Source organism: Streptomyces sp. MMG1533, assembly GCF_001279775.1.
GTDB lineage: Bacteria > Actinomycetota > Actinomycetes > Streptomycetales > Streptomycetaceae > Streptomyces.
In genome coordinates this window covers 55,757-113,427 of sequence record NZ_LGDG01000085.1, presented here as the reverse complement: position 1 = coordinate 113,427, position 57,671 = coordinate 55,757, and the positions used below count along the sequence as shown (strand labels likewise).

Annotated in this window: 46 protein-coding genes and 1 other RNA gene (2 of these 47 running past the window's edge); 31 read left to right on the top strand and 16 right to left on the bottom strand. The window is 70.6% G+C overall.

What is annotated here, in order from left to right; all coding sequences use genetic code 11:
- The 7 genes from ADK57_RS11765 to ADK57_RS11735 form a co-directional block, all read right to left on the bottom strand.
- A protein-coding gene (locus ADK57_RS11765) for a bifunctional glycosyltransferase/CDP-glycerol:glycerophosphate glycerophosphotransferase (protein ID WP_053749346.1) crosses the window boundary here: on the bottom strand, nucleotides 1-458 show its beginning. Its footprint begins 1,774 nt before the window's first position; 458 of the gene's 2,232 nt are visible here — the first part of the coding sequence; its start codon is at nucleotides 456-458; the stop codon falls past the left edge of the window.
- A gap of 7 nt (nucleotides 459-465) precedes the next feature.
- Complete coding sequence (locus tag ADK57_RS11760) at nucleotides 466-2,676, bottom strand: bifunctional glycosyltransferase/CDP-glycerol:glycerophosphate glycerophosphotransferase (protein WP_053749345.1); 2,211 nt, start codon at nucleotides 2,674-2,676, stop codon at nucleotides 466-468.
- 131 nt (nucleotides 2,677-2,807) lie between these two features.
- Entirely contained in the window at nucleotides 2,808-5,159 is a 2,352-nt protein-coding gene (locus ADK57_RS11755; RefSeq protein WP_078973075.1) for a bifunctional glycosyltransferase/CDP-glycerol:glycerophosphate glycerophosphotransferase, read from the bottom strand.
- A 150-nt stretch (nucleotides 5,160-5,309) separates the two neighbouring features.
- Nucleotides 5,310-6,218 (bottom strand): carbohydrate ABC transporter permease, encoded by a 909-nt coding sequence (locus ADK57_RS11750; protein WP_053749344.1) that lies wholly within the window; start codon nucleotides 6,216-6,218, stop codon nucleotides 5,310-5,312.
- Nucleotides 6,215-7,558, bottom strand: a complete 1,344-nt coding sequence (locus tag ADK57_RS11745; protein ID WP_078973071.1) for a carbohydrate ABC transporter permease — start codon at nucleotides 7,556-7,558, stop codon at nucleotides 6,215-6,217. Before ADK57_RS11745 ends, ADK57_RS11750 begins: the two co-directional genes overlap by 4 nt.
- Nucleotides 7,559-7,562: 4 nt before the next feature.
- Nucleotides 7,563-8,939: an ABC transporter substrate-binding protein gene (locus ADK57_RS11740; RefSeq protein WP_053749342.1), complete on the bottom strand. Its 1,377-nt coding sequence runs from the start codon at nucleotides 8,937-8,939 to the stop codon at nucleotides 7,563-7,565.
- Nucleotides 8,940-9,186: 247 nt separating this feature from the next.
- Nucleotides 9,187-12,945 (bottom strand): FtsK/SpoIIIE domain-containing protein, encoded by a 3,759-nt coding sequence (locus tag ADK57_RS11735; protein ID WP_053749361.1) that lies wholly within the window; start codon nucleotides 12,943-12,945, stop codon nucleotides 9,187-9,189.
- 429 nt (nucleotides 12,946-13,374) lie between these two features.
- On the opposite strand from ADK57_RS11735, the gene ADK57_RS11730 reads away from it, so the two are divergent.
- The 4 genes from ADK57_RS11730 to ADK57_RS11715 all read left to right on the top strand — a co-directional run bounded on the left by ADK57_RS11730 (nucleotide 13,375) and on the right by ADK57_RS11715 (nucleotide 18,666).
- Complete coding sequence (locus ADK57_RS11730; protein WP_053749341.1) at nucleotides 13,375-15,057, top strand: serine/threonine-protein kinase; 1,683 nt, start codon at nucleotides 13,375-13,377, stop codon at nucleotides 15,055-15,057.
- A 114-nt stretch (nucleotides 15,058-15,171) separates the two neighbouring features.
- Nucleotides 15,172-16,413 (top strand): serine/threonine-protein kinase, encoded by a 1,242-nt coding sequence (locus ADK57_RS11725; protein WP_053749340.1) that lies wholly within the window; start codon nucleotides 15,172-15,174, stop codon nucleotides 16,411-16,413.
- Nucleotides 16,414-16,620: 207 nt separating this feature from the next.
- A complete protein-coding gene (gene prfB / locus ADK57_RS11720) occupies nucleotides 16,621-17,727 on the top strand; it encodes a peptide chain release factor 2 (RefSeq protein ID WP_053749339.1) in 1,107 nt (368 codons plus the stop codon).
- 303 nt (nucleotides 17,728-18,030) lie between these two features.
- Nucleotides 18,031-18,666: an LPXTG cell wall anchor domain-containing protein gene (locus tag ADK57_RS11715; RefSeq protein WP_053749338.1), complete on the top strand. Its 636-nt coding sequence runs from the start codon at nucleotides 18,031-18,033 to the stop codon at nucleotides 18,664-18,666.
- A 97-nt stretch (nucleotides 18,667-18,763) separates the two neighbouring features.
- Here the strand turns inward: ADK57_RS11715 and ADK57_RS11710 are convergent, their stop codons facing one another.
- On the bottom strand, nucleotides 18,764-18,955 hold the full coding sequence (locus ADK57_RS11710; protein ID WP_053749337.1) for a hypothetical protein: 192 nt from the start codon (nucleotides 18,953-18,955) through the stop codon (nucleotides 18,764-18,766).
- Between the two features lie 223 nt (nucleotides 18,956-19,178).
- Between ADK57_RS11710 and ftsE the strand changes: the two genes are divergently transcribed.
- The 6 genes from ftsE (at nucleotide 19,179) to ADK57_RS11685 (ending at nucleotide 24,344) form a co-directional block, all read left to right on the top strand.
- Nucleotides 19,179-19,868 (top strand): cell division ATP-binding protein FtsE, encoded by a 690-nt coding sequence (gene ftsE, locus ADK57_RS11705; protein WP_053749336.1) that lies wholly within the window; start codon nucleotides 19,179-19,181, stop codon nucleotides 19,866-19,868.
- 29 nt (nucleotides 19,869-19,897) lie between these two features.
- Entirely contained in the window at nucleotides 19,898-20,818 is a 921-nt protein-coding gene (ftsX, locus tag ADK57_RS11700; protein WP_030045382.1) for a permease-like cell division protein FtsX, read from the top strand.
- Between the two features lie 67 nt (nucleotides 20,819-20,885).
- Nucleotides 20,886-22,058 (top strand): S41 family peptidase, encoded by a 1,173-nt coding sequence (locus ADK57_RS11695; protein WP_078973070.1) that lies wholly within the window; start codon nucleotides 20,886-20,888, stop codon nucleotides 22,056-22,058.
- A 53-nt stretch (nucleotides 22,059-22,111) separates the two neighbouring features.
- On the top strand, nucleotides 22,112-22,654 hold the full coding sequence (gene smpB / locus ADK57_RS11690; protein WP_053749334.1) for an SsrA-binding protein SmpB: 543 nt from the start codon (nucleotides 22,112-22,114) through the stop codon (nucleotides 22,652-22,654).
- A gap of 112 nt (nucleotides 22,655-22,766) precedes the next feature.
- Nucleotides 22,767-23,172: a transfer-messenger RNA gene (gene ssrA / locus ADK57_RS46530) on the top strand.
- Between the two features lie 179 nt (nucleotides 23,173-23,351).
- On the top strand, nucleotides 23,352-24,344 hold the full coding sequence (locus tag ADK57_RS11685) for an alpha/beta hydrolase family esterase (protein WP_053749333.1): 993 nt from the start codon (nucleotides 23,352-23,354) through the stop codon (nucleotides 24,342-24,344).
- A 37-nt stretch (nucleotides 24,345-24,381) separates the two neighbouring features.
- Here the strand turns inward: ADK57_RS11685 and ADK57_RS11680 are convergent, their stop codons facing one another.
- The 6 genes from ADK57_RS11680 to ADK57_RS11655 form a co-directional block, all read right to left on the bottom strand.
- Nucleotides 24,382-25,389, bottom strand: coding sequence for a LacI family DNA-binding transcriptional regulator (locus ADK57_RS11680; RefSeq protein ID WP_053749332.1), 1,008 nt, complete (start codon nucleotides 25,387-25,389; stop codon nucleotides 24,382-24,384).
- Nucleotides 25,389-27,638, bottom strand: a complete 2,250-nt coding sequence (yicI, locus tag ADK57_RS11675; protein WP_053749331.1) for an alpha-xylosidase — start codon at nucleotides 27,636-27,638, stop codon at nucleotides 25,389-25,391. The genes ADK57_RS11680 and yicI overlap by 1 nt, the downstream gene beginning before the upstream one ends.
- A 12-nt stretch (nucleotides 27,639-27,650) precedes the next feature.
- Nucleotides 27,651-28,475 (bottom strand): carbohydrate ABC transporter permease, encoded by an 825-nt coding sequence (locus ADK57_RS11670; protein ID WP_053749330.1) that lies wholly within the window; start codon nucleotides 28,473-28,475, stop codon nucleotides 27,651-27,653.
- Nucleotides 28,472-29,434, bottom strand: coding sequence for a carbohydrate ABC transporter permease (locus ADK57_RS11665; RefSeq protein WP_053749329.1), 963 nt, complete (start codon nucleotides 29,432-29,434; stop codon nucleotides 28,472-28,474). The genes ADK57_RS11670 and ADK57_RS11665 overlap by 4 nt, the downstream gene beginning before the upstream one ends.
- Nucleotides 29,431-30,723 (bottom strand): ABC transporter substrate-binding protein, encoded by a 1,293-nt coding sequence (locus ADK57_RS11660; RefSeq protein WP_053749328.1) that lies wholly within the window; start codon nucleotides 30,721-30,723, stop codon nucleotides 29,431-29,433. The genes ADK57_RS11665 and ADK57_RS11660 overlap by 4 nt, the downstream gene beginning before the upstream one ends.
- 142 nt (nucleotides 30,724-30,865) lie before the next feature.
- Nucleotides 30,866-32,170: an MFS transporter gene (locus ADK57_RS11655; RefSeq protein ID WP_053749327.1), complete on the bottom strand. Its 1,305-nt coding sequence runs from the start codon at nucleotides 32,168-32,170 to the stop codon at nucleotides 30,866-30,868.
- A 136-nt stretch (nucleotides 32,171-32,306) separates the two neighbouring features.
- On the opposite strand from ADK57_RS11655, the gene ADK57_RS11650 reads away from it, so the two are divergent.
- The 9 genes from ADK57_RS11650 to ADK57_RS11610 all read left to right on the top strand — a co-directional run bounded on the left by ADK57_RS11650 (nucleotide 32,307) and on the right by ADK57_RS11610 (nucleotide 43,091).
- Nucleotides 32,307-33,281: a LysR family transcriptional regulator gene (locus tag ADK57_RS11650; protein WP_053749326.1), complete on the top strand. Its 975-nt coding sequence runs from the start codon at nucleotides 32,307-32,309 to the stop codon at nucleotides 33,279-33,281.
- 151 nt (nucleotides 33,282-33,432) lie between these two features.
- Nucleotides 33,433-34,569 carry a hypothetical protein gene (locus tag ADK57_RS11645; protein ID WP_199830543.1) on the top strand — a complete coding sequence of 379 codons (1,137 nt, stop codon included), beginning with the start codon at nucleotides 33,433-33,435 and terminating at the stop codon, nucleotides 34,567-34,569.
- 135 nt (nucleotides 34,570-34,704) lie between these two features.
- Nucleotides 34,705-36,897, top strand: coding sequence for a glycosyltransferase (locus tag ADK57_RS11640; RefSeq protein ID WP_053749325.1), 2,193 nt, complete (start codon nucleotides 34,705-34,707; stop codon nucleotides 36,895-36,897).
- Between the two features lie 38 nt (nucleotides 36,898-36,935).
- The gene (locus ADK57_RS11635) at nucleotides 36,936-38,150 is read left to right on the top strand and encodes an acyltransferase family protein (protein WP_053749359.1); all 1,215 of its coding nucleotides are present in this window, start codon (nucleotides 36,936-36,938) and stop codon (nucleotides 38,148-38,150) included.
- Nucleotides 38,151-38,309: 159 nt separating this feature from the next.
- On the top strand, nucleotides 38,310-38,717 hold the full coding sequence (locus tag ADK57_RS11630; protein WP_053749324.1) for a YciI family protein: 408 nt from the start codon (nucleotides 38,310-38,312) through the stop codon (nucleotides 38,715-38,717).
- Nucleotides 38,718-38,725: 8 nt separating this feature from the next.
- Nucleotides 38,726-39,871, top strand: a complete 1,146-nt coding sequence (locus ADK57_RS11625) for an RNA polymerase sigma factor (protein ID WP_053749323.1) — start codon at nucleotides 38,726-38,728, stop codon at nucleotides 39,869-39,871.
- Nucleotides 39,872-40,040: 169 nt separating this feature from the next.
- The gene (locus tag ADK57_RS11620; RefSeq protein ID WP_159050040.1) at nucleotides 40,041-40,274 is read left to right on the top strand and encodes a hypothetical protein; all 234 of its coding nucleotides are present in this window, start codon (nucleotides 40,041-40,043) and stop codon (nucleotides 40,272-40,274) included.
- 158 nt (nucleotides 40,275-40,432) lie between these two features.
- The gene (locus ADK57_RS11615) at nucleotides 40,433-41,818 is read left to right on the top strand and encodes a nitrate/nitrite transporter (protein WP_053749321.1); all 1,386 of its coding nucleotides are present in this window, start codon (nucleotides 40,433-40,435) and stop codon (nucleotides 41,816-41,818) included.
- A 121-nt stretch (nucleotides 41,819-41,939) separates the two neighbouring features.
- Nucleotides 41,940-43,091 (top strand): uroporphyrinogen-III synthase, encoded by a 1,152-nt coding sequence (locus tag ADK57_RS11610; protein WP_053749320.1) that lies wholly within the window; start codon nucleotides 41,940-41,942, stop codon nucleotides 43,089-43,091.
- A gap of 104 nt (nucleotides 43,092-43,195) precedes the next feature.
- Here ADK57_RS11610 and ADK57_RS11605 read toward each other — a convergent pair whose 3' ends face one another.
- Nucleotides 43,196-43,702 (bottom strand): DUF1772 domain-containing protein, encoded by a 507-nt coding sequence (locus tag ADK57_RS11605; RefSeq protein ID WP_053749319.1) that lies wholly within the window; start codon nucleotides 43,700-43,702, stop codon nucleotides 43,196-43,198.
- A 181-nt stretch (nucleotides 43,703-43,883) separates the two neighbouring features.
- Here ADK57_RS11605 and ADK57_RS11600 point away from each other — a divergent pair, with 181 nt between their 5' ends.
- From ADK57_RS11600 to ADK57_RS11575, 6 genes are all read left to right on the top strand, one after another.
- Nucleotides 43,884-44,477: a CGNR zinc finger domain-containing protein gene (locus ADK57_RS11600; protein ID WP_053749318.1), complete on the top strand. Its 594-nt coding sequence runs from the start codon at nucleotides 43,884-43,886 to the stop codon at nucleotides 44,475-44,477.
- 319 nt (nucleotides 44,478-44,796) lie between these two features.
- The gene (locus tag ADK57_RS11595; protein WP_010039908.1) at nucleotides 44,797-45,318 is read left to right on the top strand and encodes a sigma-70 family RNA polymerase sigma factor; all 522 of its coding nucleotides are present in this window, start codon (nucleotides 44,797-44,799) and stop codon (nucleotides 45,316-45,318) included.
- Entirely contained in the window at nucleotides 45,318-46,148 is an 831-nt protein-coding gene (locus ADK57_RS11590; RefSeq protein ID WP_053749317.1) for an anti-sigma factor family protein, read from the top strand. Before ADK57_RS11595 ends, ADK57_RS11590 begins: the two co-directional genes overlap by 1 nt.
- 80 nt (nucleotides 46,149-46,228) lie before the next feature.
- On the top strand, nucleotides 46,229-48,625 hold the full coding sequence (locus tag ADK57_RS11585) for a HelD family protein (RefSeq protein ID WP_053749316.1): 2,397 nt from the start codon (nucleotides 46,229-46,231) through the stop codon (nucleotides 48,623-48,625).
- 312 nt (nucleotides 48,626-48,937) lie between these two features.
- Nucleotides 48,938-50,353: an NAD-dependent malic enzyme gene (locus ADK57_RS11580; protein WP_053749315.1), complete on the top strand. Its 1,416-nt coding sequence runs from the start codon at nucleotides 48,938-48,940 to the stop codon at nucleotides 50,351-50,353.
- Nucleotides 50,354-50,700: 347 nt separating this feature from the next.
- Nucleotides 50,701-50,982, top strand: a complete 282-nt coding sequence (locus ADK57_RS11575) for an HU family DNA-binding protein (RefSeq protein ID WP_007382399.1) — start codon at nucleotides 50,701-50,703, stop codon at nucleotides 50,980-50,982.
- A gap of 385 nt (nucleotides 50,983-51,367) precedes the next feature.
- Here ADK57_RS11575 and murA read toward each other — a convergent pair whose 3' ends face one another.
- On the bottom strand, nucleotides 51,368-52,714 hold the full coding sequence (murA, locus tag ADK57_RS11570) for a UDP-N-acetylglucosamine 1-carboxyvinyltransferase (protein WP_053749314.1): 1,347 nt from the start codon (nucleotides 52,712-52,714) through the stop codon (nucleotides 51,368-51,370).
- 308 nt (nucleotides 52,715-53,022) lie between these two features.
- On the opposite strand from murA, the gene ADK57_RS11565 reads away from it, so the two are divergent.
- The 6 genes from ADK57_RS11565 to ADK57_RS11540 form a co-directional block, all read left to right on the top strand.
- A complete protein-coding gene (locus ADK57_RS11565; RefSeq protein ID WP_053749313.1) occupies nucleotides 53,023-53,595 on the top strand; it encodes a YqgE/AlgH family protein in 573 nt (190 codons plus the stop codon).
- A 29-nt stretch (nucleotides 53,596-53,624) separates the two neighbouring features.
- On the top strand, nucleotides 53,625-53,930 hold the full coding sequence (locus ADK57_RS11560; RefSeq protein WP_078973074.1) for a DUF3039 domain-containing protein: 306 nt from the start codon (nucleotides 53,625-53,627) through the stop codon (nucleotides 53,928-53,930).
- A 274-nt stretch (nucleotides 53,931-54,204) separates the two neighbouring features.
- On the top strand, nucleotides 54,205-55,500 hold the full coding sequence (locus ADK57_RS11555) for an extracellular solute-binding protein (RefSeq protein WP_053749311.1): 1,296 nt from the start codon (nucleotides 54,205-54,207) through the stop codon (nucleotides 55,498-55,500).
- Between the two features lie 5 nt (nucleotides 55,501-55,505).
- Entirely contained in the window at nucleotides 55,506-56,555 is a 1,050-nt protein-coding gene (locus ADK57_RS11550) for a carbohydrate ABC transporter permease (RefSeq protein WP_234390134.1), read from the top strand.
- Entirely contained in the window at nucleotides 56,552-57,397 is an 846-nt protein-coding gene (locus ADK57_RS11545; protein WP_053749310.1) for a carbohydrate ABC transporter permease, read from the top strand. The genes ADK57_RS11550 and ADK57_RS11545 overlap by 4 nt, the downstream gene beginning before the upstream one ends.
- 4 nt (nucleotides 57,398-57,401) lie before the next feature.
- Nucleotides 57,402-57,671: the 5' portion of a beta-N-acetylhexosaminidase gene (locus ADK57_RS11540; protein WP_053749309.1), read on the top strand. The gene runs 1,359 nt beyond the window's last position; only the first 270 of its 1,629 coding nucleotides appear in the window; the start codon lies at nucleotides 57,402-57,404; the stop codon falls past the right edge of the window.

Sequence of the window (57,671 nt, the reverse complement as noted above, 5' to 3'; positions counted from 1 at the left end):
TCCGGGCGTTCGGCCGCGGTGAAGGTGCCGTCGGCGGCCTCGGCGAGCACGTGCGCGAGAACGTTCCGGCGGGTCCCGCCCCACCAGTGGGCGCGTACGTAGTCGAAGATCAGGACGTCGGGGTCGCCGGTCTCCGCCAGCCGGTCGGCCATCGCGCGCAGGGCGCCCGGGGTGAGGGTGTCGTCGCTGTCGAGGAAGAAGAGGAAGTCGCCGGTGGCGTGCGGCATCCCGGCGTTGCGGGCGCGGCCGAGGCCGACGTTCTCCGGCAGGTGCAGCACCCGCACGCGCTCGTCGCGGGCCGCGTACTCGTCGAGGATCGCACCGCAGCCGTCCGGCGAGGCGTCGTCCACGGCGATGACCTCGATGTCCCGGTAGGACTGCTCCAGGACCGAGTCGAGACACTCGCGCAGATAGCCCTGCACCTTGAAGACGGGCACGATGACGCTGAAGCGGGGCACTGCGGGGTCAGCTCCTTACGAGGGGGGCGGCGGCGGGGGCCGGGACACGTTCCGCGAGCGGGAGCACGGGCGGGAGCGCCTGGGGCGGCTCACCGAGGAACACCCGGCGTACGACGCGCTCGGCGGCGCGTCCGTCGTCGAACTGGCAGAAGCGCTCGCGGAAAGCCGCTCGCAGGGCCTCGGAGGCGGCTCCCGCGCACGAACCGTCGCGGAACACGCGTGCCAGCTCCTCCGGCGTCCGGGCCACCGGACCGGGCGGGGCCTGCAGCAGGTCGAAGTAGACGCCCCGGACCTCCCGGTAGACCTCCCAGTCGTCGGCGTACACGACGATCGGGCGGTCCAGGTTGGCGTAGTCGAACATGATCGACGAGTAGTCGGTGACCAGCGCGTCGGCGGCCAGACAGACGTCCTCCGAGGAGCGGTGCCCGGTGACGTCGATGATCCGGCCGCTGTTGCCGCCCCGCCCCTTGTCGTAGAAGTAGTGGGCGCGCAGCAGCACGACCACGTCCTCGCCGGCCTCCTCGCAGAAGGCCTCCAGGTCCAGCACGGTCTCGAAACCGGTGTGGTGGTCGCGGTGGGTGGGGGCGTACAGGACGGCCGTCTTGCCTTCCGGGACGCCCAACTCCCTTCGCACGCGGGCCACATCGTCGGCGGTCGCCGTGCAGTAGACGTCATTGCGGGGATAGCCGTACTCCAGTTGCTCGTACGAGCCCGGGAAGGCGCGCTCCCACATCTCCGTGGAGTGATGGTTGGACGAGAGGTTGTAGTCCCAGCGGTCCACGCGGCCGAGGAGCCCGGCGAAGCTGCCGGTCGCGGCGGCCACCACCGGGTACGTCGACTGGTCGACGCCCATCCTCTTCAGCGGGGTGCCGTGCTGGGTCTGGAGGTGGACGCTGCCGGGGCGTTTGACGACGCCCGCGGCGAAGTTGGCGTTGTTGACCAGGTACTTGGCGCGGGCCAGCACCTCCCAGTAGCGAGGGCTGCCGATCACGGCGTGGTCGATGCCCTCGGGCATGGCGTGCACCTGGTCCGGCTCGACCAGGAACACCGCGCGGATGTGCGGGGCGAGTTCGCGGGCCTTGGCGTGGATCGCCGCCGGGTTGCAGGCGTAGCCGCGGCCCCAGTAGGCGCAGTACACGGCGAGGCCGGGGTCGAGGGGGCGCGCCAGATGGCGGCGGTACCGGAGGCGGGTGCGCGGCATGTGGGGGTGGGGGAGCATTTCGAGGGCCTTCGCCGCCGACCGGTTGGCGGCACGCAGGGCACGGAAGGCCGCGTACGACCCGGTCGCCAGCAGCCGGTGCTGCACACCCAGGCTGCCGCCCGGAACCACGTACCCGGAAGGGCGGTGGTGCCGGTACAGCCCGCTCGCCCGGCGGAAGAAGGCGCGGTGCCGTGCGGGCAGCCGGTGGGGCTGGGCGGCCGTCTTCACCACGGCGGCGAAGAGCTGCTCGAAGAGGTGGTTCAACCGCTCCCCGGACAGGCCCTGTTCGGCGGCACGCGTGAGCACCTGGTCGGCCCGGTCGAGCAGTTCGAAGTGGTGAGGTCCCGGCAGGGCGAGGCGGTCGCCCTGCCGGCGCACCAGGTGCCGTACGACGACCGAGCACAGCACCGCGATCCGCTCGGCGCGCAGGGCGACCTGGCCGCCGAAGCCGAGGTCGGTGAAATGGCCGTCGGGGAAGGTGAGTCGGTGTTCCGTGAGGAAGCCCCGGCGGTAGGCCGCGCTCCACGCCGGGAACTGCACCCCGGTCAGCTGCGGGGCCTCGTCCGGCGAGAAGCTTCCCTTCGGCGTCCTGGCCAGCACCGGCGCGGCCGGGTTGGTCGGCTCGCCCTCCCACCAGGGCGTGCGCTCGTGCTCGAAGTGCAGCACATCGACGCCGGGGCCCTCGCCGGTCTCCGCGAGCCGTGCGTCCAGCGCCGCCAGCGCGCCCGGCACCAGGACGTCGTCGCCGTCGAGGAACAGCAGATACGCGCCGGTCGCCGCCCGCATCCCCGCGTTGCGAGCCCCGGCCAGGCCCGCCGACGGCGGCGAGTGCACCGGGGCCACCCGGAAGTCCCGGCGCGTGTAACCGGCGACGACGTCCGCGGCGGGGGAGTCGGGTGCGTCGCAGACCGGGATCAGCTCGAAGTCGCCGAAGGACTGGGCGAGCACCGAGTCCAGCGCCAGGGACAGCCGGCCGACGACCCCGTGGGACGGGACGATGATGCTGAAGCGGGGCATTCTGCTCATTCTCCGGGTTCTCTCGGCTACGTCCGGCCGGGCCGTCCCGCCGGGCGCCAGGTGGAGGGCCGGGTCGGGGTCGGCCGCGAAGGACTGGAGGGCATACGAACTCCCCGGAATGGGAACGGCGTTCAGACGCGGTCGCCGACGGCCTGCGAGCCGACGGTCTGCGAACTGACGACCTGCGAACCGACGGTCTGCAGATGGACGGCCGGCGGAAGGACGGCCGGCGGAAGGACGGTCGGCGGACCGGCGGGCTGTGGCACTCCGGCCTGCGGGAAGCGACCGAGAGCCGCCGCCGCGGACGGCACGGGGTGACGCTCGGCGAGCGGGACGACCGGCGGCAGGTTCGTCTCCCCCAGCACCACATGGCGTACGACCCGCTCGGCGGCGCGTCCGTCGTCGTACGGGCAGAACCGCTCGCGGAACGCGGACCGCAGCTGGGCGGAGCGTGAGCCCCGCCAGTGGCCGGTGGTGAAGATGTCGATCAGCTCGTCCTCGCTGCGCGCGACCGCGCCGGGCGGGAAGGAGCGCAGGTCGAAGTAGGTGCCGCGGGCCGCCTCGTACGCCTCCCGGTCGTCGGTGAGGAGCACGATCGGCCGGTCGAGGTTGGCGTAGTCGAACATGATCGACGAGTAGTCGGTGACCAGGACGTCCGAGGCGAGGCAGAGCTGCTCGACGCTCGGGTGGTCGGTGACGTCGATGATCCGGTCCGATCCGGCGGTCAGGGGTTCGCCGTAGGCGTGGTGGGCGCGGGCCAGGATGACGAAGCGGGGGCCGAGGCGGCGCAGGAACCGCTCCAGGTCGAGGGCCGGGTGCCGGCTGCGGCGGTGGTCGCGGTGGGTGGGCGCGTACAGGAGGGCGACCGTGCCCTCGGGGACGCCGAGGGTCTCGCGCAGCCGGGACACGTCCGCGGAGGTCGCCTGCTGGAAGACGTCGTTGCGGGGCTGGCCGTACTCGAGCGTGCGGTAGCGGCCGGGGAACACGCGCTCCCAGGTCAGGGTGGAGTGGCGGTTGGCGGACAGGACGTGGTCCCAGGTGTCGACCGAGCGCAGGAGTTCGGCGAAGTCCGTGCCGCGGGCGGCCGCCGGGCGCTCCTGGAGGTCGAGGCCCATGTGCTTGAGCGGGGTGCCGTGCTGTGTCTGGAGGAGGATCTGGCCGGGGCGCTTGACCAGGCGGGGGTCGAAGTCGACGTTGCCGACCAGGTACTTGGAGCGGGCCAGTGCCGTCCAGTAGGCGGCCGTGCCGGGCCGGACGCGGTGGGTGGCGGTCGGGATCGTGTGGTGGTGCTCGGGGCGGGCGACCCAGGACGTGCGGATGTGCGGGGCGTGGGTGCGCAGCGCGGTCTCCAGGGCGCCCGGGTTGCAGCCGTGGCCGCGGCCGTCGTACGCGGTGAAGACGGCACGGTCGGCGCGCAGCGGCAGGCGGCGCTGGACGCGGTAGTGGAGCCGCAGGGCGGCGGTGCGCAGGGCCTTGAGCAGGCGGATGCCGGACTTGAGGATGCGGCGGCGCAGGGCCGAGGCCCGTTGCAGGGTGTGGAACGTGCGGTGCAGGCCGAACCGGACGAGGGCGTGCCGCAGCCGGGAGCGCAGCGGGACCGGGTGGCCGGGGGCGTGATGGCGGCGGCAGTGGGTGCGGGCCTGGCGCAGGAAGTCGGCCCGCGCTTCGCGCGGCAGCCGCTCGCGGTGGGCGAAGACCGCCGTCAGGTGGTTGACCATGCGGCGGAACAACACCGGCCGCCAGTGCGCCAGTTCGGGGCGCTCCTCGATGTACGCGAAGACACGGTCGTACTGCTCGAAGAGATCGAAGTGGCGACGGCTGGTGGTGCGGGTGATGCTGCCCCGACGGCGCTGCCGGTAGTGGACGCACACGTGGTCGAGGGTGGCGATCGACTCGGCGGCCATGAGGACCGGGTAGGTCCACGGGACGTCCTCGTAGTAGCCGGGCGGGAAGGCGAGGCCCTCGCGCTCGACGAACTCCCGGCGGTACGTCTTGTTCCAGACCACCGTCAGCAGCTTGAGCAGGCCCGGTCGGTCCTCCAGCCCGAAGGGAGCCGCGCCGTGTTCGGTGAGCTGGATCGCGGCCTGGTTGCGGACGGTCCGGCCCGACCAGTCGGTGCGGGCGTAGTCGTGGACCAGGACGTCCGGCTCGCCGGTCTCCTTCAGCCGGTCGGCGATGGCGCGCAGCGCGTGCGGGGTGAGGGTGTCGTCGCCGTCCAGGAAGAGCAGGTAGTCGCCGGTCGCCGTGCGCAGCCCGGCGTTGCGGGCACGGCCCAGGCCCTCGTTCCGCGGCAGGTGGACCGGCCGGACGCGCGGGTCGCGGGCGGCGAACTCGTCGATGATCGCGCCGCAGGCGTCCGGCGAGCCGTCGTCGACGGCGATCAGTTCCAGATCCGGATACGACTGGGAGAGCACCGAATCCAGGCACTCGTGCAGGTACGCCTGAACCTTGTACGCGGGGACGATGACACTGAACCTGGGCAAGGGGGACATCCAAGGGTCGTCGCGGGCGTTCTGCCCGGGAACGGCCGACCGGGTGTTTTGGTCACGATGCGTTACGGCATTCGGGGGACGGCGGGTGAATCAAGGGGCGGACCGGTGTGGCCCGCCCCTTGAAGTGACTCTCCGTGCCCTTTACTTGACCGCGCCCGCCATCACGCCGGACACGAACTGCCGCTGGAACGCGAAGAACACGGCCAGCGGGATCACCATGGAGATGAACGCGCCGGGTGCCAGGACGTCGATGTTGTTGCCGAACTGGCGTACCTGGGTCTGCAACGCGACCGTGATCGGCTGGCTGTCGGCGTCGGAGAACACGAGCGCGATCAGCATGTCGTTCCACACCCACAGGAACTGGAAGATGCCCAGGCTGGCGATCGCGGGCCCGCCGAGCGGCATCACGACCCGGGTGAACAGGCGCAGTTCACCGGCGCCGTCCAGCCGGGCCGCCTCCAGCAGTTCCCTCGGGATCTCCGCGAAGAAGTTCCGCAGCAGGAACACCGCGAAGGGCAGACCGAAGCCCGTGTGGAAGAGGACCACACCGAAGATCGAGCCGAACAGGCCCAGCTTGCCGAAGAGTTCGGCGATCGGGATCAGCGCCACCTGTACGGGCACGACCAGCAGGCCGACCACGCCCAGGAACCACCAGTCGCGGCCCGGGAACTCCATCCAGGCGAACGCGTAGCCCGCGAGCGCGCCGATGACGACGACCAGGGCCGTCGCCGGGACCGTGATCAGCACGGTGTTGACGAGCGAATTCGTGATGTCGCTGTTCTGCAGGAGCTTGTCGTAGCTCTCGAAGGTGAGTTGGGACGGCTTGGAGAAGACCTCCCACCAGCCGCTGGCGGCCATCTCCCGCGGCGGGCGCAGCGAGGACAGCAGCAGACCGATCGTCGGCACCAGCCAGAACAGGCCGACGACGATGAGGAACACGCGCAGCAGACCGCCGCTGACGCCTTCGGCGAGGCGGGAGCCGAGGGAGCGCTTGGGCTTCACGCTCTCGCCCGGGGCCGCTCCGGTGAGCTTGTCGACTTGGGTGGTCATCGCCGCACCTCCCGCTTGAGCCTGCGGACGTTGAACCACATCACCGGGATGACCAGCAGGAGCAGGAACACCGAGATGGCACTCGCCACGCCCGGCTGGTCCTCGGAGAAGCCCTTGCGGTACAGCTCCAGCGCGAGGACGTTCGCGTCGTCCTGCGAGGAGCCCGGCGCGATGATGAAGACCAGGTCGAAGATCTTCAGGACGTTGATCATCAGGGTGACGGCGACCACCGCGAGGACGGGCGCCAGCAGCGGGACCGTGACCCTGCGGAACACCTGCCACTCGTTCGCCCCGTCCACCCGGGCCGCTTCCAGGAGTTCACGGGGCATCCCGGCCAGCCCGGCCGCGATCAGCACCATCGCGAAACCCGCCCACATCCAGATGTACGACCCGATGATCGAGGGCGTGACCAGCGACGGGCCGAGCCAGTCCAGGCCGTTGTACGCCTCCTTGAAGTTGCTCGCGGGCAGCCGGAGTTGGGCACCGTCGGCCTTTTCCGGCAAGGTGAAGGTGCCGTCGTCGGCGGCCTTCGTGGACGCGACGACCTTGCCGTCCTTGACCGCCTCGATCTTCATGCCGGGGTAGCCGAGCTCGGTCGGGTCGGGCGCGCCGAGCGTGCCCACGCCCTTGCCGCGGGTGAAGTCCTGCCAGGTCGTGCCGGTGATCTTCCCCGGATCGGCCTGCGGTGCCACGGCTTTCTTCGCGTCGCCGGGCATCTGGTCGGGAGCGACGCCCACGAGGGGCAGGGTGACGGTGTCGCCGGTGTGGACCGTCGCCTTGGTGACGAAGCTTCCCCCTTGCGCCACGAGCGGCGAATCGCGGCCCGGGTGCGCCTTCGGGAACGCGGACGCCTCGGCGAACGTGTCGTGGACGCCCACCCACACCGCGTTCGCCACGCCCTTGTCCGGGTCCTGGTCGTAGACCAGCCGGAAGATGATGCCCGCCGCCAGCATCGAGATCGCCATCGGCATGAAGACGACCAGCTTGAACGCCGTGCCCCAGCGCACCCGTTCGGTCAGCACCGCGAAGATCAGACCGAGCGCGGTGGCGACCGTCGGGGCGAACACCACCCAGATGACGTTGTTCTTCAGTGCCGTACGGATGCCGTCGTCGGTGAACAGAGCCTCGTAGTTGTCGAATCCGGCGAAGCCGTCGCCCGCCTGGTTGTAGAAGCTGCGGACGACCGAGTACCCGATCGGGTAGACCACGAGCGCGCCCAGCAGCACGAGAGCGGGCAGCAGGAACATCGCTGCCACGGTCTTGCGGGTGCCGGTCACACTCTTGCGCGACTTGGGTGCGGCAGGGGGCGGGGTGCCCCCTGCCGCGGGGGCGGTTGTCATCCCGTCAGCCGCCGTAGGCCGCCGCCGCGTCGGCCTCCAGTTTCTGCTGGGTGCCGGCGATGTCCTTCGGGTTCTTCAGGAAGTCCTGCAGCGCCTTCCACTCGCCCTTGCCGGGCGTGCCGCCGAAGGCCTGCGGGGCCTGGTCGGACATGTCGAAGCGGAAGTCGTCGCCGGCCGCGATCAGCGCCTTGGCCATCTTCTGCTGCACCGCGTTCGGATACGCCGAGTCCGCCACGTTCTTGTTCGGCGAGAGGTAGCCGCCGAGCTTCGCCTGGACGGTCGCCGCGTCCGGGGAGGCCAGGAAGGTGGCCAGTGCCTGTGCCGCCTCGGAGTCCTTCAGGATCACCGCCGCGTCGCCGCCGGAGACCACGGGCGCGTTGTCACCCACGGCCGGGAACGGGAACACCTTCGCGTCCGTGCCGACCTTCGCACCTGCCTGGACGATGTTGACCTGCGCGAAGTCACCCTCGTAGACCATGCCCGCCTTGGGCTGGTCGCCGCCGGTGAAGACCTGCGTCACCGAGGCCGGGAAGTCCGTCTGCAGCGCGCCGGCCGCGCCGCCCGCGACGTAGTCCTTCTTGCCCCAGACCTGCGCCAGCGTGGTCAGCGCGTCCTTCACGGACGGGTCCGTCCACTTGATCTCGTGCTTGGCCAGCTGGTCGTACTTCTCCGGGCCCGCCTGGGAGAGATAGATGTTCTCGAACCAGTCGGTCAGGGTCCAGCCCTCGGCGCCGCCGACGGAGAACGGGGTGACACCGGAGTCGTAGACCGTCTGTGCGGTGGTGAGGAGTTCGTCCCAGGTCTTGGGCTCGGTGGCCCCCGCGTTCTCGAAGACCTTGGCGTTGTACCAGATCAGCGACTTGTTGGCGGCCTTGTAGTAGACGCCGTACTGCTTGCCGTCGACCTTGCCGATGTCCTGCCAGCCCTGGGAGTAGTTCTCCTGCAACTCCTTGAGGGCGTCGGCACCGAGGGGCTTGGCCCACTTCTTGTCCACGGCCTGCTTGATGGCGCCGGGCTGCGGGAGCATCGCGACGTCCGGCGGCTGGCCGCCCGCGATCTTCGAGCCGAGGAAGTTGACGATCGGGTCCTGTGCGGGCACGAAGGTCACCTTGGCGCCCGTCCGCTTCTCGAACTCCGCCAGAACCTTCTTGAAGTTGGCCTGCTCGGCGCCGCTCCAGACGGCGGCGACCTCCAGGCTCTTGCCGTCCAGCTTGGGGAGGGTGACGGTGGTGCCGGTCTCCTTGGCGGTCGTGTCGTTGTCGCTGCTCTTGTCGTCGTCGCTGCCGCAGGCGGTCAGCGAGAGCGCGAGGGCTCCCGCCACGAGGGCGGCCGCGGTTTTCGCGGCCCTGTTCTTCCGGTTCATACTGCTCGTGCTGCGCATCACTGCCCCGTTCTTCGTGCCTCGTCGAACGTTCGAGCGCTGTCCCGTGCGGTCTGGTCTACGCCCGGGGGGTTGGGGGCGGCAAGAGCGCGTCGCGTGTCAAGTCGGGGATCGTGACCCCCTCGTGACCAGGTGTGGGTGGGTGGTGGCTCGCATCCGCCGGGGGCTGCCGCGCCCGGACCACCGCTATCGGCCTGAACTGCCTCGTCCTCAGGCGCCGGATGGGCGGGATCGTGCAGATCCGGCGCTACAGGAGCGACGGCACCTCGGTCGCCGCGACCTCTCGTGCCGCCCGCTCCAACGCACTGGCCAGCAGAGCCAGGTCCGTCGGGCCGTTGCCCAACTCCCGTACCGGGCGTCGGGTCGGCGGGTCACCCATCCGCTCCCACTCCAGCGGAACGACCGTCGGCCGCAGGGTCGCCGTGCGCGGGATGCGGCCGGTGACGCGGCCTCCCTGGAAGGCGGTTGCGCGCCCGTCCGCCCAGGTCAGGCGGCCGCGTCCCGGGGCCGGTTCGTCGGGGCCCGGGGTGGGGACGTCGAGGGTGACACGGAGGGTCGCCAGCCGCGCCGGGTCCGACTGGGCCGTACGGCCGCCGATGCCGGCCGCGGCCACCAGGTGGACGCCGAGGTGCTCGCCCTCGCGGGCCACGGCCTCCAGGGCGCGTATCACCGAACCCGCCGCGGGCCTGCCGGGCGAGCCCAACGCGGGGGAGACCAGGGCGTCCAGGTCGTCCACGATCACGACGAGGCGGGGCAGCGGCACTGCGGCCTCCGTCGGGCGCCGGGCGGCGGCCGGCCGCAGCCGGAGGGTGGAGCTGGGCGGGGTGTCCAGGTCACCGGTGTGCTCTCCGGCGCCGGACGCACCGGATGTACCGGACGCACCGCGTGCCGTAGCCGTCCGCTGGGTGACTATGCGGCCCGACACCTCGCGCCCGGTGTGCCACTCGGCGAAGTCGGAGCGCCCGAGCAGCTCCGCGCGCCGCTTCAGCTCGGCGCTCAGGGACTGGGCGAACTCCCGCATGCGCACGGGGTCGTTGGCGGTGAGATGGGTGGTGACATGCGGTACGTCCGTACAGACGCGCAGGCCCTCGCCGTGTCCGCCGCCGTCCGTGCCCACGCTGTCCCGGCCGTCGATCAGCACCACGCTCAGCCGGTCGGGCCGCTCGGCGGCGGCGAGCGAGGCGACGACGGCCCGCAGCAGTTCCGTACGCCCGCTGCCCGCCGGTCCCTCGATCAGCAGGTGCGGGCCCTCCGTCGCGAGGTCCGCGCAGACCGGGCCGCGCGGTCCGGCCCCGAGCACGGCCCAGGCCCGCCCGCCGAGCGACTCCGTGTCGTCGGCCGCGTCCGCCCAACGGGTCATCAGCGACGCCGGGGTGGCCCGGGCCAGCCCCAACTCGTCCAGCAGCCTGGCCGCCTGGGGCAGCGGCGCCGACACGCGCGCGTGCCGCTCACCGAAGGCGCCCTCCGCCCGCAACGGGGCCAGCGCCCGCGCGAACCGCTCGGCCCACGCGAGCGAGACGGCGTCCAGGGTGGCGACCGTGCCGTGGCCCACGGGCCCCGCGGGGCTGGTGGGGGCGGCGGGCGTGGCGGAACCGTCCGTGCCCGCCCGCGCCACCCGCATCAGCCGCAGTGCCGTCGCCACGTCGCCGCTGAGCAGCGCCACGGCACCGCACTCGCGGAACGCCGGTGCCGCCGCACAGGCCGCCTCGTACGTCTCCGTCACCGGCGAGGCGGGCGACGCGGGTGCCGTCTCCGCGAGGCACACGACGTGTATGCCGGCTCGTGGACCTTCCGACGCCAGCCGCGCCACCGCCTCGCGGACGGCGGCGCCTCCGGGGTCGCCGTCCACGACGACCACGGTGTACGGCCCGGGGAAACCGCCCCCGTCCTCGTCCACCGCGTCGTCGTCCCGGGCCCAGGAAGGGCGGTGGTTCGCACCGCGGGGCGGCGGACGGTCGCCGGGGGCACTCGTGTCGGTGCCGTACGACGAGGCCGTCTGCTGGGCGGAGGCGGGGACCGCGGCATCCGTCAGGTGGTCCTCCAGGCGGCGGAGGAGTTCGTCGGTGCGGGTCGTGGCCTGTTCGCGGTCGTAGGCGAGGAGGAGGCGGCAGTCCTGGCCGTGTCCCGGGCGCAGATGCGGCAGCCAGCCCAGCCAGGACCACTCGGCGGTGCGCTCCGCCACGGGGCGGGAGCGGTCCGCGCTGATCAGGACGATTTCCAGGGCGTCGGGGGAGTGCAGCGCGGCGAGCTGGGCGATGACCGCGCGGGCCAGCCCGGCAAGTCGCTCGCGCGGTCCGGCCAGCCCCAGCGCCCCGGCCTCGCGCAGATCGGCGGTCACCGGAACGGCGGGCAGCATTCCCGAGCCGTCGGGCGCCGCACGGTCCGCGGTACCGAGCCGCACCGTGAGCGCCTCCGGGTGGCCCGGGCCGCGCTCCCACAGCCGGGGCCCGGGGCCGAGCGCCGTCAGGAGCAGCGCCGCCGGGTCCGGCCAGGTCTCGGGGGCCTGGGACGACGGGGCCGGAGGTGCAGTCTGCGATGCGGGGGAGGCGGTGTCCCCGGTCTCGTCGTACGCCCCGTGTCCGGCCGGCTCCTGCTCGCCACGGCCGCCGGTCAGCCGACGCGCCCACGCCGAGAGCCCGCCGCGTTTGCGCAGGCCGGGCGGTACGTCGGTCCCGCGCAGGGGGGTTCCTTTGCGGCGGCCGGTTCCGGGGGCGGCGGGGTCCGTGCCGTAGTCCGCCCCGCCGGGCCCGGGGCCTTGGTCGTCTCCCCGGCTGTTTCCGTGGCCGTCGCCCGCATGCGTGCCCTGCCGAGCGGCGCCGGACGCGCCGGAGCTGGCCCGTCCGCCGTCCGAGGTGATCGCACGGGTGGCGTCGCCGGGCCTGCCCGCCCCGGACCGGTCTCCGTGGGTGCGTCCGCCGTCCGAGGTGACCGCACCGGAGGCGTCGCCGGGCCTGCCCGCCCCGGACGGGCCTTCGTGAGCCGGCCCGAAGTCTCCGGTCGCCGGGCTCGAGCTGCCGCCCGCCGCACCCACCCCGAACCGCCCGGCGTGGGTCGCCCCGCTGTCGTCGGAGCCCGAGCCGTCCAGGGGCACGGCGCTCGTCCGGCCGTGCGGCCGAGCCCCCCTGGTCTCGATCTGCGGCGCCCCGCCCTGGCCCGGTACGACGAGCGGTGGTTCGACGGGGCCGTGGCCCTGCGCGCCCGGGGTCCCGGTCGAGGCGCCCCAGCCCGCGGGGCCGTACGCGTGACGCGTCCTGTTCGAGGGGGTGGGTCCGCCGTCGGACACGGGAGCCTGTGCCGGTCCGCCTGCGGTGTCGCCGCCGGTCGGCACCCGCACCTGTCCCTCCCCGTCGGGAGTCGTCCGCACGCGTGCCCCCGGGCCGCCCGCCGGGGCCAGCCGCAGGGCCGACTCGCCGATCCGCAGCAGCGCGCCCGGCGTGAAGCGGACCGGGCGGGTGCCCACGCGCGTGCCGTCCAGCGAGGTGCCGTTCGTGGAGTCGAGGTCGGCGACCGAGACGCGGCCGTCGGGGCCGACCGTCACCGCGCAGTGCAGGCGGGAGACGTCAGGGTCGTCGAGCGGGACATCGGCGTCGGCGGAGCGGCCGAGGTGGATCTGGCCGCCATGGAGGAGATGGACTCCGCCCGCGTCCGGGCCGGCGACCACGTGGAGTTGGGTCGGCGCGTCGTCCAGCTCGGGATGCGCCTCCGGCTCGCCGGGGGCGCCCAGGGACAGCACAGCGCCGTCGATCAGCGGGGGTTCGCCCAGGGTGCAGCGCTGGGCGTCGAGCCGCTCCGCACCGGCGTACAGCACGGCCGGGCCGCCGCCCGCCTCCCGGTTCCGCTCCGACGGGGCGCCGGCCTCCGCGGGGAGCGCCGAGGCGAGCGCCGACGCCACCGCGGCCAGGGCGGTGCCCGCGGGCGCGGTGACCAGTACGTCGCAGCTCGCGGCGCGGCTCTGGGCCCGATCGGGCGACCCCAGCGGGTCTACGACGGTCAGCCGGATGTGCATCGCCGTCAGCGGTCCCTTCTGCGCGGGCACCCGGGGACGGGGACGAAGCCGCTCCGCGGTCCCACGCCACGGACTTCCCCCAACACCACGAGCACGTCGGCCAGTACAGGAGGCATCCTCGCACCTGCCACTGACAACGTGCCCGCCGCCCATCACCAAATGATCTTGATTGGTCGGCTCTGCCCTCAAAAGTGCCTGCCCAGTGCCCGACCCGTGACCATTTGAGATCGGTCACGCCCGGCTCCGGCAACCAACGGGATCGAGTCGAGCGTCTTTCCTTCGAACGGGTACGGGAACCGGTACGTAAGACGCACAGAAAGGCGACATCCCGGTGCCCCGGAGAGCGGCACTACAGTGGGTCGGAACACCCATAGCACGCCGGACACCCGGTGTGGGGACCAGGTAAGCCAGCAACAGGGAGCGCATGACGTGCGGCCGGTAGGCAGCAAGTACTTCCTCGAGGAGCCGCTCGGACGCGGCGCCACGGGGACCGTCTGGCGAGCCCGCCAGCGCGAGACCGCGGGCGCCGAGGCGGCCGTGCAGGGCCAGCCCGGCGAGACAGTCGCGATCAAGGTCCTCAAGGAGGAGCTCGCGAGCGACCCCGACATCGTGATGCGGTTCCTGCGGGAGCGCTCCGTCCTGCTCCGCCTGACCCACCCGAACATCGTCCGGGTGCGCGACCTGGTCGTCGAGGGCGATCTGCTGGCCCTGGTCATGGACCTCGTCGAGGGCCCCGACCTGCACCGCTACCTGCGTGAGAACGGCCCCTTCACGCCCGTCGCCGCAGCCCTGCTCACCTCGCAGGTCGCCGACGCGCTCGCCGCCAGCCACGCCGACGGCGTCGTCCACCGCGACCTGAAGCCGGCGAACGTCCTGCTCAAGCAGTACAGCGGCCAGATGCACCCGATGCTGACCGACTTCGGCATCGCGCGCCTCGCCGACTCGCCCGGCCTGACCCGCACCCACGAATTCGTCGGCACGCCCGCGTACGTCGCGCCCGAGTCCGCCGAGGGCCGCCCGCAGACCTCCGCCGTCGACATCTACGGCGCCGGCATCCTCATGTACGAGCTGGTCACCGGCCGTCCCCCGTTCGGCGGAGGGTCGGCCCTCGAAGTTCTCCACCAGCATCTCAGCGCCGAACCGCGCCGCCCGTCCACGGTCCCCGACCCGCTCTGGACGGTCATCGAACGCTGCCTGCGCAAGAACCCCGACGAGCGCCCCAGCGCCGAGAACCTCGCGCGCGGACTGCGCACGGTCGCCGAGGGCATCGGCGTGCACGCGAACTCCGCGCAGATCGCCGCCGCGGAGGCGGTGGGCGCGCTGCTGGCTCCCGACCCGGCCCCGGCGGCCGTCCCGGGCGCGCCCGGCGCCGCCGACCCGACGCAGGTGCTGCCGCACGGCGCGGGCGCGTACGACCCGAACGCCGCGACCAGCGTCATGCCGCACACCGGCGGGCCCGGTGCCCCCGGGGGGCCGACGGGCGCCGCCGACCCCACCGCCGTGATGCCGCCGGTGCCGCAGCACCAGCCGGGCGGGCAGCAGGGGCAGCAGCCGGGACAGCCCGGTCAGCCCGAGGACCCGCACCCCTGGCAGAACCAGCTGCGCGCCGCCCGCGACCGCAACGAACAGACCCAGGTCCAGTACCTCGACCCCAGCCAGGACCCGCTGCGCCGCCGCCCGCAACGGCAGGTCGCCCGGCCGCAGCAGCAGCCCCAGCAGCAGCGGCCCACACAGCGGCCGCAGCCGGGGGGCTACGGCCATCCGCAGCAGCAACAGCCACAGCAGTACGCCCCGCAGCAGCAGCCCCAGCCCCGTCAGCAGCCGCAGCGGTACGCGCCGCCCCCGCAGCCGGAGCCCCAGCGGCCCGCTCGCGAGCCCCGCGAGCGGCGGCAGCGCAGCGCCAACCCGATGAAGATCCCCGGGCTGGGCTGCCTCAAGGGGTGCCTGTTCACGATCGTCATCCTGTTCGTCGCGGGCTGGCTGGTCTGGGAGCTGAGCCCGCTGCAGGAGTGGATCGGCACGGGCAAGAGCTACTGGCAGCAGCTCGGCGACATGTTCGACACGGTTTCCGGGTGGATCGGGGACCTGAGCGGGAGCTCCTCCGGCCAGTAGCAAGCCCGAGCTTGGTGATTTGTCGACACCCAGCGGGTGATTTCCGTCTCCGCGGTGAAGGTTGGCTCTTCCGGCGCGTAGTTTTAGCGACAACACGCGTCCGTAGGAGCAGCCTTGGCACGGAAGATCGGCAGCCGGTACACCGCCCATCAGATCCTGGGGCGGGGCAGCGCCGGCACGGTGTGGCTGGGCGAGGGACCCGAGGGACCTGTCGCCGTCAAGCTGCTGCGCGAGGACCTCGCGTCCGACCAGGAACTCGTCGGACGCTTCGTGCAGGAGCGCACGGCCCTGCTGGGCCTGGAGCATCCGAACGTGGTCTCCGTGCGCGACATGGTCGTCGACGGCAACGACCTCGCGCTGGTCATGGACCTCGTCCGGGGCACCGACCTGCGCACCCGGCTCGACCGGGAGAAGCGGCTCGCGCCCGAGGCGGCCGTCGCCATCGTCGCGGACGTCGCGGACGGACTGGCGGCGGCGCACAAGGCCGGGGTCGTCCACCGCGACGTCAAGCCGGAGAACGTGCTCCTGGACATGCAGGGCCCGCTGGGCCCCGGCGGGTCGCATCCGGCGCTGCTGACGGACTTCGGTGTGGCGAAGCTGATCGATTCGCCGCGCCGAACCAGGGCCACGAAGATCATCGGCACCCCGGACTACCTGGCACCGGAGATCGTGGAGGGCCTGCCGCCGCGGGCCTCGGTGGACATCTACGCACTGGCCACCGTCTTGTACGAGCTCCTTGCGGGCTTCACGCCGTTCGGCGGGGGACACCCGGGTGCGGTCCTGCGCCGCCACGTCACGGAGACGGTCGTCCCCCTCCCCGGCATCCCGGACGAGCTCTGGCAGCTGATCGTGCAGTGCCTGGCCAAGGCTCCGGCCTCCCGGCTGCGGGCCTCCGAGCTGGGCGCTCGGCTGCGGGAGCTGCTGCCGATGCTGGCGGGCATGCCGCCGCTGGACGTGGACGAGCCGGACACCGAGTTCGAGGAGGAGCAGGGCGAGGCCCCGCCCTCGGACGAGCCGGTGTCCACGACGCCGGTACGGCGACGGGGCGCGGTGCCGCTGGTACCGGGCGCGAAGCCGGCCGACTCCAACCGGGACACGCATACGTCGATGAGGGTGCCGGCGCCCGACGAACTGGCCGGGGGCGCGAGGGGCACCGCCCGTGCGCCTCGGGCGGCGGGGGCACCGAGGCCGGGGTCGGCCCGGCACCGGGCCGCGACGCGGCGGCGGCGTCTTGTCCTGGGCGTGGCCACGCTGGTCCTGGTCGCCGCGGCCGGTGTGGGCACATGGGCGGCAACCTCGGGCGACGACCCCGGCACGCCCCAGGACACGAAGAATTCGGCACCGGCGACACCGTGAACGCCAGGGGCTCCGCCCCTTCAACCCCACCAGGGGGCTCCGCCCCCTGGAGCCCCGACCTGTGCCCGCCCACCACCCGACTCGGTCTCCCGACAGGTGTTCCACCTGGGCGAAGCCCAGGGGCCCGGGGCAGAGCCCCCATGGGCCCGGACCAGCACCCGGTGCCGCACGGCCGAGGTCGGTTGCCACAGCCGTTAGGCTGGAGGCGTGGCAGTCGTCGATGTATCCGAAGAGCTCAAGTCCCTCTCCTCGACCATGGAGTCGATCGAGGCCGTTCTGGACCTCGACAAGCTGAGGGCAGACATCGCCGTGCTCGAGGAGCAGGCGGCCGCGCCGTCCCTGTGGGACAACCCGGACGAGGCGCAGAAGGTCACCAGCAAGCTCTCCCACCTCCAGGCCGAGGTCAGGAAGGCGGAGACGCTGCGCGGGCGGATCGACGATCTTTCCGTGCTCTTCGAGATGGCCGAGGAGGAGGACGACCCGGACACCAAGGCCGAGGCCGAGTCCGAGCTCGTCGCCGTCAAGAAGGCACTGGACGAGATGGAGGTCCGCACGCTGCTCAGCGGTGAGTACGACGCGCGTGAGGCGCTCGTGAACATCCGCGCGGAGGCCGGTGGCGTCGACGCCGCCGACTTCGCCGAGAAGCTTCAGCGCATGTACCTGCGCTGGGCGGAGCAGCACGGCTACAAGACCGAGGTCTACGAGACGTCGTACGCCGAAGAGGCCGGCATCAAGTCGACCACCTTCGCCGTGCAGATCCCGTACGCCTACGGCACCCTCTCCGTCGAGCAGGGCACCCACCGGCTCGTGCGCATCTCGCCCTTCGACAACCAGGGGCGGCGCCAGACCTCCTTCGCGGGCGTCGAGATCCTTCCCGTGGTCGAGCAGACCGACCACATCGAGATCGACGAGTCCGAGCTGCGGGTGGACGTGTACCGGTCGTCAGGGCCGGGCGGCCAGGGCGTGAACACCACCGACTCCGCGGTGCGGCTCACCCACCTCCCCACCGGCATCGTCGTCTCCTGTCAGAACGAGCGGTCGCAGATCCAGAACAAGGCGACCGCGATGAACGTGCTCCAGGCCAAGCTCCTCGAGCGGCGCCGCCAGGAGGAGCAGGCCAAGATGAACGCCCTCAAGGGCGACGGCGGCAACTCCTGGGGCAACCAGATGCGTTCGTACGTGCTGCACCCGTACCAGATGGTCAAGGACCTGCGCACCGAGTTCGAGGTCGGCAACCCCGAGGCCGTGTTCAACGGCGAGATCGACGGGTTCCTGGAGGCCGGAATTCGCTGGCGCAAGCAGCAGGAGAAGTAAGTTTGTCGACAAGGCAACTGCCGCCCTCCCGGCGGCAGTTGCCTTTTGTGTGCCCGGATGCGTGCCTGATGTCTGGGTTTTACATCACACTCACACACTTCAATGTCCGGCAAAGATCTCTTAGTTGGACATTGCGCGCGCAATGGCCTTGACGTTGCTTTGAAAAATGGGAAGGGTAAAGCGCGGCATGCGTATCTCTGGGGCGCATGTGAACCGGGGGGCCTATGCGCAGCTACCTCCTCCGTCGATCACGGCCCCCGAGCGCCGCCTCACTGACGATGAGCTACTGGGGGTAGCAACCAGATGACCAAGAAGACGCGGATCCGGATCGCGCGGATTGCCGCCGGTGCCGTGATCGCGGCCGGCGCCTCGCTGACCGCAGCCGGTGCCGCATCCGCCGCCGAGACGGACGACTGCATCCTGGGCGTTCTGTGCGCCCCTGAGTCGCCGACTCCGACGCCGCCGGTCCCGACCGACATTCCGACCGACGTTCCGACGGACCTGCCGACGGACGTCCCCACCGACGTGCCGACGACCGAGCCCACCGACGAGCCGACCGAGCCCACCGACGAGCCCACCGAGCCCACCGAGGACCCGACCGACCCGGGCAACGGGAACGGCAACGGCAACGGCAACGGGAACGGGAACGGGAACGGCAACGGGAACGGCAACGGCAACGGGAACGGCGGGGGCAACAACGCCGACCCCAACGGCGGTTCCGGCACCTCCGCCCAGGAGGAGGGCTCCTCGGCCCTCACCGACACCGGCACGGACACCTCGTCCGACACGTCGGCCCAGGGCAGCGGTGAGGAGCTCGCCGAGACCGGTGCCGCGCAGACCACCTTCCTGGTGATCGGTGCCGCCACGATGATCGCCGGCGGTATCGGCTTCCGCATCCTGCCGCGCCTCATGGGCGGCCGGGGTGGCGCGGCCGCCTGACGGTAGCCGTCTGCTTACGAACCGTACGCGCGCCGTACGGTGAAGGGCCCGGAGCGGGTAGCCGCTCCGGGCCCTTCGTGTGTCTTCGGGCCGCGTCCTACGCGGTCTGGTGCGCCAGCAGCGCGACCGCCGCGATCAGTACCGCCAGCAATGTGATCAGTGCCATGGGGTTCAGGCCCGCGAACAGGTTCTCCTGCTGCAGCCGCTCGCGGTTCGCGCGGCACACATGGCACCGGCCCTCGCTCACGGGCGCCGCGCAGTTCGCGCACACCAGCCGGTCGTACGTCATGCGCTCGCCCTCCTTGCACCGGTTCCATGTATACAACGCCTGCGGGAACGCGAACGTTCCCCCTCCACTGTGCCAGGTTCCCCGGAATTCAGCGCGGGGTCCCGTGAGGCCGGGGCGGGCACAAAACGCACATCTGTCACGCAACCCCAACCGGTGCCTGCGCTTGCGTACCCGGTTCGCGTATGGTCACGCTCATCTACCCCCGGCGACCCGTGGTGCATCCGTGATCCGATTCGACAACGTATCCAAGGTCTACCCCAAGCAGACCCGCCCCGCACTCAGGGATGTCTCCCTGGAAGTGGAGAAGGGCGAGTTCGTGTTCCTCGTGGGGTCCTCCGGCTCCGGAAAGTCCACCTTCCTGCGGCTGGTCCTCCGCGAGGAGCGGACCAGCCACGGTCAGGTGCACGTTCTGGGCAAGGACCTCGCGCGCCTCTCCAACTGGAAGGTGCCGCAGATGCGGCGCCAGTTGGGGACGGTGTTCCAGGACTTCCGCCTCCTGCCCAACAAGACGGTCGCCGAGAACGTGGCCTTCGCGCAGGAGGTCATCGGCAAGTCGAAGGGCGAGATCCGCAAGTCCGTGCCGCAGGTGCTCGACCTCGTCGGGCTCGGCGGCAAGGAGGACCGGATGCCCGGCGAGCTCTCCGGTGGTGAACAGCAGCGGGTGGCCATCGCGAGAGCCTTCGTGAACCGTCCCAAGCTGCTCATCGCCGACGAGCCCACCGGCAACCTCGACCCGCAGACCTCCGTCGGCATCATGAAGCTGCTCGACCGGATCAACCGGACGGGCACGACCGTGCTGATGGCGACGCACGACCAGAACATCGTGGACCAGATGCGCAAGCGCGTCATCGAGCTGGAGAGTGGCCGCCTCGTCCGCGACCAGGCACGCGGCGTCTACGGCTACCAGCACTGACGGTTCACGGAAAGGCTTAACCAGACGCCATGCGCGCCCAGTTCGTACTGTCCGAGATCGGTGTCGGTCTCCGCCGCAACCTGACGATGACCTTCGCGGTCGTCGTCTCCGTCGCCCTGTCACTCGCCCTGTTCGGCGGGTCGCTCCTGATGAGCGACCAGGTCAGCACCATGAAGGGCTACTGGTACGACAAGGTCAACGTCTCGGTCTTCCTCTGCAACAAGAGCGACGCCGAGTCCGACCCGAACTGCGCCAAGGGCGCGGTCACCGAGGACCAGAAGAAGGACATCCTCGCCGACCTGGACAAGATGACGTCCGTCGTGCAGAAGGTGACCTACGAGTCGCAGGACGCGGCGTACAAGCACTACAAGGAGCAGTTCGGCGACTCCCCGCTGGCCAGCTCCCTCACGCCGGACCAGATGCAGGAGTCGTACCGCATCAAGCTGAAGGACCCGGAGAAGTACCAGGTCATCGCGACCGCCTTCGACGGGCGTGACGGCGTGCAGTCGGTGCAGGACCAGAAGGGGATCCTCGACAACCTCTTCGGCCTGCTGAACGGCATGAACTGGGCCGCGCGCGCGGTGATGGCGCTGATGCTGGTCGTCGCGCTGATGCTGATCGTCAACACCGTGCGCGTCTCGGCGTTCAGCCGGCGGCGCGAGACCGGGATCATGCGCCTGGTCGGCGCCTCGGGCTTCTACATCCAGGCGCCGTTCATCATGGAGGCCGCGGTCGCCGGGCTCATCGGCGGCACAGTCGCGTGCGGGTTCCTGGTGATCGCCAGATACTTCCTCATCGACCACGGCCTCGCCCTGTCCGAGAAGCTGAACCTGATCAACTTCATCGGCTGGGACGCCGTACTGACGAAGCTGCCGCTCATCCTGGCGACGAGTCTGCTGATGCCCGCGCTGGCCGCGTTCTTCGCGCTGCGCAAGTACCTGAAGGTGTGACGCATGCCAAGAGGGCCGTACGGTCAACCGACCGTGCGGCCCTTCGCGTTGTCCTAGACTCACCCGCATGTCAGGCCGAGACCTGTTCTGTCAGCCCCGTCGCATCCGCCGCGGGGCCGCCCTGACATTGCTCTTCACGAGCGTCCTCGTCGCCGGCGCCGCGACCGGCTCCTTCCCCGAAGCCGGCGGCCGCGACCGGAAGACCTCCTCCGATACCACCATCGCGGCCGCCTCCGCCGGCCGCCACGAGCAGGTCGCGAAGGCCGCCGAGGAGGCCATGGCCGACGGCGAGTCCCCCGTGGAGGCCGCCGAACGCGCGGTCAGCCGCAGCGGGGACCGCTGGGGCGCCGTCTACTCCCCGGGCGAGTACGAGGAGTTCGAGGACGCCCTCGACGGCCGGTACACCGGCGTCGGCCTGTGGGCGCGGCGCGAGCGGGACGGCCGTATCGAGGTGACCAAGGTGCAGTCCGGGTCGCCCGCGGACGCCGCCGGGATCCACAAGGGCGACCGGCTGCGCAGCGTCGACGGCGCGAAGGTCGACGGGCGGCCCGTGACCGAGGTCGTCTCCTTACTGCGCGGCGACGCCACGGACGCGGCCGCCGGTACGGCCGTCCGCCTAGGTCTGGAGCGCGGCAGACGCGCGTGGAGCGAGACACTGCACCGGGCCCGCCTCTCCACCGACGATGTGACCGTACGCACACTGGCCGACGGCATCACCGTCATCAGGATCGCCGCCTTCACCAAGGGTGTCGGCGAGCGCGTCCGCACCGCCGTACGGCAGGCCCCGGCCGCCGCCGGCATCATCCTCGACCTGCGCGGAAACTCCGGCGGCCTGGTCACCGAGGCCGTCACCACCGCCTCCGCCTTCCTCGACGGCGGCCTCGTCGCCACCTACGACGTCGACGGTGAGCAGCGCGCGCTGCACGCCGAGGCCGGCGGCGACACCACCAGGCCCCTGGTCGCCCTCGTGGACGGCGGCACGATGAGCGCGGCCGAGCTGCTCAGCGGCGCCCTGCAGGACCGCGGCCGCGCGGTCGTCGTGGGCTCCCGCACCTTCGGCAAGGGCTCGGTCCAGATGCCGAGCCGGCTGCCCGACGGGTCCGTCGCCGAGCTGACCGTCGGCCACTACCGCACCCCGTCCGGCCGCGGTGTCGACGGCCACGGCATCACGCCGGACCTGGAGGCGGACCGGCAGATGCTGGAGCGGGCGGAGACCGTGCTCAGCGGCCTGGGGCAGTAGCCGTTAATCGGTTTCCCGCAGACCCCCTCCATAGTGCGAAAATGGGCGGCACTATGAGCAAGGGAATGTACGTACCGAAGGAGTCCCAGCCCAAGCAGGGCTCGGGAGCCGCGAAGGCCAAGGACGGCAAGCGCAAGATCGTCGCCCAGAACAAGAAGGCGCGGCACGACTACGCGATCATCGACACCTACGAGGCCGGGCTGGTGCTCACCGGCACCGAGGTGAAGTCGCTGCGCCAGGGGAGGGCCTCCCTGACCGACGGCTTCGTCCAGATCGACGGGAACGAGGCGTGGCTGCACAACGCCCACATCCCCGAGTACAGCCAGGGCACCTGGACCAACCACACCGTGCGCCGCAAGCGCAAGCTCCTCCTGCACCGCGAGGAGATCGACAAGCTGGAGTCCAAGGTCCAGGAGACGGGGCACACGATCGTGCCCCTCGCGCTGTACTTCAAGGACGGCCGGGCCAAGGCGGAGATCGCCCTGGCACGAGGCAAGAAGGAGTACGACAAGCGCCAGACCCTGCGGGAGAAGCAGGACCGGCGGGAGTCGGACCGCGCGATCGCGGCGGCGAAGCGCAAGCAGCGGGCCCAGTAGGAGCGGGGCCGGTAGGGCGAGACCGCCGGGAATACGGTGGCATCGTCCTGCGTTGGTCACGTACGATGGCAACTGCACCTCACAGCGGGTGCGCGGTTTGAAAAATCAACATGGGGATGATCGGTTTCGACAGCGGCTGTCGAAGCAGGGGAAGCGTGTCGAGGAAGCGGCCATGATCTCGTAAACCACAGGCCGAAAAAAATAATCGCCACTATCAAGAGCGATTCTCCCAAGGCGACGCAGTTCGCCCTCGCTGCCTGATCTCAGGTAACTAGGCAACTGCCCCTTACTTAAGGGAGTGTCAGCCCGGGGCTGTTCCCGACCCGGATCCTGGCATCAGCTAGGGGACTAAACCTTGATCCCGGTCACGGGGTGAAGAGGGAAATCAAACAGTGACTGGGCCCGTCGGCGACTTGTTCGCGTGATCGCCGGGGCCGAGAAAATCACAGCGAACTGCACACGGAGAAGCCCTGATTCTGCACCGTTGGACGCGGGTTCGATTCCCGCCATCTCCACTCGCCCGCACTCGTGCGGGTACCCCATGTGGGCACAGGCCCCGTCGCTTTCGAGCGGCGGGGCCTGTGCCATGCCCAAAAGAGGCCCACACCCACCCGAGTGCGGGACCCATGCTTGCCCCGCCCGTTGTGGTGTGACGGCCCATGTCGAGGGGGCGTTCACGCTTCTACGGTCCGTCTCCATGACACATACCAGGACGCACACCAGAGCCGCAGGCCGCCCTCTCCTCCTCGCGACCCTCCTGGCCGCCCTCCTCGCCGCCTTCCTCACCCCGGGCCGGGCCGAGGCCGCCGCCCTCCAGGAAGTCACCGGGTTCGGCACCAACCCCGGTGCGCTCCGCATGTTCCGCTACGTCCCCGACGGACTGCCGGCCGGCCGACCCGTCGTCGTCGCGCTGCACGGGTGCACGCAGAACGCCTCCGGCTACGGCACCGGCAGCGGATGGCTCCAGCTCGCCGACCGCTGGGGCTTCTCCGTCGTGCTGCCGCAGCAGCAGGCCGCCAACAACGCGTCGAGCTGTTTCGACTGGTTCCACAGCGGGGACATCGAGCGCGGTCAGGGCGAGGCCGCGTCCGTCGCGCAGATGGTCGACCGGCACCTCGCCGATGTCTCCGGCGACCACGCACGCGTCTACGTCACGGGACTGTCCGCCGGCGGCGGCATGAGCGCCGTGATGATGGCGGCGTACCCGGAGAAGTTCACCGGCGGCGGCATCGTCGCCGGACTGCCGTACGGATGCGCGCAGGCCGCCGGGTCGCCGTACGTCTGCATGTACGTCGGCGCCACCCAGACCCCGCAGCAGTGGGGCGACCGGGTACGGGCCGCCCGGCCCGGGTACGGCGGCCCCTGGCCCACGCTCACCGTCTTCCAGGGCACGGCCGACTACACCGTGAAGCCCGTCAACATGACCGACCTGACGAAGCAGTGGACCGACGTCCACGGGGCCGACCAGGCCGCTGACGTCAACGACAGCGTGGCCGGGTATCCCCACCAGGTCTTCGCGGACGCGGGCGGGCACGCCGTCGTGGAGACGTACAGCGTCACCGGGATGGGACACGGACAGCCCGTCGATCCCGGCAGCGGGAGCGAGCAGTGCGGGACGGCGGGGGCGTACCTCCTCGACGTGAACCTGTGCGCCGCGTACCGGCTCGGACGGGCCTGGGGGCTCGGCTGAACCGGTGAGGGAGACCCGTCGCGGGCGGCGCCGCGCGTCAGGCGTTGCGCGGCGCCGTACTCGCCCGTGCCGTCAGCCGTGGCGGCAGCAGTGTCGCCTCCGGTACGGCCGTGCCGTCCAGCTTCTTCATCAGCAGTTCCACCGCCCGGGTGCCCACCTCCGCGGACGGCAGGGCGACGGACGTGACCGGGACGCGGACGGACTCGGCGAGTTCCTCGGGGCAGATGGCGGTGACGGAGAGGTCGCCGGGGACGCGTAGGCCGAGTTGCTCGAAGGCGTCGATCAGGGGCTCGAGCAAGGGCTCGTTGTGGACGACCACTCCCGTCAACGCGGGCTGTTCGCGCAGGAGTTGCTCGGCGACCGTGCGGGCGGCCCCGGGTAACGCCTCGCAGGGGTGGACGGCGGAGGCGAGCCCGTGCCGGTCGGCGGCGGCCGTGAAGCCCTGGACCACGCGCTGGGCGAACGCGGTCTGGCGCACGTACACCTCGGGCGGCGACCCGACCAGGGCCACCGCCCGGTGTCCCAGCCCCGCCAGATGCTCCACGCACGCTTCCCCGGCCGCCTTGAAGTCGAGGTCGATGCAGGTCAGACCCTCGGAGGAAGCCGGGAAACCGATCATCACCGACGGACGCTCCAGCACCCTCAACAGCGGCAGCCGGGGGTCGTGCAGCTGTACGTCCATCAGGATCAGCGCGTCCACGAGTGCCGTGTCGGCCACCCGGTGCAGGCCTTCTTCGCCCTCCTCCTGGGTGAGGAGGAGCACGTCGTGGTCGTAGCGGCGGGCCGTGGTCACGACAGACACCGCGAACTGCATCACCACCGGTACGTGGATGCCGGCCCGCAGCGGCACCACCAGCGCCAGCACGTTCGACTTGCTGCTGGCCAGCGCCCGGGCGCCCGCGTGCGGACGGTAGCCCAGCTGACGGATGGCCTCCTCCACCCGGCGCCGGGTCTCCTCGGAGATGGGGCGCTTGCCGCTGAGGGCGTACGAGACGGTGCTGGGGGAGACCCCGGCGCGCCGCGCCACGTCAGTGATCTTCACCATCAGAGCCACTCCACCGTCAGGAATCCGGTCCCGGCCTGCGCCCGCACCTCACGCTCACCGACGGCCAGCCCCCAGGGCGCCACCGGGTCACTGCACGACGCCCGCAGCAGATCCCCTTCGCGTACGACGGTGAAGGTCACGTCCCCGATCCGCACCGCCACCTGCTGCCCCCGCTCCAGGCCGTACGCCCGCAGGGTGACCCCGTCGGCGTGGTCGTAGTCGGGCCGGTCGTCCACAGCGCCCACCGGGACGACCGATCCCGGCCGCACAAGAAGCGGCACGCTCGAGAACCCATGGTTCTCCCGCACCCAGCGCGGTCCCGTCACCGTCTCCCCGGTCACGAAGTGCGTCCAGGTGCCCTCGGGCACGTAGTACTTCACGTCCCCCTCGTCGCTGAACACCGGCGCGACCAGCAGGTGCGGCCCGAGCATGTACTGGCGTTCCAGATGCGCGCACCCGGGATCGTCGGGGAACTCCAGGACCATCGCCCGCATCACCGGCACGCCCTCGGTGTGGGCGGTGCGCGCGGCCTCGTACAGATACGGCATGAGCCGCAGCTTCAGCCGTGTGAAGTGCCGCAGTACGTCGACCGACTCCTCGTCGAACAGCCACGGGACCCGGTAGGAGGAGCTGCCGTGCAGGCGGCTGTGGGAGGACAGCAGCCCGAAGGCCAGCCACCGTTTGAAAAGGGAGGGCGTCGGCGTGCCCTCGAAGCCGCCGATGTCGTGGCTCCAGAAGCCGAAGCCGGAAAGGCCCAGGGAGAGGCCTCCGCGCAGGGACTCGGCCATCGACTCGTACGTCGCCTCGCAGTCGCCGCCCCAGTGGACGGGGAACTTCTGGCTCCCGGCCGTCGCCGAGCGGGCGAAGACGACCGCCTCCTCCTCGCCCCGGTGCTTGCGCAGGACGTCGAAGACCGTGCGGTTGTAGAGGTACGTGTAGTAGTTGTGCATCCGCTCCGGATCGGAGCCGTCGGACCAGGCCACATCGAGGGGAACCCGCTCGCCGAAATCCGTCTTGAAACAGTCGACACCCTGTGCGAGCAGCCCCTCCAGCTTGGACGCGTACCACTCGCGGGCCGCCGGGCTGGTGAAGTCCACGAACGCCATGCCCGGCTGCCAGTGGTCCCACTGCCAGACGCTTCCGTCGGGCCGCTTGAGGAGATGCCCGAGCTCCTTGCCCTCCGCGAACAGCGGGGAGCGCTGCGCGATGTACGGGTTGATCCACACGGAGACCCTGAGGCCCCGGTCCTTGAACCGCGCCAGCATGCCCTCCGGGTCCGGGAAGACCCGCGGATCCCACCGGAAGTCGCACCAGTTGTGCTCGCGCATCCAGAAGCAGTCGAAGTGGAAGACGGAGAGCGGGAGTTCGCGCTCCCGCATGCCCTCGATGAAGGAGGTCACGGTCTCCTCGTCGTACGACGTCGTGAAGGACGTCGACAGCCACAGACCGAACGACCAGGCGGGCGGGAGGGCCGGGCGGCCGGTGAGGGCCGTGTACTTGCGGAGGATGTCCTTCGGCGTCGGGCCGTGGATGACGTAGTACGTCAGCGCCTGTGTCTCGGCGCTGAACTGGACCCTCGACACCGCCTCCGAGCCGACCTCGAAGGAGACCTTGCCGGGGTGGTCGACGAAGACGCCGTAGCCGGCGTCGGTCAGGTACAGCGGCACGTTCTTGTAGGCCTGTTCGGTGGTCGTGCCGCCGTCGGCGTTCCAGATGTCGACGACCTGGCCGTTCTTCACCAGCGGTCCGAACCGCTCGCCGAGGCCGTAGACGGACGTACCGACACCGAGGCCCAGCTGTTCGCGCAGGTAGTGGGTGCCGGACGGGTCCCGCATGATGCCCATGCTCTTGTGGCCGCTGCTGGTGAGCACCCGGCCGTGGGCGAGGAAGTCGACGTGCCACGGGCCGGAGCGGGCGAACCGGACGGAGAGGGAGCCGGAGGTCAGGGTCGCGTGCTCGTCGTCGTACGAGGTCTGCGGGGTGCACTCCTGCCTCGCCAGCCCGAATTCGGGCGCGCCCGGCCGCTCGCCCCGGAAGTGGGTGAACGTGACGCCGATGACGTCGGGCATGGGGGAGTGCGCGCTGATCGTCATGACCGGTCCCGTCATCAGGTCGCCGCGGCTGCGGATGGGGCGGGAGGGCGCGTGGATCTCCAGGGCGCCGTCCGCCGCCGTGACGTCGAGGACCTCGGCGGGGTGGTCCGCGGTGACGCCCTCGCGCAGCAGCCAGTAGCCGTCGGTGAACTTCATGTGGGGGGTTCCTTACTTCACGGCACCGACGGCGATGCCGCGGGTGAGGGTTCGCTGGAAGACGAGGAAGAAGACGATCGCGGGGAGCACACCGAGCAGGGCGGCCGCGTTGGTCATCGTGGCGTCCATCAGGCGCTGGCCCTGGAGGACGCCGAGGGCCACCGACACGGTCTGGTTGTCGTTGGAGATCAGCATGACCAGGGGGAGCAGGAACTCGTTCCAGGTCCAGATGAAGAAGAAGACCAGGAGCACGCCGATGGTGGGGCGGCTGACGGGGACCACGATCCGCCACAGGACCTGCCACTTGTTCGCCCCGTCGATCCGGGCGGCCTCGATGATCTCGCGGGGGAACCGGCCCAGCACCGAGGACAGGAGATACGTGCCGAACGCCGCCTGGATCACCGTGAACACGATGATCACGCTCAGCCTGGTGTCGTAGAGGCCGGCCTCCTTGCTCAGGTAGTAGATCGGGTAGACCAGCGCCTCCTGCGGCAGCATGTTCGCGAGGACGAAGAAGGCGAGGACCCAGGTGCGGCCCTTGATGCGGCCGATGCCGATCGCGTACGCGTTGAGGACCGAGAGGACCACGGCCAGTACCGCCACCGACCCGCTGATCAGTACCGAGTTGACCAGCTTCCGGCCGAAGTCGACGCGTTCCCAGAAGTCCTCGATGCCGTCGAGGTAGAGACCTTCGGGCAGGCCGAGGGGGCCGTTCTGGGCGTACTCCGTGGGGGACTTGACCGCGTTGACCGCGACGATCGCAAACGGGACGATCATGAAGAGGGCGGCTATGCACAGGGCCACGAGGACCGGGTAGCGGCGGAGCGCGGTCGTCATGCGCGGGTCCCTTCGGCGTCCTCGGCGCGGGTCTGGAACTTCAGGCCGATCAGCGACAGCAGCAGGATGATCGCGGTCAGCACGGTGGAGATCGCGGCGCCGTAGCCGACCTGCGTCTTCTCGAAGAACGTCGTGAAGGAGAAGTAGGAGGGCACGTTCGTCGCCCCGCCCGGGCCGCCCTTCGTGAGGACGTACACCGCGCCGAAGACCTTGAGCGCGGCGATCGAGCACCAGGTGAGGACGACGTAGATCTCCGGGCGGATCTGCGGCAGCGTGATGTGCCGGAAGCGGCGCCACCAGCCTGCGCCGTCCAGCTCGGCCGCCTCGTACAGCTGGGGGTCGACGCGCTGCAGGCCCGCCATGAAGACGACCAGCGGGAAGCCGATCTGGACCCACACCATCACGCCCATGACGCTGTAGAGCGCGATGTCGGGATCGCCGAGCCAGTCCTGCTGCCATCCGCCGAGCCCGATCGCTTCGAGCAGTTCGTTGAGGGCGCCGTTGTCCGGCGCGAGGATCCAGCTCCAGACGATGCCGGCGACCGCGATCGGCAGGACCTGGGGGAGGTAGAAGCAGGCGCGGAGGACCGCCGCGATCCGGCTGCCGAAGTGCTTGCCGACGTAGTCGAACAGCGCGGCGGCCAGGACCAGCCCGATCGCCGTCGGTACGGCGGCCATGGCGACGACCATGAACAGGCTGTGCCGGAAGGACGCCCAGAACTCGCTGTCGTCCATCAGCTCGCGGTAGTTGGCGAGCCCGGACCACTCCGGGGAGCCCACGCCCTGCCACTCGGTGAAGCTCACGCCCGTGTTCATCAGGAACGGGACGACGACGACGGCCAGGAAGGCGAGGGCACCCGGGAGCAGGAACAGGGCGTAGGAGTCGCGGGGGCGGCGCGAGGGCCTCGGCGCGTCGCCCTTGGCCGCGGCCCGCGCACCCCGTTCGACGGTCACCGTCATTGCTTCGGGGCGTCCTTGTCGTACGCCTTCTGCAACGCGTCCAGGTAGCCGTCCGGCTTCTCGCTGCCCGTGATCAGCTTCTGCGTCTCGGAGACGAGGACGTCGTAGAAGCCGGGCACCGGCCAGTCCGGGTAGAAGGCCAGGCCGTCGTTCTGCGACAGCGTGTTGAAGTTGTCGATCAGTGTCTTGGCCTGCGGGTCGGTGATGGCGGACGCGTCGGCCGCGACCGGGACGCCACCCGAGTTGCCCAGCAGGTTCTGGATCTTCTTCGACATGGTGATGTCGATGAAGTCGTAGGCGAGATCCTTGTTTCCGGAACCCTTGGGGACGACCCAGAGGTTGCCGCCGGAACCGAGGCTGAGCTGCGAGTCCGGCCACGGGAAGGTGCCCCAGTCGAATGTGGAGTCCGTCTTGAAGCGGCCGTACCACCAGCTGCCGGAGAACAGGATCGGCGCCTTGCCCTGGGTGAAGGAGACCCCGGCGGCCTCCTCGTTCATGCCGCTGGAGCTCTTGCTGAAGTAGCCCTTCTTCACCCAGTCGGCGAAGGTCTCGGCGCCGTAGGTCCAGGCCGCGTCATGGAAGTCGGTCCTGCCCTTGTACAGCTGGTACGCGTCGACCCAGGAGCGGTCGGCCTTGGAGAGGGCGAGCTGGTAGAGGTACTGCTGGGCCGGGTACGCGGCGCCGCCGTTGGCGAGCGGGGTGACGCCCTTGCCGACGAACGTGTCCATCGCGGCGGTCAGTTCGTCGAACGTCTTCGGCTCGGCGATCCCGTACTTCTTGAACAGGTCCTTGTTGTAGTAGACCAGCGTGTACTCGGCGTAGTTGGGCACGCCGTACCACTTGCCGGAGCCCATCACACCGTCGGTGTCGTAGAGGCTGGTGGTGCGGACGCTCGCGCTGAGCTTCTTGTCCCAGCCGCGCTTGGCCGCCTCGGCGGTGAGATCGGTGAGGAGCCCCTGCTTGGAGAGCAGGCCCGCCGTCGCATTGCCCTTGTTGTACTCCATGATGTCGGGCGCGTCGGAGGAGTTCAGGACCATGGGTGCGGTCTTCTGGATCTGGTCGAAGCTCTTCTCCTCGAACTTCACCTTCACACCCGGGTGGTCGGCCTCGAACTCCTTGATGGCCTCCTTCCAGGCGATGCCCATCGCGCTGGTCGGGCCTTCGTAGTGCCAGAGTCTGAGGGTCTTGCCGTCGGAGGAGCCGCTGTCCGAGTCACCGCAGGAGGCCACAAGCAGTGATCCGGTGAGGACCACCGCCGTCGCCACCACACGCCTTCGTGCCGTCAACATCCAGTGTCTCCAGGAGAGTCGGAGTCGGATGGGTCCCGGCGTCACGCGGGGTTCGTCGAATCGATTCGATGCGTGACGTCGAAGCGCTTCGACGGGGGAACGTATGCGGCGACCGTGAGGGCGTCAATGGGGTGCGCCGGAATCAGGGAAGCGGTTCGACGGGCCGCACCGATCCCAGCGTGACCATCAACGCCAGCGCCGCCGCCGCGACCGGCACCCCGAACCCCGCCGCCGCGGAGGCGTGTTCCGCCAGCGAGCCGCCGAGGGCGCTGCCGGCGGCGATCCCGCCGAGCAGGCCGGTCACCGCGAGGGTCATGCCCTCGTTGAGGCGGCCCTCGGGTGTGCGTTCCTGGACCAGGGTCATGCCGGTGACCATCGTCGGTGCCGTCGCCATCCCCGCGACCAGCAGCGCGCCCGCCAGGACGAGGAGCGAGCCGGTGAGCGCGGCGGTGAGCAGCGGCAGCGTCAGCAGCGCGGTCATGGCGGCGATGCACCACGGGTAGCGGTCGGCCGCCGGACCGGCCGGCTTCACCGCCCCGTACAGCAGGCCCGCCGCGCACGAACCTGCCGCCTGCAGGGCGAGCACCGTGCCGGCCGCGGCGGGATGCCCCCGCGCGTCCGCGTAGGCGATCGTGACGACCTCCATCGCCCCGAACACCACGCCCATGGCCAGGCATACGGCGAGCAGCGGGGGCATGCCGGGTGCGCGGTACAGGGCCGTGGTCTTCGCCCGGGCCCGCTCCGCGACCGGCGGCTGCGTGGAGCGCTGCGCGGCGAACAGCAGCATGCCCGTCACCAGCAGCACCACGCCCGCCAGCGTGCCCGCCTCCGGGAAGAACGTCCCGCACAGGAAGGCCGCGAGGACCGGGCCCAGCATGAAGCACAGCTCGTCCACGGCCTGCTCGAAGGAGTTCGCGGTGTGCAGCGCCTTGTGGTCGTCCTTCAGCAGATGGGCCCAGCGGGCGCGGGACATGCCGCCCAGGTTGGGGGTCGTGGCGGTGGCGGCGTAGGAGGCGAAGAGCGTCCAGGCGGGCGCCCCGTGCCGTACGCACAGCAGCAGCGCGAGCGAGCCGAGGGCCGCGAGCAGCGTCGCGGGTACGGCGATCCGCGCCTGCCCGTACCGGTCGACGAGCCGCGCGGTCCACGGGGCGACCACCGCGGTCGCCGCGAGGCCCGTCGCGGTGACGGCGCCGGCGAGGGCGTACGAGCCCCGCGTCCCGGCGATCATGACGACCGCGCTCACGCTGAACATGCCCATCGGGATGCGGGCCAGCAGGTTCCCGATGGTGAAGGCGCGGGTGCCGGGGACGGTGAACAGGCGGCGGTAGGGACCGGGATTTCCGGCTGTGCGAGGGCCGAAGGCGGTACGAGGGCTGAAGTCGACGGCGACGAGGGTGTCGGCGGTGACGGTGTACAGGGGTGGCTTCCTCGGGGCGGGTTGCGGCATGGGTCCACGGTCGCCCGGAGCCGATCAAGGGGTCCAACACCTTCTCCGCGCCGATTGACGCACTCCTGTTGTGAATACTCCGTACCGATGTGAATACCCCGTACCGATTCACGCACCCCCGTTGTAGGTTCCCCGGATGCCCGCCACCGGCCACCACCTCGACCCCCGTCTCCTCCGCGCCTTCCTCGCCGTCGCCGAGGAGCTGCACTTCACGCGTGCCGCGGCCCGGCTCTACGTCGCCCAGCAGGCGCTCAGCCGGGACGTACGGCGGCTGGAGCGGGACCTGGGGGCCGAGCTGTTCGTACGGACCACCCGGCAGGTGACGCTGACGGCCGACGGCGAGCGGCTGGTGCCGTACGCGCGCCGGGCGCTCCAGGCGCAGGACGAGCTGCTCGCCGCCTTCGGGCAGGCCCGGCCGTTGCTGGTGGACCTGAACACGCCGGGCCTGGCCACCGGTCGTCGCGTCCTGCACCGGGCCCGGGAGCTCGCGCCCGAACTGGAGCTGATGGCCCGCTACGAGAGCGGACTGACCCATGCGGCGGGCGAGTTGCTCGCGGGCCGGCTGGACGCCTCCTTCGGGCGGTTCGCCGGTCTCGCCCCGGCGCTGCGGTCGGGCCTCGACCACCAGCCCGTGCGATGCGAGCCCCTGGCGGTCCTCCTGCCCGAGGGCCACCCGCTGGCGGCGCTGGAGGCGGTGCCGCTCGCCGCGCTCGCCGGTGAGTGCGTGTACGCGGGCGCCGGCAACCCGCGTACGCCGGAGTGGACGGACCTCGCGCGCCGGCTGTTCGCGGGGCGCGGTATCGAGCTCGCGCCGCCCGCTCCGCCGGCCGTCGGGGACGAGGAGTTCCAGCGGATCATGGCGAAGACGCGGAATCCCATTCTCGTTGTGGTGGATTTTCCGGCCATGCCCGTCACGGTTTTGCGCCCCCTGGTCGACCCCGTCCCGCTGTCACTCGTGTCACTGGTGTGGCGAAAGGGGCTGGTGCACCCCGGACTTGACGCACTGCGCCGGTCCGCGCTCGAACTCTCGGTCGAGGAGGAGTGGCTGCGGCGACCCGCCGAGGGATGGATTCCAGCCAGCGATGCAGACCTGATGACTGTCCACAATTGAGCACCCTGCAAACACACAACCTCCTTGTGCGCTACATTCGTACCCTGAGCACAGTGTGATAAGGGGGGCGCTCGGACCGGGTGGGGGCCCGGTTCGACCGACTGGTGCTCGGGTCGTACGCGCACCCGGAACTGTCCCTGGGGGGATGTGCGTGCGCGTGAAGAAGTGGCGGGAAGACGCCCAACCGGAATGGCCCGAGGTCGCATCGACCGAGGCTCATCCGGCTAAGGGGGACGGCACCCAGGCGTTCCCGGAGACCACCGGAAGCGGAATCCCGAGACAGCCCGGAAGCGGAATCCCGGGCGAGGACGTCCGGGTCCGTGTCGACGCCGACGACACCGGCATGTTCGGCAGAGCCGCCCGGGTGTTCCCGGGCACCGGCGGGACCGACCGTTCCGACGCCCCGCCGTCGGCCGCCGAGCTGCCGGGCCGCCCGGAGGCGGCCGCGCGGATCAGCGTCGTCCGTGACCCGTGGGGCGAGACCGGTACGTACGGTTCCGGCCAAGACCCGGACGACGGCAGCGGCCCCTCTCACGACCCGCACGAGGTGACGGTCCAACTCGACGGCATTGGGCAGCAGTTGGAGGACCTGCTGGTACGGCAGGCCAAGGGCGGCGGGTCCGGTGACGGTCCGGCCGCCGGTCAGGACGGCTCCGACGGACCGGTGTTCGTCGACGAGTCGGGCCGCCGCAGCCGCCGGTACCGCCGTATCGGCATCGCCGTCGGCATGGCCTGCGCGGTCTACGCCGTGGTCATCGTCGGCACGCTGCTGTCCGGCAACTCCAACGCGCCCTGGCTGCCCGTGCCGGGCCAGCAGGACGGCCAGCCGGCCGGCAAGGTCGACACCTCGCCGCTGCCCGCCGAGTCGGCGCCGCCCTCCGGCACGGCCGGCGTCACACCGGGTCCCACCCCGACGGCCGGCACCGGCACGGCCCCGGTCCCGGGCGCCGGCGCCACCGCGCCCGGCGCCAGCACCAGCCCCGGCAAGCCGGGCGCGTCCGCCGACGCCTCGCCCAGCCCGACGGCCACCGCCCCGGGCCCGGGCACCGGGTCGACCCCGCCCAACCCGAAGCCGACGACGGACCCGCCGGTCACCACCACGCCACCCGACCCGACGCCGACGACTCCCGGGCCCACCGCCACCCCGACCGAGACCACGGGTGCCGGCGACAGCGGCGGAACCGGCACCGGCACGGTGGCCGAGGGCCCCAGCGACCCGACCCCGATCGTCACGGAGCCGGACGGCACGGTGGTCGCACCCTCGCCGTCGCCGGAAGCCGTCCTGTGAGGGTGCGCGCCGGGAGGTCCTCGTCGAGAGGACCTCGCAGCGCACCTCACTTCCCGGTGCACGCCCCGCTCGTGCGCACCTCCTCCTGATGCCCGTCCACCCGATGGCATCCCCGTCCCCGGAGCACAACCTCTGATGGCAACCCGCACCCGCCGTCCCGGGGCCGCGCCCGGAGCCGCCGACGGCTCCAGGCGTCGCCGCCTGCCCATGCGCCTGCTGCTGCCGGTGCTGTTCCTCGCCGCGCTGATGGCGATGCTCATGCTGCGCGGCTACGTGCACAGCGAGATCCTCGCGGACCACCGCATCCAGCCCGAGTCCTCCGCGGACAAGGTGCCCCAGAAGATCCTCGACGGCGGCCCGGTCATCGACACCCGCAGCGGCCGCACCACCAGCCTGAAGATGCCCGACCACCACATGGTCATCACCTTCGACGACGGCCCGGACCCGACCTGGACCCCCGAGGTCCTGGACGTGCTCAAGAAGCACCACGCGCACGCCGTCTTCTTCGTCACCGGCACCATGACCTCGCGCTACCCGGACCTGGTCCGGCGCATGGTCGCCGAGGGCCACGAGGTCGGTCTGCACACCTTCAACCACCCGGACCTCTCCCTCCAGTCGAAGAAGCGCATCGACTGGGAGCTGTCCCAGAACCAGCTCGCGATCACCGGCGCCGCCGGCATCCGCACCTCGCTGTTCCGGCCGCCGTACTCCTCGTTCGCCGAATCCATGGACAACAAGTCCTGGCCGGTGACCCAGTACATCGGCACCCGCGGCTACATCACCGTCGTCACCAGCGTCGACAGCCAGGACTGGCGCAAGCCCGGCGCCGACCAGATCATCCGCAACGTCACGCCCAAGGGCGGCAAGGGCGCGATCGTCCTGATGCACGACTCCGGCGGCGACCGCCACCAGACCGTCGAGGCGCTGGACCGGTTCCTGCCGCAGATGAAGGCCAAGGGCTACACGTTCGACAACCTCACCGAGGCCCTCGACGCCCCCAGCGCGCACACCGAGGCCGTCGGCATCGAGCTGTGGAAGGGCAAGGCCTGGGTCTTCCTGGTGCAGGCCTCGGACAACATCACGGCCGTGCTGGTGGTCGGCCTCGCGATCATCGGCTTCCTGGTCATCGCCCGCTTCGGCCTGATGCTGCTGCTCTCCGCCCTCCACGCCCGCCGGGTGCGCCGCCGCGACTTCCGCTGGGGGCCGCCGGTCACCGAGCCGGTGTCGGTGCTGGTCCCGGCGTACAACGAGGCCAAGTGCATCGAGAGCACCGTCCGGTCCCTGATGGCGAGCGATCACCCCATCGAGATCATCGTCGTCGACGACGGTTCCAGCGACGGCACGGCACGCATCGTGGAGAACCTCAACCTGCCGGGCGTACGCGTCGTCCGCCAGCTCAACGCGGGCAAGCCCGCCGCCCTCAACCGGGGTGTGGCGAACGCCCGTCACGATCTCGTCGTGATGATGGACGGCGACACCGTCTTCGAACCGACCACCGTCCGCGAACTCGTCCAGCCCTTCGGCGACCCCCGCGTCGGCGCGGTCGCAGGCAACGCGAAGGTCGGCAACAAGGACACCCTCATCGGCGCCTGGCAGCACATCGAGTACGTGATGGGCTTCAACCTCGACCGCCGTATGTACGACGTCCTGCAGTGCATGCCCACCATCCCGGGCGCCGTCGGGGCCTTCCGCCGTACCGCCCTGGAACGCGTCGGCGGCATGAGCGACGACACGCTCGCCGAGGACACCGACATCACCATGGCCATCCACCGCGACGGCTGGCGGGTGGTCTACGCGGAGAACGCCCGCGCCTGGACCGAGGCGCCGGAGTCCGTCCAGCAGCTGTGGTCCCAGCGCTACCGGTGGTCCTACGGCACCATGCAGGCGATCTGGAAACACCGCCGCGCCCTCTTCGACCGGGGCCCCTCCGGCCGCTTCGGCCGGGTCGGACTCCCGCTGGTGTCGCTGTTCATGGTCCTGGCCCCGCTGCTCGCCCCGCTGATCGACGTGTTCCTCGTCTACGGCCTGGTCTTCGGCCCCACCGGGAAGACGATCCTGGCCTGGTTCGGCGTCCTCGCCATCCAGGCGGCCTGCGCGACGTACGCCTTCATCCTCGACCGGGAGCGGCTGACTCCGCTGATCTCGCTGCCGTTGCAGCAGATCCTCTACCGCCAGCTGATGTACGTCGTCCTGCTCCAGTCGTGGATCACCGCCCTCACCGGCGGCCGGCTGCGCTGGCAGAAGCTGCGGCGCAAGGGCGGGGTGTCGGCCCCGCCGAACGTGCCCACGCAGGGCAGGCAGGTCGCGGAAGGAAGGCCGGTCGCATGAGCACCGCACCGGGCGAGACGAGTACGGAAGTCGGCGAGATGAGCACCGCAACCACGCAGGACGAGGCGCAGCCGGGGCTGCCGGAGCAGCAGACCCGCAGGGCGGCCCCTGCCCGCGACCGCTACTTCGACCTCCTCAGGGCCGTCGCTCTCTTCCGGGTCGTCCTCTACCACCTCATGGGCTGGGCCTGGCTCCCGATCGTGTTCCCGTCGATGGGCGTGATGTTCGCGCTCGCCGGCAACCTCATGGCCCGCTCCCTGGGAAGCCGCCCGCCCCTCCAGGTCATCCGCGGCCGGATGCGCCGCCTGCTGCCCCCGCTGTGGCTGCTCGGCGCGATCGGCGTGACGGGCATGGTGATTCAGGGCTGGGGTCCGAGCGACGAGGGGCACCCGGGCTGGTGGTGGCTCCACCTCGGCTACTGGATCCTGCCGCTGAGCGACCCGCCCTACGCCGAGGGCCTGTCCGGGGTCCACGGGATCCTCGGCGAGGACTGGGCGGCGGAGCTCGCGGGACCGCTCTGGTACATCCGCGCCTACCTCTGGTTCGTGCTGCTGTCCCCGTTCCTCCTGAAGGCCCTGCGCGCGCTGCCCCTGGCGACCATCGTGTCGCCGATCGTCCTGGCGGCGGCCTTCGAGTTCGGCTACCTCTCGCTGCCGGGCGAGCGGTTCCCGTCGGCGCTGACCGACTTCAGCACGTTCGGCGCCTGCTGGATCCTGGGCATGGCCCACCAGGAGGGCATCCTGCGGCGGCTCCCCGGCTACGTCGTCCCCTCCGTCGCGCCGGTCATCGCCTGCCTCGGCCTCTGGTACGCCCTCACGCACGGCTTCAAGGCGGGCAACGACCTCGACGACATCCCGTTCGCCCAGTCCCTGTGGTCCTTCGCCACGGTGTTGCTGCTCCTGCACATCAGCCCGTCCTGGACCCAGTGGCCGCGAAGACTGCGCCGCTGGGCCGGATCGATCAACCTCCTCAACTCCCGTGCGGTGACGATCTACCTCTGGCACAACACGTGCATCCTCATCGCCGCCACCCTCTGGGACCACCTGTGGAGCATCGACACCCTCTCGGTGCACTACCCCTGGCTGCTGGAGAGCCCGTGGCCGGTCCTCGCCCTCGTCTGGATCCTCATCGCCGTCTGCGTGCTCGCCTTCGGGTGGATGGAGGACGTGGCGGCGAAAAGGAAGCCGCAGCTGTGGCCGAGCGGGGCGAAAAAGGGGAAGCGGGCCCGAAAGAGGGTGACTGCCGGCCGGTAGACCGTGGGGAGCGACTCAAGGACCCTCTCGGTGGTCCAGTCGTGCGCGTTGCCGGTCGGTCGAAGAAAATCGGGTGGTGATGTCGAGAACCCGTGGCCGGCTCCGTCCCCGCAGTGAACGCGGCCACGATGGGCCGCACCAGCACCGAGGAGAACCACCATGGCCAAGTACCTGTTGCTGAAGCACTACCGCGGCGCCCCGGCTCCGGCCAACGACGTACCCATGGACCAGTGGACGCCGGAGGAGATCTCGGCCCACGTGCAGTACATGAACGACTTCGCGGCCCGGCTGGAGAAGACCGGTGAGTTCGTCGACGGCCAGGCGCTCGCCCCCGAGGGGACGTGGGTCCGGTACGACGGCGAGGGGCGCCCGCCGGTCACCGACGGCCCGTTCGCCGAGACCAAGGACCTCATCGCCGGCTGGATGGTGATCGACGTCGACAGTTACGAGCGCGCCGTCGAGCTGGCCGGGGAGCTGTCAGCGGCCCCCGGCGCGGGCGGGAAGCCGATCCACGAGTGGCTGGAGCTGCGTCCGTTCTACGGCGTGTCGCCCACCATCACGGAGTGACCGCATCGATGAACGAGGCCCTGCTGCGGAGCCTCACGCCGAGCGTGCTCGCCATCCTCGTCCGCCGCGGAGCCGACTTCGCGGCGGCCGAGGACGCCGTGCAGGACGCCCTGGTCGAGGCGTTCCGCGTCTGGCCCGCCGACCCGCCGCGGGATGCGAAGGGCTGGCTGGTCACCGTGGCCTGGCGCAAGTTCCTCGACGCGACCCGCGCGGACACCGCCCGCCGCCGGCGTGAGGACCTCATCGACGAGGAGCCGGAGCCCGGGCCCGCGCCCGCGGTGGACGACACGCTCCAGCTCTACTTCCTGTGCGCCCACCCCTCGCTGACGCCGTCCTCCGCGGTCGCGCTCACACTGCGCGCCGTCGGCGGGCTGACCACCCGCCAGATCGCCCAGGCCTACCTGGTGCCCGAGACGACCATGGCGCAGCGCATCAGCCGGGCCAAGCGCACCGTCTCCGGCGTGCGGTTCGACCGGCCCGGCGACGTCGCCACCGTGCTGCGCGTCCTCTACCTGGTCTTCAACGAGGGCTACTCCGGCGACGTCGACCTCGCCGCCGAGGCCATCCGGCTCACCCGGCAGCTCGCGGCCCAGGTCGACCACCCCGAGGTGGCGGGGCTGCTCGCCCTCATGCTGCTCCACCACGCCCGGCGCGCCGCCCGGACCGCGCCCGACGGCAGCCTGGTGCCGCTCGCCGAGCAGGACCGCGGCCGGTGGAACACCAGGATGATCGCCGAGGGCGTCCAGATCCTGCAGGCGGCCCTGGCCCGCGACCGGCTGGGCGAGTTCCAGGCCCAGGCCGCCGTCGCGGCCCTCCACGCCGACGCGCCCACCGCCGAGGAGACCGACTGGGTGCAGATCGTCGAGTGGTACGACGAGCTCGCGCGCCTGACCGACAGCCCGGTCGTCCGGCTCAACCGTGCGGTGGCCGTCGGCGAGGCCGACGGACCGCGCGCCGGCCTGGCGGCGCTCGCGGCGCTGGACGACTCACTGCCCCGCCACACCGCGGTGGCGGCGTACCTCCACGAGCGCGACGGCGACCTGACGACCGCGGCACGGCTGTACGCCGAGGCGGCCGAGAAGGCCCCCAACCTCGCCGAACGCAACCACCTGACCAGCCAGGCCGCCCGGCTCAACGCCCGCCGGTCCCGCTGACGGCGGCTTGGTGTCTCGACAGGCCCGCCCGCTGACGTGCCCGGTGAAGGTGACCCGTCTGCGACGGTTCGGCCGGCCGAAAAGCGGCTCACCCGGGCCCCGTACCCGTACCCGTACCCGACTGTCGCCGCCGGCTTCGACGGGGACGGGTACCCTCGACCTGGCCGCCGTGAGCAACGGTTCCGGCGCCCTGGATGTGCCGGACAACAACGGGGACTCCAACGTGGACTCCGTCGCCGTGCACACGAACGCGGGCGTGACGCTCGTCACCACCCTCACCGCCGAGGGTGCCCACGACGCCGCCGTGGCAGATCTCGCTCCTGACGGCACCGCCGGACATTGCCGTCGCGGCCAGCGGAGCTGGTCGGGCCGCCGTCTTCCAGGGGAGCTGTTCGTAACGTAAGGCAACGAAACCTCTCATCCCGTGTTCGCGCGGGGTGAGAGCAAAGTTCCTTTCCGGTCACCCAGTGCCACAGTCAGGAAACGCGCCCTCCCTACCTTCGGGACATCACCGCTCATCACGCACAGCACCACCGAGTCCCCGAGCACCGTGGAGGCGTCATGACAGCCCCTAGCACAGCCCCCGCACCCCCTCACAGGGGCGGCCGCTGGATCCAGCAGTGGGATCCGGAGGACGAGACCTTCTGGAACGAGACCGGAGAGAAGGTCGCCAAGCGCAATCTCTTCTTCTCCGTCCTCTCCGAGCACATCGGGTTCTCGATCTGGACCATGTGGTCCGTGCTGGTGCTCTTCATGGGCCCGGAGTACGGGCTCACGCCGGCGGACAAGTTCCTGCTGACGTCGCTGGTGACCCTGGTCGGAGCCGTCGTCCGGGTCCCCTACACCTTCGCCATCGCGATCTTCGGCGGCCGGAACTGGACCATCGTCTCCGCCGCCCTCCTGCTCGTCCCCACCGTCGCCGCGTTCACGGTGATGGAGCCGGGGACCTCCTTCAACACCCTCCTGCTGATCGGCTTGCTGGCCGGTATCGGCGGCGGCAACTTCGCCTCCTCGATGACCAACATCAACGCCTTCTTCCCTCTTCGTAAGAAGGGCTGGGCGCTCGGCCTGAACGCGGGCGGCGGCAACATCGGAGTGCCGGTCATCCAGCTGGTGGCGCTCGCGATCATCGGTGCGAGCGGCGGCCCCCGGGTGCTGCTGGGGATCTACATCCCGCTGATCGTCGTCGCCGCCGTCCTCGCCGCGCTCTTCATGGACAACATCGCGTCCGTGAAGAACGACACCGGCGCCGCGAAGGACGCAGTGAAGGACGCGCACACCTGGATCATGTCCTTCCTCTACATCGGCACGTTCGGTTCGTTCATCGGATACAGCTTCGCCTTCGGGCAGGTGCTGACCAACCAGTTCGGCCGGACCCCGCTCGAGGCGGCGTACGTCACCTTCATCGGCCCGCTGCTCGGCTCCCTGATCCGGCCCCTGGGCGGGTGGCTGGCGGACAAGTACGGCGGCGCGAAGATCACGCTGTACAACTACGTCGGCATGGGCGTGGCGACCGCGATCCTCATCGGCGCCAGCATGGAGAAGTCGCTGGCCCTGTTCACCGTCGCGTTCGTGGCGCTGTTCGTCCTCACCGGCCTCGGCAACGGCTCGACGTTCAAGATGATCCCCGGCATCTTCCAGGCGAAGGCGCTGGCCAAGGGCCTGGAGGGTGAAGCGGCCGCCGCCTACGGGCGTCGTCTCTCCGGTGCCTCCATGGGCCTGATCGGCGCGGTCGGCGCGCTCGGCGGCGTCGGCATCAACCTCGCCTTCCGGCAGTCCTTCCTCTCCTACGGCTCCGGAACCGGCGCGTTCGTCGCCTTCCTCGCCTTCTACGGCGCCTGCTTCGTGGTCACCTGGGCCGTATACCTTCGCCGCTCGGCGGCCCGCTCGCAGGCCGCGAGCACCGCATCGGAGGCGAAGCCCCAGCTCAGCTACGCGGAGGTGTGACGTAACACCAGCGACATAAAGCCGAACCGAGCCTGTCACGAGCCGTTGACAGGCTCGGTCGGCATGCAGGTGCCATCACCTGATGGGTAGGTGCACACGACTCGAGTGCGGGACGAGAGTTATGTACGACGAACAGCAGCGACCTGACCATGGACCCCTGGCGGGGTTCACCGTGGGAGTGACGGCCGCACGCCGGGCCGACGAGCTGGGCGTACTGCTGCAGCGGCGCGGAGCCGCCGTTCTGCACGCCCCGGCCCTGCGCATCGTGCCACTCGCCGACGACAGCGAGCTGCTGGCGGCGACCAAGGAGGTCATCGACCAGACGCCGGACATCGTGGTCGCCACGACCGCGATCGGCTTCCGGGGCTGGATCGAGGCCGCCGACGGCTGGGGCCTCGGCGAGTCCCTGCTCGACCGGCTGCGCGAGGTCGAGATCCTCGCGCGCGGCCCGAAGGTCAAGGGTTCGATCCGTGCGGCCGGCCTCACGGAGGAGTGGTCGCCGTCGTCCGAGTCCATGGCCGAGGTGCTCGACCGGCTCCTGGAGGAGGGCGTCGAGGGCCGCCGTATCGCCGTACAGCTGCACGGTGAGCCGCTGCCCGGGTTCGTGGAGTCGCTGCGGGCCGGGGGAGCCGAGGTCCTGGGCGTCCCCGTGTACCGGTGGATGCCGCCGGAGGACATCGGGCCGATGGACCGGCTGCTGGACGCGGCCGTCTCGCGCGGCCTGGACGCGCTCACCTTCACCAGCGCACCGGCCGCCGCCTCCCTGCTCTCCCGCGCCGAGGACCGCCGTCTGCTGCCCGAGCTGCTCGCCGCCCTCAACCACGACGTCCTCCCGGCGTGCGTCGGCCCGGTCACCGCACTGCCGCTCCAGGCCCAGGGCATCGACACGGTCCAGCCGGAACGCTTCCGGCTCGGCCCCCTCGTCCAGCTCCTCTGCCAGGAGATGCCCGGCCGGGCGCGCTCCCTGCCGATCGCCGGGCACCGGGTGGAGATCCGCGGCCACGCGGTACTGGTCGACGGCGAACTGAAGCCGGTGCCGCCGGCCGGCATGTCCCTCATGCGTGCGCTGTCCCGACGTCCGGGGTGGGTGGTCGCCCGCTCCGAGCTGCTGCGCGCCCTGCCGGGGGCGGGGCGCGACGAGCACGCGGTCGAGACGGCGATGGCCCGTCTGCGTACGGCCCTGGGGGCGCCGAAGCTGATCCAGACGGTCGTCAAGCGGGGGTACCGCCTGGCACTGGACCCGGCGGCCGACACGAAGTACGGCGACTCCTAGGGGTCTGTCAGGCGAATCAAGTCGCAGGAAATCGGCGGTGCCTCGTCGCCGCGGATCGGCGTGCCAGGCCCCGCGTCTGCGGCGTGATCCGCCGGACAGCCCACCTAGGCGCCCGGGCGGATACGTCCGTACAGCAGGAGTGCCCTCGCCAGGCACCCCAGCGCCACCGTCGACAGCACCGCCCGTACGACGTTCCACGCGACCCACGGGTCCTCGAACTCCTCCCGCAGCGCGGCCGGGTTCCCGCGCTCGGCGAGGGCGTCGTTGAGCGGGATGTTCACCACGACCGTGACCAGGAAGGCGAGCGCGTACGCGGCGAGCCCCGCCCACACCCATTGGCGGTACGGCCTCCCGCGTCCCTGCCACGCCGCCACCCCCGTCAGCAGCAGCGCGCCCATGAAGCTCAGCAGGAACACCGGGTTCTGGATCACGTCGTTGATGTCCCGCACGACCTCGACATAGACCCGGTCGTCGCTGCGTGCCAGCGCGGGCATCACGGCGCAGGCGAAGACGTAGAAGACCCCGGCGGCCAGCCCCGTCGCGACCGTCGCCGCGCCCAGGACGCCTCCGGCGGTGCCGTTCCGCTGTGTCGTGCGTTCAGGTCGTGTCATGCCCTCCAGTCAACGGGCGGGTGCGGGGACGGAACATGGCCGAGACGCGCTCCCGCATAAGCGGACGTCCATGGCCGCCCCGCTTGCCGCCGGTACGAGGGGTTCCGGCCGCACGAGCGGGCAGGCACTGTAAGAGGGAAACGGTTCCTCACCGGGGTGACCCCTAGGCGGTGACAGGCACATGGCATTGGGTACGGCCACGGCCGCGTACGAGCTGCGGTTCGATGCCGGGCGGATCTGCCTGGATCTCCTCGCGACCACCCACCCCGACGAACGCCTCGACTCCGTCGAGGTGCTGCGCGCCTGGATCGCCGGATCGGGACTCGTCCCGGCGGGCACCGAGCTGGCGCACGCCGACGTGTCCTGGCTCGCCGGATTCCATGAACTGCGCGGCCGTGTAGGGCAGTTGCTGCCCGGGGGGCTCGCGCCGGAAGGGCGGCCGTACGATCTCGCGCTCGCCCGCGTCAATGAGATCGCCCGTTCGGCCCCTCCCGCCCCGCGTGCCGTGACCTGCGAAGACGGCACACTGGTGCGGGAGTTGGACGGGCCGCCCGAGTGCGCCGCGCTGCTCGGTGCCGTCGCGCGGGACGTCGTGGAACTGCTCACGGATCCGGTCGCGCGGGCCGGGCTCCGGCAGTGCGAAGGGGACAACTGCCCGATCGTTTATCTCGATACGTCACGGGGGCGCAGGAGGCGCTGGTGCTCCAGTGAGGTGTGCGGGAACCGGGAACGGGTGGCCCGGCACCGGCGTCGGGCGGCGATCACCCGCACCTGAGTGTCCGTTAAGTTCCTTCTGTGGAGCGACTGTCGAAGTGATTTCGATTACATGTAGTTTACCTTCAGCGCCCCGAGGGGAGCTGGCGTGATCTTGCCGTTGTGGCGAAAATGTAAAGATCGCGCGGTGGGAATGTGCGCCCATGTCCGGCCTCGTCACGTCACCCACAAGAAAACTGTCACCCCACTTTGAACATCCAACTCCCCGCGTCCGTACCCGTGGACGAGCGACCGACTGGGGGAACCCCCGGACATCGGAGGTGGGCGTGCGCAAGGATTCCGTCGTGGCCAATGAACGTGGATCGAGGGCCCGACATCGCATGTCCCAGCCCTCGGAACCAGATGAGGAGCTCATGCGTGCGCTCTACAGAGAACACGCCGGACCCCTGCTCGCCTATGTGCTCCGCCTTGTCGCGGGAGACCGGCAGCGCGCCGAGGACGTCGTGCAGGAGACGCTCATCCGTGCCTGGAAGAACGCCGGCCAGCTCAATCGAGCGACCGGATCGGTACGCCCCTGGCTGGTGACGGTCGCCCGGCGCATCGTCATCGACGGCCACCGCAGCCGGCAGGCCCGGCCGCAGGAGGTCGATCCGTCGCCGCTGGAGGTCATCCCCGCGGAGGACGAGATCGACAAGGCGCTGTGGCTGATGACGTTGTCCGACGCGCTCGACGACCTGACCCCGGCCCACCGGGAGGTACTCGTCGAGACGTACTTCAAGGGGCGTACCGTCAACGAGGCGGCTGAGACGCTTGGTATACCGAGTGGCACGGTGCGCTCAAGGGTTTTCTATGCCCTGCGATCGATGAAGCTGGCACTGGAGGAGCGGGGGGTGACGGCGTGATGAGTGTTTACGGGGGAAACCAGGGATTCGGTACAGGTGGTTCGGGTATGTCTGGCCCCATGATGGGATCTCCGGGTCCGAACGAACACGAGACCGTCGGCGCCTATGCCCTCGGCATCCTCGACGATGTCGAAGCAACCGCTTTCGAGGCTCATCTCGCCACCTGCGAATGGTGCGCCCAGCAGCTCGACGAACTCGCCGGCATGGAGCCGATGCTCGCCGCGCTCGCGGACCTGCCGGGCTCCGGCACACCCGCCATCGGCGAGTCGCTGTCCGCCAAGCCCAGCCCGCGGGTGGTGAACAAGCTCGTCGACGAGGTCGCCGAGCGCCGCGCCCAGAAGCGCCGCCGCAGTTTCTACATGGTGGCGGCCGCGGCCGCGCTGATCATCGGCGGCCCGTTCGCCGCGGTGGCGGCGAGCGGTGGCGAATCGGGCGGCAGCGGTGACACCAACACGACCCTTGCCGCGACCCCCGCCAAGAGCCTCTTCGACGGCATCGAGGACAAGGTCTCGGCGACGGACCCGACGACGGGCGTGAGCGCGACCGTGGCCCTGGCGAAGAAGGACTGGGGCACCGAGTCGGTCCTGGAGCTCAAGAACGTCAAGGGTCCGCTCAAGTGCTCCCTGATCTTCATCGGTGAGAACGGCGAGCGGGTGACGGCCTCCAACTGGTCCGTCCCGGCCTGGGGCTACGGCCTTGCGGACGGCAAGACCGAAAAGGCCAAGAACCCGCTCTACATCGTCGGCGGCGCGTCCTTCGTCCCGGACGAGATGAAGGGCTTCGAGGTCATGACTCTCGACGGCGACGTGCTCGTCAAGGGCAACGTGTGATCCACTGAGCGCGCACATAGCTTCTCGGGGCCCCCTTCGCGTACGGTTGACGGCTGCCCAGCACGTCAGAAGGGGGCCCGGTGGCCGCTCAGGCTCAGCAGGAAACCGCGGTCGACTCGGTTCAGGTTTCCACGCACGATTCCGTGCGGGACCGAGAGATCAGCGTCGAACAGGAACACCTCGACCGGGTGTACCGGCGCCTCGAGGAGAAGATCCACGAGGCCGAGTTCCTCATGAACGACGCGGCCAAGCGGGGCCAGGTCGGAACGCCCGGCGCGCTCGCGGAGCGGGATGCACAGGTCTTCCGGGCGGGCATCCATCTCAATCGGCTGAACAACGAGTTCGAGGACTTCCTCTTCGGCCGTATCGACCTGCTCCTCGGCAAGGACGGCAAGAAGGGGCCGGACGGCGCCTACACCGCCGTGGAACCCGCCGAAGGCGCGGTGCGGGACGACAACACCGCCGACATCGCCGAGACCCTGCACATCGGCCGCATCGGCGTCCTCGACCAGGACTACGCCCCGCTGGTCATCGACTGGCGGGCGCCCGCCGCCGCCCCCTTCTACCGCTCCACCCCGGTCGACCCGGGCCGGGTCGTCCGCCGCCGCGTCATCCGCTCCAAGGGGCGCAGGGTGCTCGGCGTCGAGGACGACCTGATGCGCCCCGAGCTGAAGGCCCTCCTCGGCGGCCGGGAACTGCCCGTGATCGGCGACGGCGCCCTGATGGCCGCCCTCGGCCAGGCCCGTACCCACACCATGCGGGACATCGTGGCGTCCATCCAGGCCGAGCAGGACCTGGTGATCCGCGCGCCCGCCGCCTCCGTGACCTACGTGGAGGGCGGCCCGGGCACCGGTAAGACGGCCGTCGCCCTGCACCGGGCGGCCTACCTGCTCTACCAGGACCGGCGGCGGTACGCGGGCGGCATCCTGATCGTCTCCCCGACCCCGCTGCTCGTGGCGTACACCGAGGGCGTCCTGCCCTCCCTCGGCGAGGAGGGCCAGGTCGCCATCCGCGCGATCGGCTCCCTCGTCGACGGGGCGGAGGCCACGCTGTACGACTCCCCGGCGGTGGCCCGGGCGAAGGGGTCGTACCGCATGCTCAAGGTCCTGCGGAAGGCGGCGCGGGGCGCGCTGGAGGCGGGCTCGGGCGGCGCCGCGCGCGCAGGCGCCTCCGACGGACAGCTCACCCTCGACGACACGGACCCGGGGCCGCAGGCTCCGGCCGGCCCGCCCACCCGGCTCCGCGTGGTCGCCTTCGGGCGCCGCCTGGAGCTGGAGGCCGGCGAGCTGGACCGCATCCGCCACAACACCCTCAGCGGCACCGCACCCGTGAACCTGCTCCGCCCCCGCGCCCGCAAGCTGCTCCTGGACGCCCTGTGGTCGCAGTCCGGCGCGGGCGGCCGGCACACCGACCCGGAGCTGGCCGCCGAGCTGCGCTCCTCCTTCGACGAGGACGTCAGCGCCGAGGACCCCTTCATCGAGTTCCTCGACGCGTGGTGGCCCGAGCTGACCCCGAAGGCCGTACTGGAGGCCATGGCCGACGAGCGGCGCCTCGGGCGCTGGGCCCGGCGGATCCTCAACCCGGGCGAGGTGCGCAGAGTCGCCCGCTCCCTCAGACGCGACGGCCTCTCCGTCCACGACATCGCCATGCTCGACGAACTCCAGTCGATCCTCGGCGCCCCGCCCCGCCCCCGCCGCAGGCGCGAGGCCGACCCGCTCGACCAGCTCACCGGCCTGGAGGAGCTGATGCCGGTCCGCGAGGAGTCCCAGCGCGAGCGGGCCGAACGGCTCGCCCAGGAGCGCGTCGAGTACGCCCACGTCATCGTCGACGAGGCCCAGGACCTCACGCCGATGCAGTGGCGCATGGTCGGCCGCCGGGGCCGGCACGCCACCTGGACGGTCGTCGGCGACCCGGCCCAGTCGTCCTGGTCCGACCCCGACGAGGCGGCCCAGGCCCGCGACGAAGCCCTCGGCACCCGCCCGCGCCGCCGCTTCCAGCTGACCGTGAACTACCGCAACCCGGCGGAGATCGCCGAACTGGCCGCGAAGGTGCTGGCGCTGGCGATGCCGGGCGCCGAGTCCCCGTCGGCGGTGCGCTCCACGGGCGTACAGCCACGCTTCGCCGCCGTACCCGTACGGGACTCCCTCGCGAAGACCGCGCGGGCCGAGGCCGCCCGGCTCCTCGACCTCGTCGACGGCACCGTCGGCGTCGTCGTCGCCATGAACCGCCGCGAGGAGGCCAGGCGCTGGCTCGCCGGGCTCGGCGAGCGGGTCGTGGCGCTCGGCAGTCTGGAGGCGAAGGGCCTGGAGTACGACGCCACGGTCGTCGTCTCCCCGGCCGAGATCGCGGACGAGTCACCGGCAGGGCTGCGGGTGCTGTATGTCGCCCTCACCCGGGCGACGCAGCAGCTCACGGTGGTGTCGGCGGAGCGGGACGCGCCGGACGAGGCCGGGGTGCCGGACCTCCTGAGGGATTGATCCATATGAACTGTCGAGACGGGAATGGCCTTACGGGATCCGTTTGTTAGCCTGGGTGTGGCACCGGCCCGATCCAAGCCCCCGGGCCCAACCTTCGTCGCTACGAGCGACCACTTGCCGCGAGGCGAGCATGGCGGGTCGGTGCCACTGAACGTTCGAGAGGCCCACGTCACCAAGTGACGTGGGTCTCTTTTCATGCAACCCGCCCGCGAACACAACGTTCGCAATCCAACCCGGCTACCGCCTACTCGACGGTAGGTGCGACGATCGGACGGCATCCAGCGTCACAGGTGAAAGCAGAGGAAGTCGGCCATGGCAACGGCGCCCAGCGTCTCCTACTCGATGACGGTCCGGCTGGAGGTGCCCGCGAGCGGAACCGCGGTCTCCCTGCTCACCGGAGCCGTCGAGTCCCACGGAGGCTCGGTTACCGGCCTCGACGTCACTGCTTCCGGACACGAGAAGCTCCGGATCGACGTCACCATCGCGGCCACCTCCACCGCGCACGCCGACGAGATCGTCGAGCAGCTGCGCGGCATCGAGGGCGTGACGCTCGGCAAGGTCTCCGACCGTACCTTCCTCATGCACCTCGGCGGCAAGATCGAGATGCAGTCCAAGCACCCGATCCGCAACCGTGACGACCTCTCGATGATCTACACGCCGGGTGTCGCCCGCGTCTGCATGGCCATCGCCGAGAACCCCGAGGACGCCCGCCGTCTCACCATCAAGCGCAACACCGTTGCGGTCGTGACGGACGGCTCGGCCGTGCTGGGCCTCGGCAACATCGGCCCGATGGCCGCCATGCCGGTCATGGAGGGCAAGGCGGCCCTCTTCAAGCGCTTCGCCGACATCGACGCCTGGCCGCTGTGCCTGGACACCCAGGACACCGACGAGATCGTCGCGATCGTCAAGGCGATCGCCCCGGGCTTCGCCGGCATCAACCTCGAGGACATCTCGGCGCCGCGCTGCTTCGAGATCGAGGCCCGCCTGCGTGAGGCCCTCGACATCCCCGTCTTCCACGACGACCAGCACGGCACCGCGATCGTCGTCCTGGCCGCCCTCACCAACGCACTTCGCGTGGCGGGCAAGGCGATTGAGAACATCCGGGTCGTCATGTCCGGTGCCGGCGCGGCCGGTACGGCCATCCTCAAGCTGCTCATCGCCGCGGGCGTGAAGAACGCCGTCGTCGCCGACATCCACGGCGTCGTGCACGCCGGCCGCGAGGACCTCGTCGACGCGGCCGCGGACTCGCCGCTGCGATGGATCGCCGACAACACCAACCCCGAGGGCCTGACGGGCACGCTGAAGGAGGCCGTGCACGGCGCGGACGTCTTCATCGGCGTGTCGGCGCCCAACGTGCTGGACGGCGACGACGTGGCGGCCATGGCCGACGACGCGATCGTGTTCGCGCTCGCGAACCCCGACCCCGAGGTCGACCCGGCGGTCGCCCGCCAGACGGCCGCGGTCGTCGCCACCGGCCGCAGCGACTTCCCGAACCAGATCAACAACGTGCTGGTCTTCCCGGGTGTCTTCCGCGGTCTGCTGGACGCGCAGTCCCGCACGGTGAACACCGAAATGATGATCGCGGCGGCGAAGGCCCTCGCGGACGTGGTGACCGAGGACGAGCTGAACCCGAACTACATCATCCCGAGCGTCTTCAACGACAAGGTCGCAGGCGCGGTCGCCGGGGCGGTGCGGGAAGCCGCGAAGGCGGCGGGCGCGGCCTCGTAGCCGCCCGGCGCCCTGCGCGGGGGCGGGCTCGCTGTGAGGATCGCCACGGCAGGCCTGACATCGGCGCGTCGTGGAACCCGGCCCTCTTGGCCGACGTTTATCGTGTCGGCCAGGCTCGGCCCTCTTTTCGTGTGACTCCCAAGAGTGTTCTCACGACTCCTGGGGGTGCCGGATTGGCTTTCCCGCCGCAGGTAGGGGCAGGATGCGTCCCTGGGCGCGAGGGTCCGGCGACGGACCCGGGTCCTGGGAGTGTCCGAGGGCCCTGGCAGCATCGACTTCGCTGTGCCCAATATGCGGCTCTGCCGCGTGGCACGCCTCAACAGCAAGAAGAACACGGGAGTAACAACATGAACCGCAGTGAGCTGGTGGCCGCGCTGGCCGACCGCGCCGAGGTCACCCGCAAGGACGCCGACGCCGTTCTGGCCGCGTTCGCCGAGACCGTCGGCGAGATCGTCGCCAAGGGCGACGAGAAGGTCACCATCCCCGGCTTCCTGACCTTCGAGCGCACCCACCGTGCCGCTCGTACCGCGCGCAACCCGCAGACCGGCGACCCGATCCAGATCCCGGCCGGCTACAGCGTGAAGGTCTCCGCCGGCAGCAAGCTCAAGGAAGCCGCCAAGGGCAAGTAGGACTTCGCGTACGCGACGGGACTTGCGTACGAGGCTCGGCAACGCGAATGGGGCGGCCACCCGGTGAGGGTGGCCGCCCCATCGTCGTTCGTACGGGCGTCTGAGTTGCCGTCAGCCGAGGGCTTTGCCGGGCGGTTCGACTTTCGCGCCGAGCGCCACGAGCTTCTCCATGCTGTGTCTGCCCGGGGGCAACCCCCGGACCCCCGGCCGGGGCTGTGGTGCCCCGGGCCGGCGTGGCGGGGTCGCGGTCAGCCGAGTGCCTTGCCGGGCAGTTCGACCTTCGCGCCGAGCGCCGCGAGCTTCTCCATGCTGTGTCTGCCCGGGGGCAACCCCCGGACCCCCGGCCGGGGCTGTGGTGCCCCGGGCCGGCGTGGCGGGGCCGCGGTCAGCCGAGGGCTTTGCCGGGCAGTTCGACCTTCGCGCCGAGCGCCACGAGCTTCTCCATGAAGTTCTCGTAGCCACGGTTGATGAGGTCGATGCCGTGGACGCGCGACGTGCCCTGGGCGGCCAGGGCGGCGATGAGGTACGAGAAGCCGCCGCGGAGGTCGGGGATGACCAGGTCGGCGCCCTGGAGCCGGGTGGGGCCGGAGACGACCGCCGAGTGCAGGAAGTTGCGCTGGCCGAAGCGGCAGTTGGAGCCGCCCAGGCACTCGCGGTACAGCTGGATGTGAGCACCCATCTGGTTCAGCGCGGAGGTGAAGCCCAGGCGGGACTCGTACACCGTCTCGTGGATGATGGACAGTCCCGTGGCCTGCGTCAGGGCCACCACCAGCGGCTGCTGCCAGTCCGTCTGGAAGCCTGGGTGCACGTCCGTTTCGAGGGCGATGGACTTCAACTGGCCGCCCGGGTGCCAGAAGCGGATGCCCTCGTCGTCGATCTGGAAGGCGCCGCCCACCTTCCGGTAGGTGTTGAGGAACGTCATCATCGAGCGCTGCTGGGCGCCGTGGACGTAGATGTTGCCCTCGGTCGCGAGCGCCGCGGACGCCCAGGAGGCGGCCTCCAGGCGGTCCGGGAGGGCACGGTGGTTGTAGCCGCCGAGCTGGTCCACACCGGTGACGCGGATGGTGCGGTCGGTGTCCATCGCGATGATGGCGCCCATCTTCTGCAGAACGCAGATGAGGTCCTCGATCTCCGGCTCCACGGCCGCGTTCGAGAGCTCGGTGACGCCTTCGGCGAGCACGGCCGTCAGCAGGACCTGCTCGGTCGCGCCGACGGACGGGTACGGCAGCGTGATCTTCGTTCCCCGAAGTCGCCGCGGCGCCTCCAGGAACTGACCGTCCGCCCGCTTCTCGATCGTCGCGCCGAACTGCCGCAGCACCTCGAAGTGGAAGTCGATCGGCCGGCCGCCGATGTCGCAGCCGCCGAGACCGGGGATGAACGCATGCCCGAGGCGGTGCAGCAGCGGACCGCAGAGGAGGATCGGGATACGGCTCGACCCCGCATGGGCATCGATGTCGGCGACGTTCGCGCTCTCCACGTGGGTCGGGTCCATCACCAACTCGCCCGGTTCCTCACCCGGACGGACCGTCACCCCGTGCAGTTGCAGCAGACCGCGTACGACACGCACGTCACGGATGTCCGGAACGTTGCGCAGTCGACTCGGCTCACTGCCCAGCAGGGCGGCGACCATGGCCTTGGGTACGAGGTTCTTCGCACCACGGACACGGATCTCGCCCTCCAGCGGGGTTCCGCCGTGGACAAGCAGTACATCGTCATTGCCGTTGACGGTCATGTATCTCGCGTTCCGATGAGTCGGGCAGGGGCCAGAAGGGAAAGGGTAATCGCCGCCTACCCCCCTTCTGTAAGCCCAAGGACCGCTCAGATCCGTCATAGCTCTGTCACAACACGAACCGTTCCCCGCCGGGCACATGGGGTCACCGGCGCAGGCGTGCGCTTCCGGCGCACCGTTGCGCCCTCCCGTCTCCCACCACCACCCTCAAACGAGGCCTTACCAGGCCGCTCCTTTGATTCATGGCTGCATTCACTGCCGTAGAGGCATTGGCTCCCCGCGCGGGGGGAAGATGCGGGATCATGTCTGGCATGACCGAGGTGTCCTCGCTCACAGGGCGGCTGCTCGTGGCAACGCCCGCCCTGGCGGACCCGAACTTCGACCGTGCGGTGGTGCTCCTTCTCGACCACGACGAGGAGGGCTCCCTCGGTGTCGTCCTCAACCGTCCGACCCCGGTGGACGTGGGCGACATCCTGGAGGGCTGGGCGGACCTCGCCGGCGAACCCGGAGTCGTCTTCCAGGGCGGCCCGGTCTCCCTGGACTCGGCCCTCGGGGTCGCCGTCATCCCGGGCGGCGCGTCCGTCGACGGGGCCCCGCTGGGCTGGCGCCGGGTGCACGGCGCGATCGGTCTGGTCGACCTGGAGGCCCCGCCGGAGCTGCTCGCCTCGGCCCTGGGCAGCCTCAGGATCTTCGCCGGGTACGCCGGATGGGGCCCCGGCCAGCTGGAGGACGAGCTGGTGGAGGGCGCCTGGTACGTCGTCGAGTCCGAGCCCGGCGACGTCTCCTCCCCGTCCCCGGAAAGACTCTGGCGCGAGGTCCTGCGCCGTCAGCGCAACGAGCTCGCGATGGTGGCCACGTACCCGGACGACCCTTCGCTCAACTGATGCGTGTGAGCTTCAGTACCCTGGCTGTTATGAGCACTCTTGAGCCTGAGCCCCAGACCCAGCCCCAGCGAGGTACTGGGACGGGAACCCTCGTAGAGCCGGCGCCGCAGGTGTCCCACGGCGATGGTGATCACGAGCGCTTCGCCCACTACGTCCAGAAGGACAAGATCATGGCGAGCGCCCTCGACGGCACCCCCGTCGTGGCGCTGTGCGGCAAGGTCTGGGTGCCGGGCCGCGACCCGAAGAAGTACCCGGTGTGTCCCATGTGCAAGGAGATCTACGAGTCCATGGGTGCCGGTGGCGACGACGACAAGGGCAAGGGCGGCGACAAGTAGTCCTTTCGGTCGTGACCGTTCTTTCCGGCTGAGGTTCCGGCTGTCCGGTTGAGGTCCCGACCGTCCTCTCCGGTTGAGGTCCGTGTGGCCCCCGAGGTGCGTTTTGGTGCGCCTCGGGGGTCTTTGTCGTCTTCTGTCGTTGCACGGGGTGCGTCAGGTGGTCACAGAGTGGTTGAGACCTCTTGTCGGCATGTTCATGTAGTCCCTAGCCTCCGTTGTGTTGTGCAGAGCGAAACCGTCATTGCATATGCTGCAACGCTCGGAGGAATACTCCATGAAGCTCTCCCCCCGACTCCCCGCCCTTCTCCTGGCCGCTCTCGTCGTCACGGCCTGCGCCCCTCAGACGTCCGACAACGCCTCCTCCGACAAGGACGAGAAGGCCGGCACCCTGCGTGTCTGGCTCTTCCAGGAGGTCGGCAACAAGCCGAAGGAAAAGGTCGTCGACTCCGTCGTCGCCGCCTTCGAGAAGGCCCACAAGGGCACCGAGGTCGACGTCGAGTACATCCCGATCGACACCCGCGCCCAGCGCGTCAAGGCCGCCTTCAACGACCCGAAGTCCGCTCCCGACGTCATGGAGTACGGCAACACCGACACGGCCGGCTATGTGAAGGACGGCGGACTCCTCGACGTCACCAAGGAGTTCGGCGACTGGAGCGAGGCCAAGGACACCGACCCCACCGCGAAGCAGTCGGTCACCGTGGACGGCAAGCTCTACGGCGCGCCCTTCTACGTCGGCGTCCGCGCCCTGTACTACCGCACCGACGTCTTCGACGAACTGGGACTCGACGTCCCGAAGACCATGGCCGAACTGGCCTCCACCGCGCGCGAGATCCGCGCCGCCAGACCCGACCTGTACGGCCTCGTCGTCGGCGGCGCCTACACCTACGGGGCGATGCCCTTCGTCTGGGCCAACGGCGGCGAACTCGCCACCGGCAAGGGCGGGTCGTACGCCTCCGCCATCGACAGCGCGGCGGCCCGGAAGGGCATCAAGGCGTACACGTCCCTCTTCAGTGACGACAACTGTCCCGCCGCCAAGTGCGCCGGGATGGGCGGCAACGACACGATCACCGCGTTCGCCGCGGGCAAGGCGGCCATGGCGATCGGCGGCGACTTCAGCCACACCGCCGTCGAGGCGGGGAAGGTGAAGGGCAAGTACGCGGTGGTGCCGCTGCCGGGTGTCACCTCGGGCTCGATCGCCCCGGCGTTCGCCGGCGGCAACAACATCGGCGTGCTGAAGAGCACCTCGCACCGCACGCTCGCCGTCGAACTGATGGAACAGCTCGCCTCGAAGAAGACGCAGACCGAGTTCTTCGACGCCATGGGCTTCCTGCCGACCTTCGCGGACGTACGGCAGCAGGTCGCGGCGAAGGAGCCGTTCGTGAAGCCCTTCGTGCAGACCCTCGCCTCCGGCACCAAGTTCGTGCCCGCCTCGCCCGCCTGGTCGCAGATCGACTCCTCGCTGGTCCTGCCGACCATGTTCCAGGAGGTCATCAGCGGCAAGAAGGACGTGGCGGCTGCCTCGAAGGACGCGGCGACCAAGATGAACGACGCGTTCAGCTCCGCCGGGTGAGGCCGATGAACGACCGCGCAGCGCCGGGCGACGCGCCGGTCCTGGGCCGACCTGCCGAGGCCGCTCCGGCGGCCCCGGCCGGGCCGGCGCCCGGTGGCGGGTCCGCCTCAGGCGCGGGGGCCGTCGCGGAGCGGGCACGTCGGCGGCGCGGCGGGCCCGCGAAGGGCGGTTCGCCGCTCGGGCGCGCCCGCTGGACCCCCTGGCTGTACCTCGCCCCCGCCCTCGTGGTCCTCGGCGGACTGCTCGCCTACCCCATCTACCAGCTCGGCCTGATCTCGTTCTTCCAGTACACCCAGTCCCAGGTCAGCGGCGGCGAACCGACCACCTTCGAGGGGTTCGGCAACTACGCCGAACTGCTCGGGGACGACCAGTTCTGGCAGGTGCTGCTGGCGACGGTCCTGTTCGCGGCGGCCTGCGTGGTGTCGACGCTGGCGGTCGGCTGCGCGCTCGCCGTACTGCTCACGCGCGTGCGTGCCCTGCCCCGGCTCGCCCTGATGCTGGCCGCGTTGGGCGCGTGGGCGACCCCGGCCGTCACCGGCTCCACGGTGTGGCTGCTCCTCTTCGACCCGGACTTCGGGCCCGTGAACCGCGTCCTGGGACTCGGCGACCACTCGTGGACCTACGGCCGCTACAGCGCCTTCTTCCTCGTCCTGCTCGAAGTGGTCTGGTGTTCCTTCCCGTTCGTCATGGTCACGGTGTACGCCGGCATCCGCGCCGTACCGGGCGAGGTGCTGGAGGCCGCCGCCCTGGACGGCGCCTCGCAGTGGCGCATCTGGCGATCCGTCCTCGCGCCGATGCTCCGGCCGATCCTGACCGTCGTCACCATCCAGTCGGTCATCTGGGACTTCAAGGTCTTCACCCAGATCTACGTCATGACGAACGGCGGCGGCATCGCCGGCCAGAACCTCGTCCTGAACGTGTACGCCTACCAGCAGGCCTTCGCGTCCTCGAAGTACAGCCTCGGCTCCGCGATCGGCGTGGTGATGCTGCTGATCCTGCTCGCCGTCACGTTCGTGTACCTGCGGCTGCTGCGCCGGCAGGGGGAGGAACTGTGAATCTTCCACGTCTGAGGCCGCAGCGTCCGTGGCGGCTGGCCGCCGAGGCGTCGGCGCTGCTGATCGCGGTCGTCGTCGCCTTCCCCCTCTACTGGATGGTGCTCAGCGCCTTCAAACCGGCCGGCGAGATCGAGTCGTCCGAGCCCCGGCCCTGGACGCTCGCACCCTCCCTGGACTCCTTCCGGCGGGTCTTCGGGCAGCAGGAATTCGGCCGTTACTTCCTCAACAGCCTTGTCGTGGCGTGCAGTGTCGTGATCGTCTCGGCGCTGATCGCGTTTCTCGCGGCGACCGCCGTGACCCGATTCCGGTTCCACTTCCGGACGACCCTGCTGATCATGTTTCTGGTGGCCCAGATGGTGCCCGTGGAAGCCCTGACGATCCCCTTGTTCTTCCTCATGCGGGACTTCGGGCAGCTGAACACACTGGGTTCGCTGATCCTGCCGCACATCGCCTTCTCGCTGCCCTTCGCGATCTGGATGCTGCGCGGTTTCGTGAAAGCCGTACCGGAGGCGCTGGAGGAGGCCGCGTACATCGACGGGGCGAGCCGCGCGCGATTCCTGTGGCAGATCCTTTTCCCGCTGGTCTTCCCCGGCCTGGTGGCCACGAGCGTGTTTTCCTTCATCTCGGCCTGGAACGACTTCCTGTTCGCCAAGTCCTTCATCATCAGCGACACCTCGCAGTCGACCCTGCCGATGGCGCTGCTCGTCTTCTACAAGCCGGACGACCCGGACTGGGGTGGTGTGATGGCCGCCTCCACGGTGATGACGATTCCGGTACTGATCTTCTTCGTACTCGTACAGCGACGACTGGTCTCCGGGCTGGGCGGAGCGGTTAAGGACTGACGACATGGGTTTCGAGGATCTGATTCCGGCTCCGGGCAAGGGCTGGTGGGTGCCGCCGACGCAGGGGGCGTTTCCCCTGGACGAGGAGACGGTGCTGCACGCGGAGCCCGGTACGGAGCGGGTAGCGCGCTGGCTGCGCGGCACGCTGGGTGCCGCCACCGGCCTGCCGTTCGCCGAGGGCCGCAATGACAACGGCATCGTGCTGCGGGTGGACCCGCAGCTGGCGGAGGAGGCGTACCGCGTCGTCATCGACGGATACGCGATCCGCATCGAC

Bases quoted from the DNA above. Each gene is read 5' to 3' on its own strand.
- ADK57_RS11735 (WP_053749361.1), bottom strand. From the start codon at position 12,945: ATGCACATCCGGCTGACCGTCGTAGACCCGCTGGGGTCGCCCGATCGG.
- smpB (WP_053749334.1), top strand. From the start codon at position 22,112: ATGAGCAAGGGAATGTACGTACCGAAGGAGTCCCAGCCCAAGCAGGGC.
- ADK57_RS11615 (WP_053749321.1), top strand. From the start codon at position 40,433: ATGACAGCCCCTAGCACAGCCCCCGCACCCCCTCACAGGGGCGGCCGC.
- ADK57_RS11650 (WP_053749326.1), top strand. From the start codon at position 32,307: ATGCCCGCCACCGGCCACCACCTCGACCCCCGTCTCCTCCGCGCCTTC.
- ADK57_RS11715 (WP_053749338.1), top strand. From the start codon at position 18,031: ATGACCAAGAAGACGCGGATCCGGATCGCGCGGATTGCCGCCGGTGCC.
- ADK57_RS11550 (WP_234390134.1), top strand. From the start codon at position 55,506: ATGAACGACCGCGCAGCGCCGGGCGACGCGCCGGTCCTGGGCCGACCT.
- ADK57_RS11635 (WP_053749359.1), top strand. From the start codon at position 36,936: ATGAGCACCGCAACCACGCAGGACGAGGCGCAGCCGGGGCTGCCGGAG.
- ADK57_RS11685 (WP_053749333.1), top strand. From the start codon at position 23,352: ATGACACATACCAGGACGCACACCAGAGCCGCAGGCCGCCCTCTCCTC.
- ADK57_RS11590 (WP_053749317.1), top strand. From the start codon at position 45,318: ATGAGTGTTTACGGGGGAAACCAGGGATTCGGTACAGGTGGTTCGGGT.
- ADK57_RS11625 (WP_053749323.1), top strand. From the start codon at position 38,726: ATGAACGAGGCCCTGCTGCGGAGCCTCACGCCGAGCGTGCTCGCCATC.
- ADK57_RS11655 (WP_053749327.1), bottom strand. From the start codon at position 32,170: ATGCCGCAACCCGCCCCGAGGAAGCCACCCCTGTACACCGTCACCGCC.
- ADK57_RS11580 (WP_053749315.1), top strand. From the start codon at position 48,938: ATGGCAACGGCGCCCAGCGTCTCCTACTCGATGACGGTCCGGCTGGAG.
- ADK57_RS11560 (WP_078973074.1), top strand. From the start codon at position 53,625: ATGAGCACTCTTGAGCCTGAGCCCCAGACCCAGCCCCAGCGAGGTACT.
- ADK57_RS11575 (WP_007382399.1), top strand. From the start codon at position 50,701: ATGAACCGCAGTGAGCTGGTGGCCGCGCTGGCCGACCGCGCCGAGGTC.
- ADK57_RS11750 (WP_053749344.1), bottom strand. From the start codon at position 6,218: ATGACCACCCAAGTCGACAAGCTCACCGGAGCGGCCCCGGGCGAGAGC.
- ADK57_RS11745 (WP_078973071.1), bottom strand. From the start codon at position 7,558: ATGACAACCGCCCCCGCGGCAGGGGGCACCCCGCCCCCTGCCGCACCC.
- ADK57_RS11660 (WP_053749328.1), bottom strand. From the start codon at position 30,723: ATGTTGACGGCACGAAGGCGTGTGGTGGCGACGGCGGTGGTCCTCACC.
- ADK57_RS11670 (WP_053749330.1), bottom strand. From the start codon at position 28,475: ATGACGACCGCGCTCCGCCGCTACCCGGTCCTCGTGGCCCTGTGCATA.
- ADK57_RS11695 (WP_078973070.1), top strand. From the start codon at position 20,886: ATGTCAGGCCGAGACCTGTTCTGTCAGCCCCGTCGCATCCGCCGCGGG.
- ADK57_RS11710 (WP_053749337.1), bottom strand. From the start codon at position 18,955: ATGACGTACGACCGGCTGGTGTGCGCGAACTGCGCGGCGCCCGTGAGC.
- ADK57_RS11595 (WP_010039908.1), top strand. From the start codon at position 44,797: ATGTCCCAGCCCTCGGAACCAGATGAGGAGCTCATGCGTGCGCTCTAC.
- ADK57_RS11640 (WP_053749325.1), top strand. From the start codon at position 34,705: ATGGCAACCCGCACCCGCCGTCCCGGGGCCGCGCCCGGAGCCGCCGAC.
- murA (WP_053749314.1), bottom strand. From the start codon at position 52,714: ATGACCGTCAACGGCAATGACGATGTACTGCTTGTCCACGGCGGAACC.
- ftsX (WP_030045382.1), top strand. From the start codon at position 19,898: ATGCGCGCCCAGTTCGTACTGTCCGAGATCGGTGTCGGTCTCCGCCGC.
- ADK57_RS11600 (WP_053749318.1), top strand. From the start codon at position 43,884: ATGGCATTGGGTACGGCCACGGCCGCGTACGAGCTGCGGTTCGATGCC.
- yicI (WP_053749331.1), bottom strand. From the start codon at position 27,638: ATGAAGTTCACCGACGGCTACTGGCTGCTGCGCGAGGGCGTCACCGCG.
- ADK57_RS11565 (WP_053749313.1), top strand. From the start codon at position 53,023: ATGACCGAGGTGTCCTCGCTCACAGGGCGGCTGCTCGTGGCAACGCCC.
- ADK57_RS11555 (WP_053749311.1), top strand. From the start codon at position 54,205: ATGAAGCTCTCCCCCCGACTCCCCGCCCTTCTCCTGGCCGCTCTCGTC.
- ADK57_RS11630 (WP_053749324.1), top strand. From the start codon at position 38,310: ATGGCCAAGTACCTGTTGCTGAAGCACTACCGCGGCGCCCCGGCTCCG.
- ADK57_RS11610 (WP_053749320.1), top strand. From the start codon at position 41,940: ATGTACGACGAACAGCAGCGACCTGACCATGGACCCCTGGCGGGGTTC.
- ADK57_RS11605 (WP_053749319.1), bottom strand. From the start codon at position 43,702: ATGACACGACCTGAACGCACGACACAGCGGAACGGCACCGCCGGAGGC.
- ADK57_RS11680 (WP_053749332.1), bottom strand. From the start codon at position 25,389: ATGGTGAAGATCACTGACGTGGCGCGGCGCGCCGGGGTCTCCCCCAGC.
- ADK57_RS11740 (WP_053749342.1), bottom strand. From the start codon at position 8,939: ATGCGCAGCACGAGCAGTATGAACCGGAAGAACAGGGCCGCGAAAACC.
- ADK57_RS11665 (WP_053749329.1), bottom strand. From the start codon at position 29,434: ATGACGGTGACCGTCGAACGGGGTGCGCGGGCCGCGGCCAAGGGCGAC.
- ADK57_RS11760 (WP_053749345.1), bottom strand. From the start codon at position 2,676: ATGCCCCGCTTCAGCATCATCGTCCCGTCCCACGGGGTCGTCGGCCGG.